This window comes from Rhizobium sp. 2MFCol3.1 (assembly GCF_000377565.1).
In the GTDB taxonomy this organism is placed as follows: Bacteria; Pseudomonadota; Alphaproteobacteria; order Rhizobiales; family Rhizobiaceae; genus Rhizobium.
The window spans coordinates 358,813-415,231 of sequence record NZ_KB898356.1 but is presented as its reverse complement, the minus strand read 5'-3'; the positions used below and the strand labels follow the sequence as shown (position 1 = coordinate 415,231).

Below are 56,419 nucleotides of genomic sequence, written 5' to 3'. Positions count from 1 at the left end.
CCAGACGGAAATTGCCCGGCCTGAGGCCGCCAAGGGTGAGGTGCTGGTGCGCATCCAGGCCAGCGGCGTCAATCCGCTCGACACCAAGATCCGCGCCGGCAACGCCGCCCATGCCCGCCATCCCCTGCCCGCCATCCTCGGCATCGACATGGCTGGTATCGTCGAGGCGGTCGGGCCCGATGTGACCGGCTTCCGGCGCGGCGACGCGGTCTACGGCATGACCGGCGGTGTCGGCGGCATTCAGGGGTCGCTCGCCGAGTTCGCGGCTGTCGATGCCGGCCTCATCGCGCTCAAACCGAGCAATCTGTCGATGCGGGAAGCCGCAGCCCTGCCGCTGGCGGCGATCACAGCATGGGAAGGGCTTGTGGACCGAGCAAAGGTCGCGAACGGCCAGCGTGTCCTCGTCATCGGCGGCGCCGGCGGGGTCGGGCATATCGCAGTGCAGATCGCGGGGGCCGTTGGCGCCGATGTCTATGCCATCGATGGTGCGGCGAAGGCGGACTATCTCCGCAGCCTCGGCGCCACGCCGATTGACCGCGCCGTCGGCACCATTGAGGATCACGTCGCGACCTATACCGCTGGGCGTGGCTTCGATGTCGTCTACGATACGGTCGGCGGCGCCGGGCTCGACATGGCGTTCAAGGCGGTGAGCCGGTTCGGCCATGTCGTCAGCGCGCTCGGCTGGGGCACGCATGCGCTGGCGCCGCTCTCCTTCAAGGCGGCGAGCTATTCCGGCGTGTTCACCCTGCTGCCGCTACTGACAGGCGAAGGCCGCGCGCATCACGGCGAGATCCTGCGCGAGGTGACGCGGCTCGCCGAAGCGGGCAAGCTTTTGCCCCGCATGGACAGCCGGCGGTTTTCGCTTGCCGATGTCGCCGAGGCGCACAGGTTGATCGAAAGCCGCGAGGCTGAGGGCAAGCTGGTGGTCGAGATCGATTGAGGCTCGGTTACGGCGCTCAACATTCTCATGGACGTTGAGCGCCGCCGGTGTTTGAGTGCCTGCGCCCATCGAACAATGATCCGGATCCCGCAATGACCGCTTCGCCTGCCTTTCTTGGTCTCAATTCTCATATGCCTGCCGGCGCCACGCCTCGCATGGTGATCTTCGGTGCTGCTCACGGCAGCACCTATCGCGACAAGGACAGCAGCGGCTACGCCACCGCGGCCAATGCCATCCGCGCCGCGAGCCAGGAAGACGCACCACTTGTCGAGCATTGGGATTTTGATCTCGGTGGACCGCTTTTTGACGGCAAACCGGCATGCTGCTTCGATGCCGGTGATTTGCCGACCAAGATGCATGACAACACGGGGAATCGGGCGCTGATCGAGGCAAAGACACGGGAAATACTGGCGATGTCAGCCGTACCGATCCTGCTCGGCGGCGACGATTCCGTCCCTATTCCCTTCCTCGCCGGATTCGCGGATCACGGGCCGATCTGGATTGTCCAGATCGATGCGCACATCGACTGGCGCGATGAGCTCCATGGCGAGCGTCACGGCTATTCCAACCCGATGCGCCGGGCGAGCGAGATGGGACATATCGCGGGAATGATACAGGTGGGCATGCGCGGCGTCGGAAGCGCTCGCCGCACGGAAATCGAAGCGGCTGAGGCCTATGGCAGCCAGTTCGTCACCGCTCGGGAGGTTCATTCTCTCGGAGTCGACGCCGCCCTCCGGCATGTTCCCGAAGGCGCCCGGGTCGTGATCACACTGGACTGCGATGGCCTCGACCCCAGCATCATGCCCGGCGTGGCTGCCCGGTCGCCCGGCGGCCTTACATACACACAGGTCATCGATCTGATTGCCGGCGTCGGCAGACGAGGCCGGATCGTGGGCTTCGACCTCGTCGAACTCTATCCGCCTGCCGATATCGACGGTATTTCCGCGCTGACGGCAGCGCGTCTGGTCACCAACGCAATCGGGACGATCGCGCGCCAGGTCTGACGAGTTTTCGCGCCTACCGCGCCAGATCGAGATAGGCGCTCGCCACCATCGCGTCGATGTCCGCAGGGACCGGTACGATGCAGGCTTCCGGACCGACGCCCCGTTTGGCGACGCGCTCGAGGCAGCGGACCTGCAGGGTGAAGCCGAGGTCCATGGATTCCACGGAATTACCTAGCGGGCGCGGGCCGGCGAGGTTGGCCATATGGCCGCCGCCCAGGATGTGGATGGCGCGACCGTCCTTCAGATGCAGGGTCTCGATGCCGTCGGCCGGATAGCGGTCGGTCGCGACGACGTCCTCATGGGCGCGGAAGGCGGTGACGTCAATCTCGTTGGGGAAATGGCCGCCGTTCATCAGGATCGCGCCGTTCTTGATCAGCGGCAGGTCCTTCAAGGTGATGATATCGGGATGGCCGGTGACGGTGACGAGCACGTCGGCGGAGCGGATGGCGTCATCGCGCAGCGGGGTCACGAAACCATCCAGATGCGCTTCGAGCGTGGTCACCGGGTCGATATCGACGACGCTTACCTGCGAGAAGGCATTGCGGAAGCAGGCGGCGGTGCCCTTGCCGCAGGCGCCATAGCCGAAGACCGTGACGCGCTTGCCGTTGGTGGAGCGGTTGGTGAAGCGCATGTAGCTCTCGAACAGGCTCTGGCCGACGGCATGCTTGTTTTCGGCGAATTGCTTGATCGGGCTGTCGTTGATGACGAGGATCGGCATGTTCAGCTTGTCGCGCAGCGGCAGCAGGCGGGTGCGGCCGGAGGTGGTCTCTTCGGTGCCACCAAGGAGATTGGCATAAGGGCTTTCCGCAGCGATGGCGAAGAGATCGCCGCCATTGTCGAGCAGCAGATCGGGCTTTTCGGCGACCACGGCAACAAGGCTCTGATGATGCGCGGCGGGGTCGGTGGTCTGGGTGGCGAAGACGGTGATGCCCTGGCTGCGCAGATATTCCACGGTCGCCGGCTGGGTGCTGTTCAGGTTGCCGGTGCAGACCAGACGCGCGCCGCCGGCGTTGAGCGTCATCAGAAGCGCCACCGTTTTCGGTTCGAGATGGATGCCGGTGCCGATCGTCAGGCCCTCGAAGGGGCGAGTGTCGCGGAACTTTGCCGCCGTTGCCTGCAGCAGCCGGCAGCTCCCCCCGATCCAATCGATGCGCATTGCTTCCGATACCATGAACCATCCTCCTGTTTTCGACGCATTGATAAGCCGAATGGCGGGTGGCGACCAAGGATATTTTTGCGTGAACGGCAACGAAAACCTGTCGACTCATTGCGGCGGATCACCTGTCCCAGCGGGCTTTGAGTGGCTAAATTACCCCTTCAGGATGTTAGCCGGGCAATCTTTTCTGTGGAGAACCGACGCAGAATCGCCAATGTTTGGGCCTATCGGCATGCGTCATCACGTCATCATTGATTATGACGAAAGCCAATATCATATTCTTTGGTACTCGACGTGACGGAAATAGAGCATTCGATGGCGGTTTTTTGAAACCGAAACCAAAACGAAAGGCTCTATTGATAGCATCAAGCCTGAACCGAAAGAAAAACACACACATGGATCGCGCAAGCTTTCCATGAGACACTAATATACACACGCAACCGTAAAGGTGACCCGACCGTTGAGCCTACTTGCCCGCCTCGCCTCCGATCTGCAGCTGATGTTCTGGCGCCCTCCGCGCCAGCAATATGCTGCGCTCTGCTACCGGAGGAAAGGCAAGACCGGCGCGATCGAGGTGCTGCTTCTGACCAGCCGCGATACCGGCCGCTGGGTGATCCCCAAGGGCTGGCCGATGGACGGCAAGACCTCCTACGAGGTCGCCGCCCGCGAGGCTTACGAGGAAGCCGGCGTGCGCGGGACAGTCGAGAGCCAGACGATCGGCTGCTACCACTATCCCAAGGTGCTGAAGAACGGGCTGAAGGTGACCTGCAAGGTTCAGGTCTACGTGCTCGAGGTCTCGACGATCGCCAAGAGCTTCAAGGAAAAGGGCGAGCGGCGTTACGAGTGGGTCTCCTGCGAAGAGGCCGCCAAGCGCGTCAATGAGCCGGAACTGCGCGATCTTTTCCTGCTCTTCAAGCGCCGCATGGCCGAGCCGCTCGAACCACTGAAGCTGCAGCAGATTCCGGCTGAATGATTCCTGCCATCTTGCGCTGCTAGAATTAGCGGCGCAAAAGCGGGCCTCAATCACAAGGAACAGCATGGCCGACCGCCCCACCGTCCTCACCAAACGAACGCTCGACAAGGATCTCGACAAGCTCACGCAAGTCGAGGACGCGTCGAAGTACGTCTCGCGCAAGCTGGTGGCGCCGGGGATCGGCTTCGTCTTTCTTGGCCTCGCCATGCTGTTTGCGGCGATCTACGTCTTCGGCCGTCCCGACGCCGGGCTGGTGATCGCGGCCGCGGCCCTTGCGGCCTACATGGCCATGAACATCGGCGCGAACGACGTGACCAACAACGTTGGCGCCGCCGTCGGTGCGCGCGCCATGACCATGGGCCAGGCGCTTATCATCGCGGCGATCTTCGAGATCCTCGGCGCGACGATATCGGGCGGCGCGGTGGTGAAGACGATCTCGTCGAGCATCGTCGACGCCTCTCAGATCCCGCCCGCGACGCTCTCCTGGATCATGATGGCGGCGCTGATGGCGGCGGCACTCTGGATCAACCTCGCGACATGGCTCAACGCGCCCGTTTCGACCACGCACTCGATCGTCGGCGCGGTGATCGGCGCCGGCGTGGGAGCGCTCGGGCCGGGACCGGTCAACTGGCGGGTCCTGGCCGAGATCACCTCCAGCTGGATGACCTCGCCGCTGATCGCCGGCGTGATCGCCGCCGGCATGCTCTATCTCGTCAAGACGCTGATCATCTACCGCGAGGACAAGATCACCTCGGCCAAGCGCTGGGTGCCGGTGCTGATTGCTATCATGGTGGGCGGCTTCACCGCTTACATGATCCTGCAGCTTGAACGCATGAACGCGTTTTCGGCATCGACGATCATCCTGCTCGGCATCGCGGCGGGCGTGGTCGGCTGGCTGGTGGCGCGGCCGCTGGTCAATATGCGGGCGCAGGGGCTGGAGAACCGCAACAGCTCGCTGCGGGTGCTGTTCCAGATGCCGCTGATCGGCGCGGCGGCGTTGCTGTCGTTCGCGCACGGCGCCAACGACGTGTCCAACGCCGTAGGCCCGCTCTCGGCGATCGTGCGCGTTTCCTTCGGACAGCCTCTCATCCGCGGCTCAGAACCGCCGCTCTGGGTGATGCTGATCGGGGCGCTCGGCATTTCTGTCGGTCTGCTGCTCTTCGGGCCGCGCCTGATCCGCCTCGTCGGCGAGCAGATCACCAAGCTCAACCCGATGCGCGCCTATTGCGTGGCGATGGCGACGGCGTTCACCGTGATCGTCGCCTCCTGGTTCGGACTGCCGGTCAGTACCACGCATATCGCTGTTGGCGCGGTGTTCGGCGTCGGGTTCTTCCGCGAATGGTACACCCGCAACTCCAAGCGCCGGATCGAATACATGCGCCGCAAGGCCGAGGTCTGGATGCTGGAGGAGCCTGACGACCCCAACACCCACGAGGTGCGCCGGCGCCGGCTGGTGCGGCGGTCCCACTTCATGACGATCATCGCCGCCTGGGTCATCACCGTGCCGGCATCCGCCGTGCTTGCGGCCGTGCTCTATTGGGCTATGGTCGCGCTCTTCGTTTAGCCAGGACATTTCGATGCGCGCCAATTTCAGAATGCAACGGCTGTTTGTCGCCGCTCCCCTCTCCAAAGGCGTGGCCGCCGAGGCGACGCCGGACCAGTATAATTATCTGGCCAATGTGCTGAGGATGGGCGACGGCGCCGAAATCCTCGTCTTCAACGGCCGTGACGGCGAATGGAAGGCGAAGCTTTCGCTGCCGACCCGCAAGCGCATCATGATCGTGCCGGAGGAGCAGACGCGGCCGCAGCCGGAGCCTTCCGACCTGCATTATCTCTTCGCGCCGCTGAAGGTCGGGCGGCTGGATTATCTCGTGCAGAAGGCGGTGGAGATGGGCGCCGGCGTGCTGCAGCCTGTCATGACGCAGCATGTGCAGGGCAAGATCAACAATCTCGACAAGCTCCGCGCCAACGTCATCGAGGCGGCCGAGCAATGCGGCATTCTCGGTATCCCAGAGGTCGCCGAGCCGGTGCGGCTCTTCGACATGCTCGACGAATGGCCGAGCGACCGGCGTATCATCTATTGCGACGAGGGCGATGCCGGGCAGAACCCGCTGCCGATCCTTTCCGCGATAAAGGAGCGCAAGCTGGCGCTGCTCGTCGGGCCCGAGGGCGGCTTTTCCGAGGACGAGCGCGCGCGCCTGCGCAGCCTCGATTTCGTGACCGCGATCCCGCTCGGGCCGAGAATATTGCGCGCCGATACCGCAGCCGTTGCCGCCATGGCAGTGATACAGGCGGCACTCGGCGACTGGAACCAATAGCCGCGTGGGCAACAGGCCACAGTTGCTGGTATTTTTTTGATGGCTGGTTGAAACAATTTCACTTGCAACATACGTGCCAGCGGTCCTAATCACCCTTCCTACTGTCCGGATACTTTCCGGGCGTTTCCCGAATACAGGTTACTTGAATGGCTCGCGATACTACCGACCAGACCCCGCTCTCTTCGGTTCAGGAGCTGACCGATTATCTTGCGGCGGGAAACAAGCCGGAAGAGAAGTTCCGCATCGGCACCGAACATGAGAAGTTCGCCTTCTTCCGCGCCGATAACAGCCCGGTTCCCTATTTCGGTGAGAACAGCATTTCGGGCCTTCTGAAGGGTCTCGAAGCGAAGAGCGGCTGGGAGCCGATCCTCGACGGCGAAAACATCATCGGCCTTGCCGAGCCATCGGGCATGGGCGCGATCTCGATCGAGCCCGGCGGGCAGTTCGAACTCTCGGGCGCGCCGCTCGAAAACATCCACCAGACCTGCAAGGAATCCAACGCGCATCTGGCCGTGCTGCGCGAGATCGCCGAGCCGATGGGCATCCGGTTCCTGGGGATTGGCGGCAGCCCGAAGTGGACGCTCGCCGAAACGCCGGTCATGCCGAAGTCGCGCTACGGGATCATGAGCCGCTACATGCCGAAGGTCGGCACGCAGGGTCTCGACATGATGTACCGGACCTGCACGATCCAGGTGAACCTCGACTTTTCGTCGGAAGCCGATATGCGCAAGAAGATGCGCGTCTCGATGAAGCTGCAGTCGCTGGCAACGGCGCTGTTTGCCTCCTCCCCCTTTACCGAAGGCAAGCTCAACGGCCTGCAGTCCTGGCGCGGCGATATCTGGCGCGACACGGACAACAACCGCTCGGGCCTGCTCGACTTCACCTTCCGCGACGATTTCGGCTTCAACGACTATGTGGAATGGGCGCTCGACGTGCCGATGTATTTCATCGTCCGCGACGGCCGCTACAAGGACTGTACCCACATCACCTTCCGCCAGTTCATGAACGGCGCGCTGAAGGGCGAGATTGCCGCCTGGGAGCCGACGATGGGCGACTGGACCAACCATCTCTCGACGCTCTTCCCCGACGTGCGCCTGAAGCGCTTCCTCGAAATGCGCGGCGCCGATGGCGGCCCGTGGCGCCGCATCTGCGCGCTGCCGGCCTTCTGGGTCGGCCTCCTCTACGACGCAACTGCACTCGAGGCTGCCGACCAGCTGACCAAGGACTGGGGCTTCGACGAGGTGAACGCATTGCGCAACGCGGTGCCGGCCGAGGGGCTGAAGGCCGCATTCCGTGGCCACACGCTTTACGATACGGCGCGCGACGTGCTTGCCATTTCCAAGGCGGGCCTCAAGGCGCGCGGCAAGCTCAACAGCGAAGGCCAGGACGAGACGATCTTCCTGTCGCCGCTGGACGAGGTGATGGCCAAGAAGGCGACGCTGGCGGAAGACCTGCTCGCGCTCTACAACGGCCGCTGGAACGGTTCGGTCGAGCCTGTGTTCACCGAGTATCAATACTAAAGGCAGCCACTAAGCCCTTCTGCAAAAAGCGGTTTGCGCATTCCTTTTTCCGGCTATAGTGACGCGATCATGCGTCGCGAACCGGGAAAGGGCTTTTCCATGCTGCCACTCTTCGACATGATGATGCAGGCGCAGAACGGCGCGGCGATGGACGCGATCTCCAAGCAGTTCAACCTGGCGCAGGAACAGGCGACGCAGGCAATGGCCGCCTTGATGCCGGCGTTTTCGGCCGGGCTGAAGCGGAGCAGCAGCAACCCCTACGATTTCATGGGCCTGATGCAGGCGGTGTCCTCCGGCAACTATGCCAAGTATTTCGAGGACATGAGCAAGGCGTTCACGCCGCAGGGGATCTCCGACGGCAATGACATCCTGGCGCAGCTCTTCGGCTCCAAGGAAGTGTCGCGGGCAGTCGCGGCGCAGGCCGCGCAGATGACCGGGATCGGCCAGGAAATCTACAAGCAGATGCTGCCGATCATGGCCGGCACGCTGATGGGCGGGCTGTTCAAGCAATCGATGGGGCAGATGAACGCGCCGGTGAACCCCTTCGTCAACACGGCGATGGGCGAGAGCATTCAGCAATGGCTGCAAGCCACCGGTTTCGCGCCGAAGCAGACGCCGACGCCGCAGCCGAGCATTTTCGACAATCCATTCACGCAGGCGATGCAGCTGATGTTCAGCGTGCCGAAGCCGGAGCCTGAAAAGGCGGCACCAGCCAATCCCTTCCTCGACAATCCCTTCACCAAGGCATTCCAGGAAATGATGGGCAGCTTCGCCCAGCCCGCAACGCAGAAGCCCGCGGAAGCGCCGAAGGCCAGCGAAAAGGCGGAGAAGGCGCCCGAGGCCTCAAGCTACATGGATATGCTGAACACCATGTTCGACAGCGGGCTCGAAGTGCAAAAGGGCTACCAGAAAAACATGGAAGCGATCTTCGAGAGCTACATGCCGAAGACGCCGCCCTCCTCCCCCAAGCCATAAGACGCGCATAAAAAAACCCGGAGACGACTGGGAGGTCGGCACCGGGCAAGAGGCAGGGTTATTGGCTATCACCCTGCGGGGAAAACTGGTTTCGGCTCAATCCTGATTAAGCCGGTGAAGCGAATTGCGGCCGCGATTGCGCGCGGACCGCGTCAGTTGATCCGACGGATCCTCGAAGAAGGTCGAGGCCAGGAAGGCCGCGTCGAGATCGGCCCGGGAAAGGCCGATATCCCTCAGCTGGTTGTCGTCGAGCTCGTGCAGCGCGTTGATCTCCATACGATTGCGGAACACGCGCAGTACGGATGCCAGCGTTGCGAAACCGGCGACGAGACGCTGCGAAAAGGTCCTGGTCGCGGGGTTGCAGTCGAGTTCTAATATCCGGTCTGTCGTGCGCATGGGATGATCCTTTCATGGGCGCGCAACAACCCGCCCTTTCCGCGCGATCAGGCACGGAGAGGCAAGTTGGTTTTCGAGCGGACAGGCCGATTTGCCTGGCCATCACTTTGATTGATTTGCAGCCACAAGATGCCAAAGGGCTATTGATCAGTCCAACGAATGTTTCTAATGATTATCATCAGAGATGTTTATAGGTGAGAACCATGGCCGCGCCTCTTGATATTGACCAGCTGCAGACCTTCATCGCCATCATCGATTCCGGCAGCTTCACCAAGGCCGCCGACCGGGTCTACAAGACGCAATCCGCCGTTTCGATGCAGATGCGCCGCCTCGAGGAGCGCATCGGCAAGCAGCTGTTCATCAAGGACGGCCGCGGCAACCGGCTGACCGTCGAGGGCGAGAAGCTGCTCAACTATGCCCGCCGCATCATCCGCCTCAACAACGAGGCAATCGCCGCCTTCGACGACAACCGGCTCGAGGGCACGCTCAGGATCGGCACGCCCGACGACTATGCCGAACGCTACATGCCCGAAATCATCGGCCGCTTCGCCAAGACGCATCCGAATGTCGAGCTCTACATCGTCTGCGAGCCGTCGGTCGATCTGGCCGAGCGCATGCACAGGGGCGAACTCGACATTGCGCTGGTGACGCATAATCCGCGCGTGCGCATGTCGGACGTGGTCAGGACCGAACCGCTCTGCTGGGTCGGCTCGGCCAACCATCCGATCCGCGACGATGCGCCAGTGCCGCTCGCCGTCGGTCGCCGCGACTGCCCGTGGAGACAGACCGCCATAGCCGCACTCGACGCGGGCGGGCGCGAACATCAGATCCTGTTCACCAGCTGGTCGTGCACCGTCATCGCGGCGGCGGTTCTCTCCGGGCTTGCCGTCTCGACAATGCCGGAATCGGCGCTGCGCACAGGCATGAAGGTGCTCACCCAGGCGGATGGCTTCCCGGCGCTCCCCCCGGTGCAGATCGGCATCATGAAGCGGCCAGGCGTTTCGATCTCGCTGATGAACGCGATTACCGCGCACATCACCGCCTGCCTCGACAACATCACGCCTGCCGTGGTGGAGGACAATCTCGACGCCGAGGTGAAAGGCACTTACGTGCGCGCCCAGCCGCGCCTGAAGGTCGCGAACACGGTGACGAGCTGGTAATCGGCACGAGCTGGCAATTGGGATCAGCCGGTGGCCAGTTCCGCCGGTATGGACGTGAAGAAGGACCTGCGCACGAGTGACTTGCACTCCTGCAGGATGCGGGCGGCGAAGCAGGGGTCGCTCGTTACGGCAAGCCTGACCGACGAGCCGATCAGGTGGCTGAAGAGATAGGTGCGCGCCTCGCTATCGACATTGCTGAGTTCGGGCGCGATGCGCTGGGCGGTTTCGCGAAATATCCGGGCAATTCGGCTGTTGTGCTCCACGTTGAGCTGCGAGAGGTCCTGATCGGTCTCTGTGCCGAGCCAGATGCCGAGGCTCGCGGCATCATTGCGGTAGTCCTCATAATGCCAGTCGATGGTCGCCTCGAGCACATCGAGCGCTTCCGGCACGGATTGCACGGACGCGAAGGCATCCGCCACCCTTGCGCGGATTGCCAGCGAATGGCGATCGAACAGCGCTTTGACGATCGCCGCCTTCTCGGGAAAATACTGGTAGACCGAGCCGATCGGCACATTGGCGGCGACCGCGAGTTCGGTCATGCGCATGGCGCCGACACCCTTGGCCGCAATCAGCTCCGAGGCGGCGGACAAGATCAGGTCCAGCCTCTGAATACTGCGTTCCTGTTTCGGCTTCCTGCGGAGGCCAATGCGATCGAAGCTCCCGACGTTCATGTCGTTCCCCATCCCTCTTATTCGCAGACCGGACATTGCCCAAAACCGGCCCTTTTGGCCGATATGACATGCAGGTCTTCATGAGGCGTAAACAGGATAGGTTGTATTTTATCGACCGGCAAAAGCTCAACCAAATCGAGGTGATACGCCCTGATTTGGTCGGTTTTTCGAGGGTAAATTTACGCAGTTTTTGCGGAAAGAATGCGTCGCATGGCGTGTAAGGCGCTGCCGTCACTCCCCGGGATCAGCAAGGCCGATTCGCGGGGAGCGAGGTGGCCGGCTCAGCCGTTCGGGAACATGATCCAGACCGCAAGCCAGACCCACATGACGCCTAGCACGAGATAGCCGGCGGCAAAGAGCGGGCTGCGGTAGCGCAGGTTGTTGCTGGTGACGTGGACGAAGGCGTGGACATAGCGCAAGGCAACGAAGATCCAGGCGAGCACGAGCGCGATCAGGTTATCCGCTTCGGTCATGTAGAGAAGGATGCAGCAGGCGTAGAACAGCATCGGCAGTTCGTACTGATTGGCAAGGCTGTTCTTGACGATCAGGCTTTCGGTCGGCTCGCCACGGTTTTCGCGATAGTCGGACGCATGAACCTTGCCCGACTTCAGCATCTTCTGGCGGCGGTAGCCGAGGAGCATGTAGAGCATGTAGACCAGCGCCGCATGGGCGATGATGGGCCAGAACATCTCATAGCCTGTCATTCCGGTCATACGCTCGTCTCCTTTGCCAGTTTTCTTTTGGTGCCAGAGCTTTAGAGCAAACGAACCGGGGTTTCCAGTGTCGGTTGGGCCAGTGACGTCAGCGATCCGTCGGCGGCACGATGCGGTAAACAAGGAAGCGCAGGATGACGATGACGCAGACGGTCAGGCTGGCGAATTTGAGGCTCGACGCCCAGGGCAATAAGGCCGTCGCGAAGCTCCACTCGGCACCGCCGGCGAAGAGGTTGTCGGTCAGGATGTTCTCGGCATAATCGGAGAAGCCGTAGATGAAGGGCAGCGCATAGATCGCGGCGATCATCAAGGGATGCATCGGGCGATTGAAGTAGCGGCCGGCGGGGCGCAGCTTGGCGAGAACGGTAAACAGGAACGCCGTCAGCACGAACGGCAGGATGAGATCGGGCCCGCGATGCATGGAGACAAGCAAGTCGCGCGCTTCCGGCTTTCGCTCGAGCAAGCCGCGCATGGCATCGATATCGCTCGCATCATAGCGACCCAGCCGCGCTTCGAGCATCGCGGCGTGGGTCATATCCTGAAACGGCAGGACGTAGCCCAGGAGCATCCAGATGAAGACGCCCAGGGAGATGGCCGCGAGCAGCGCGACGACCAAGGTCGGAATACGGCTGCTCGCGTCGTTCATCAGGCGCCGGAACCCGGGTAGTTCGGGCTTTCGCGGGTGATGGTCACATCGTGCGGATGGCTTTCGCGGAGGCCCGCGCCAGAGATGCGCACGAAGGTGGCGCGCTCCTGGAAGTCCTTGAGGTCCTTGCCGCCGACATAGCCCATGGCAGCCTTCAGGCCGCCAGCGAGCTGATGCAGAACGCCGGAGACCGGGCCCTTGTAGGGAACCTGACCTTCGATACCCTCGGGAACGAGCTTGAGGGTGTCGCGCACTTCCGCCTGGAAGTAACGGTCGGCCGAGCCGCGGGCCATGGCGCCAACGGAGCCCATGCCGCGATAGGCTTTGAAGGAGCGGCCCTGATAGAGGTAGACTTCGCCCGGGCTTTCATCGGTGCCAGCAAGCAGCGAGCCGATCATGACGGCGGATGCGCCGGATGCGATCGCCTTGGCGACGTCGCCGGAGAACTTGATGCCGCCATCGGCGATGACGGGGACATCCTGGGCGCGGGCTGCTTCGACTGCCGACATGATGGCGGCGAGCTGCGGAACGCCGACGCCGGCGACGATGCGGGTGGTGCAGATCGAGCCCGGGCCGATACCGACCTTGACGGCATCCGCACCTGCATCGATCAGCGCCTTGGTGCCATCCGAAGTGGCGACGTTGCCGGCCATGACACGCACGGAGTTCGAGAGCTTCTTGACGCGCGCAACGGCGTTCAGAACGCCCTGCGAGTGGCCGTGAGCGGTATCAACGACGAGCAGGTCGACGCCGGCTTCGATCAGGCGCTCGGCGCGCTCGAAGCCATCGTCACCAACGCCGACTGCGGCTGCGGCGCGGAGGCGACCCTGCGCATCCTTGGAGGCGTTGGGGTTGAGCTGCGACTTCTCGATGTCCTTGACGGTGATGAGACCGACGCAACGGCCTTCGCCATCGATCACCAGCAGCTTTTCGATGCGGTGGGCGTGCAGCAGACGTTTGGCTTCTTGCTGGTCGACGGTTTCCTTGACGGTGACGAGGCCCTCGCGGGTCATCAGTTCATAGATCTTCTGGGCCGGATCGGAGGCGAAGCGGACGTCGCGGTTGGTGAGGATGCCGACGAGGCGGCCGGACTTCTCAACGACCGGGATGCCGGAGATGCTGTGGATCTTCATCAGCGCCAGCGCATCGGCGAGCGTCGCATCGGGGCCGATGGTGACAGGGTTGACGACCATGCCGCTTTCGAACTTCTTGACCTGGCGGACCTGCTCGGCCTGCTCGATCGGGGTCAGGTTCTTGTGAATGACGCCGAGGCCGCCGGCCTGCGCCATGGCGATCGCCAGCCGGCTCTCGGTGACGGTGTCCATGGCGGACGAGATGATGGGTATGTTGAGTTCGAAATCGGTGGCGATGCGCGTCGCGACGCTGGTCTGGCCCGGAAGGACGTCGGAATGACCAGGCTGCAGCAGCACGTCATCGAAGGTGAGTGCGTCTAAACCGGTCGGCGTTTCAATGATGCGAGCCATGGCCAATTCCTTATAAAAGAAAAATGCACCCTCACCCGGAACGTCTTATCCGCACCGGCGATGTGTAAGGTTGCTTTGGAAGTTGGCGAGGGCTGGTACCACGTCTATGGCGTTAAGGGAATAGTAAAAAATGTGGCCGGCCGTGGGTGGCGTGAGCGAGGGGAAAGAGCGGTCGCCATGCGCTCCCTTGCGCCGAAAGCACGTCGGCTAAGGTTTCGCGCCGCCCTCCCCGCATCCTCATCCCTGTGCTCGTCACAGGGATCCAGCGCGCTCAAGTCCTTGAACGCAATTGACTCTTTTCGCCACGCAGACGCGCGTCGGCTGGATTCCTGTGACGAGCACAGGAATGAGGGCGGAGAGAGACTGGTGCGCTTTCCTGGCGAGAAACGCACGCCGAAAACACGACAAGCCCGGCGCGGTGGCCGGGCTTGGTATGGCTGCCATGCAGCAGGATCAGAGGTCGAACTGGTAGGTCTTGGGAACGAAGCGGTAGCCGCTTTCGTAAACCTCCGCGAAGCCGACGGCCGGGAACGGCATGTGGTAGCCGAGGAAGGGCACCTTGTCGGCAGCGATCATGTCGAACACCTTCTTGCGGGTGGCGGCTGCCTGGGCTTTGTCCATGTCGAAGCGGACTTCCCAGGTGGGGTTTTGCAGCGACAGGATATAGTGGTTGGCGGTATCGCCGGTGGCGATCAGCCGCTTTCCATCCGACTCGATGTTGAAGATCATGTGGCCCGGCGTGTGGCCGGGGGCCAGCATGGCGGTGATGCCTGAAGCGATGGTGTCACCCTCGCCGATGAAGGTCATCTTTTCGGCCAGCGGCGCGACATTGGCGAGCACCGCCTTGTGGCCGCCTTCGGCCGGCGTTCCCTCGCGGGCCTTGTCGGTCCAGAAGTCGTACTCGGTCTTGCCGGCGACGTAGCGGGCCTTGGCGAAGGCCGGCTTGCCGCCTTCCATCAGGCCGCCGATGTGATCGCCATGCAGATGGGTGAGCGCCACGATGGTGATGTCGTCGGTCGAGTAGCCGGCAGCCTTGAGGCCGGCTGCGAGCTGGCCGTTGCCCTTGGCGCGGCCGCCTTCGCCGAAGCCTGTGTCAACCAGGATCACGTCGGAGCCGGTATCGACCACGAAGGGCGCTAAGGTGTTGACGAACTTGTCGGTCGGCAGGAAGTTCTTGGCGAGCAGCGCCTGAACGGTCTCCGGCGGCTGGTTGGTGCCGAAGGTTTCATTCGGCTTTTCGCCAACCACGCCACCGTCCTTGACGACGGTGAACTTGAAGGAGCCGAGCTTGAACTGATTGAACTGGGGCTGCGTCGTCGCATCCATCTTGGTGTTATCTCCGGTTGCGGCCAGTGCGGCCGTCTCTTTCAAAATCATCGGCGCGGCCAGCAGGCTAACGCCTGCCGCAACAAATGCGCGCCTGTTCATCCCCATCGAAATCGCCATGTTCCATCCTTTGTCATAACGCACGGCGCATTGCCGCGCCGCCCCCGTCGTCATCGCGTATCAGCGTTTATCGCAATCCGCTGAAACGAACATATGTCAATTCCGCGCGTTAAAATGGCTGAACCATCCGTCTCACGCAGACGTGATGCATTCGCATTTCCTAAGATGATTGCGCACTTGGCAGATGCCGGTGCGAGGACTAAAGAGCGATGGCTTTCCCAGGCGCCTTCGCAAGACCCCCAAGGCATTCGCGCATGAACCGCATCGTTCCCCTGATCCTTGCCGTCGCGCTCTTCATGGAGCAGATGGATTCCACCGTCATCTCGACCGCGCTGCCGGCGATCGCCAACGACCTGCATGTCGGGCCGATCACGCTGAAGCTGGCGCTGACATCCTACATGGTGTCGCTGGCCGTGTTCATCCCGATCAGCGGCTGGATGGCGGACCGGTTCGGCGCCAAGCGGATCTTTCGCCTCGCCATCTGCGTCTTCGTTATCGGCTCGATCTTCTGCGCGATCTCGTCCGGCCTGATCGAATTCGTCGTCGCCCGCTTCCTGCAGGGCGTGGGCGGGGCGATGATGACGCCGGTCGGGCGCCTGGTGCTGTTGCGCACCACCAAGCGCAGCGATCTCGTCCCGGCGATGGCGCTGCTGACCATCCCGGCACTCGTCGGGCCGCTGGCGGGACCGCCGCTCGGCGGCTTCATCACCACCTATTTCACCTGGCACTGGATCTTCCTGATCAACGTGCCCGTCGGCATCATCGGTGTCTGGTTGGCGACGATCTTCCTGCCCGAGGTCGAGGCGACGGCGCCGCCGAAGCTCGACATCACCGGCTTCGTGCTGACCTCGTTTGCCGCCGCCGGCGTGGTCTTCGGCCTCTCCGTCGTCAGCCTGCCGGCGCTGCCGCCGATCATCGGCATCGTGGCGACCGCGATCGGCATCGTCTGCGGCGCGCTTTATGTGCGCCACGCGAGACGACATCCGGCGCCGATCCTCAATCTGCAGCTCTTCAAAAACCCGACCTTCCGCGCATCGACGACGGGCGGTACGCTGTTTCGCATCTGCATCGGCGCCATGCCTTTCCTGACGCCGCTGATGCTGCAGCTCGGTTTCGGGCTGACGCCGTTCCAATCCGGCCTCATCACCTTTGCCGGCGCGATCGGCGCGATTACCACGAAATTCATGGCCAAGCGGGTCTTCGCGGCCGTGGGCTTCCGCACGACGCTGCTGACCGCGGCGGGCGTGACGACGCTGGTAACTGTGACCACCGGCTTCTTTACGCCGGCGACGCCGCATCTCCTCATCATCCTGGTGCTTCTGATCGGCGGCTTCTCGCGCTCATTCTTCTTCACCGGCGTCAACGCGCTTGCCTATGCCGATATCGACGATGCGCAGGCGAGCCAGGCGACATCGATGAGCTCCGTGATGCAGCAGATCAGCCTGGCGCTCGGCGTGGCCGTGGCCGCGGCGATCCTGGAGACCTCGATCTTCATTCGCGGCGAAGCGCTGCAGGTGGTGGACTTCCACATTGCCTTCTACGTGATCGCGCTGATGACCGTGGTTGCAACCATCCCCTTCATCCGCATGGACAAGCATGCCGGCGCGCTGGTGTCCGGCCATCGCGTCAAGCCGCTCGCGGCAACGGTGCTGGAGGCGGAACAGCAGGCTGTGAAGTAAGCGTCCGCGGGCCTTACTCTGCGGCCGGCTCGGGCGCCTCGCAGACGGCGCTCAGCTTGTTGCCATCGGGATCGCGCACATAGGCGGCATAGAAATTGGCATGGAAGGGGCGCAGGCCCGGCTCGCCCTCGCTGACGCCGCCGGCTGATATCGCCGCGCGATAGAAGGCATCGACATCCGCCCGGGTTTCGGCCTCAAGCGCAATCATCGTACCGTTGCCATTCGAGGCGCGGCGGCGGTTGAAGGGGGTGACGATCCACAGCCGACAGCGGATATCGCCATCGGCGGCGTAGCCGATCTCTTCCTCCGAATAGCGCTGGCGGCGATAGCCGAGAACGGGAAGCACGACATCATAGAAATGCCGGGCCTGGTCGATGTCGTTGGTTCCGAGCGTGACGTAAAGCAGCATTGATATCCGCGGTCATTCCGGTCTTGGGAGTGTCATATTCCACCCGGAATGGACCTAAGATCAAGCCTCCGTTTCGCCGGCCTCTGGTTTGCGTCCCTTGAAGCCCTTGGCGAGCAGGAACATCTCGACGGATTCGGCGCGCGAGGAGGCCGGCTTGACGTGGACGACCTGCTTGAAATTCTGCTTCAGCAGATTGAGCAGGTCCTTTTCCGTGCCGCCCTGGAAGGTCTTGGCCAGGAAGTGACCGCCCTCGCCCAGAACCTCGATGGCGAAATGTGCCGCGACTTCGCACAGATGCATGGTGCGCAGATGGTCCGTTCTGTGGTGGCCCGTGGTCGGCGCCGCCATGTCGGAGATGACGAGATCGGGCGTGCCGCCGACGGCTTCCATCAGCTGGTCGGGCGCCGTCGGATCGAGGAAGTCGAGCTGCAGGATCTTGACGCCGGGGAGCTGCGCCATCTCCAGGAAGTCGATGGCCGCGACGCGCACGTCCTCATCCGTCGATCCGGTGACCTTGGCGGCGATCTGCGACCAGCTGCCCGGCGCGGCACCGAGATCGATGATGCGGCGCGCGCCCTTCAGGATGCCGTGCTTCTCGTCGATCTCCAAAAGCTTGAAGGCGGCGCGGGCGCGGTAGCCTTCGAGCTGGGCGCGCTGCACATAGGGATCGTTGATATGGCGCTGCAGCCACTGGCGCGAGGACGCCTTCATCTTCTTGTTCTTGACGCGCTGGCCGAGCTTGCGGCCGGTGCGGTTGCCCGCAATGGTTGGCTTGGTCATAGCTGATCCCCTATTTGCCGCGTTGGCCGCGGCGGTGGCGATGGCGCCGCCAGACGCCGTCATCCGCCATCATGTCTGTGAGAAGGCCTTCCCTCAAGCCACGATCGGCAACGCGCATGCGCGGGCTCGGCCAACGGCGGCGAATGGCCTCGAGAATGGCGCAACCCGCCAGCACCAGATCGGCGCGATCGGGCCCGATGCAGGGATTGGCGGCGCGGCTGGCGAAATCCCAGGAGAGGAGCTTCGCCTGCATTGCCGAGACCTCGTCATCGGACAGCCAGATGCCATCGACCTTGCGCCGGTCGTAGCGCGGCAGATCGAGATGGACGCCGGCAAGCGTGGTGACCGTGCCGGAGGTGCCGATCAGGTGAAAATCGCCGAGATCGCCATCGATCACAGGGCAATCGAAGCCGGAGAGCATGCCCTCGACCTCAAGCACCATGCCCTCGAAGACATCGGGCGTGACATCGCGGCCGCCATGGCGCTCGGACAAGGTCACGACGCCGACGGGCAGCGAGGTCCAGTGGGTGATGTGATTGGCAAGCCGGCTGAAGCGGCTGTCGCCGATGCGGATGACGGCGATTTCCGACGAACCACCGCCGATATCGAAGAGCACGACGGAGCGCGTCTCACGGCCGACCAGCGAGGAGCAGCCGGAGACGGCGAGCCTGGCTTCTGTTTCGCGATCGATGATCTCAAGTTCGAGCCCGGTCTCCGCGACAACGCGCTGAAGGAACTCCTCGCCATTGCTTGCCTGGCGGCAGGCCTCGGTTGCGATCAGCCGCATGCGGCGGATCTCGCGGTTCTTCAGCTTGCCGGCGCAGACGCGCAACGCATCGACAGCGCGGTCCATGGCGTCATCCGACAGGCGCCCGCTCGCAGCCAGCCCCTCGCCCAGGCGCACGATGCGCGAGAAGGCATCAACGACGCGGAACTGGCCCGGACGGGTCGGCTGCGCGATCAGGAGGCGGCAATTGTTGGTGCCGAGATCGAGCGCGGCGTAAAGCTCGTCCGGCCAGGGATGGGCGGAAGCCGGCCGTTCGCCGCGCTCCTGATGATGACGCTGGACGCGATTGTCGTTTTCGCCGCGCGCTTCCTGCGCGGGACCACGGCCGACATTCGGCTGATTCGCAGGCGCCTGCGCGGGCTGATGGCCTGATGGCTTTGTCTGCGCCAGCGGCCGACCCTGCAAGCCGCGCTTGCCACGATGCTTGCGCCGGCCGCGCTTTCCCGAAGCCGCGTCGCCCTCATGCGCACCCGCGCGATTGGCGGATGCGACCTGATCACCCTGTTGCTGCTGTCTTGGAGCACCCTCGCCCGACGCACCGGAGCCGCGACGACGGCGCTTGCGCTTGCGGGCCGATGTCTCGGCCGCAATGTCCGTCGGACGTGCATCCATTGGGCGCGCTGCCTCGCCGGCAATGCCGGAGGGGGCATGCGAAGCGGCCTGAGCTGCATTGCGGGATTGCCCGCCACGCTTGCCCTTGCGGCGCCTGGATTTCTTGCCATCCTTGCGCGCTGCCGCCGACGCCCCGTTAGATTGCGACTTAAAGCCGCCTTCGGGGTCTTCCACGTTGTTTTTCCACCGCGCCGCGCAAGTCCTGAAGGATGAACTCCTTGAGGTATGCTGCTGGCGCTCGTTCGATTTTGCGTTGGCGCGAAGATACCAGCGCTCGGCCAAAACGACAAATTCTTTTTCCCAACCCTCAAGAATCCGCCTTTTCCAACACTCCACAGCGCCGTTCAATTTTTTTTCAAACAGCTATTTGCATTCCGCGATGATTTGGTTATAAGCGCCGCACAGCAGCCAAGCACGCTTCGGCAGCGACTGCTGGGGAATAGTTCAATGGTAGAACGACGGACTCTGACTCCGTTAATCTTGGTTCGAGTCCAGGTTCCCCAGCCAAATTTTCTCGACATACATTCATAAGTGCTAGATTTTTCCGTGACCGCACGCCTTCACCAAGGCGATAGCCGAACCGCTACCGCATCCGGCGGTTTATCGTCACGGTGAATCATTTGCATCGCTCTGATGCCGATGGTAAAAGAGTGTGAGCAAGAAAGGGCGAAACCATGAGCGCCGTAAAAGTCACCAAGACCAACGAGACTCGGAAGACGTTTGACGTGCGCCCTTCGCAGGCTCCGGTTGACTACGACAAGCTCATTTCGACGGCTATGACACGCTTCCCGAAGGTTCACGCTATCCTTGCGAAGTGAACCTATTTGGCTCCCCGCCGAAATCATCGTAAGAATTAATCTCGCAAATACGATAGACACGGGTGAAAACCACGCCTTGCTGTTTCCCGACAGGTTGGAGGGTGCGCTGATGCGTCCTCGAAATCTATGGGCTTACGAAGAACCTGACGCCCTGATGCTTGCCGTCTCGTACATGCAGGGCATTGCGATGGCTCATGCATTCGAGCAAGGAAACAAGCGCACCGGATTCGATGCCGGATTTCTGTTCTTGAACGCAAACGGATGGGATATCCATACAGACGCCGATCATGAACTCATGGCGGTCGTGTTCCTTGAGCTTGTCGAGCGGGACCGAACAACCCGCGAATTCGAGACCTATCTCGCCGACTACATTATTCCAGCACCCGGCATGGAATAGCACGTCGGACTGAAGTCTCCCCTCACCCCCGCCGCAGCGTAAAATACCGCTGCGCCGTCTCCGCCCTATTCCGCAGCGCCGGCGGGAACGCATACTTGCCGCAGACCTCGAACGCGAAGCCCGCCTTCACAAGCGTGTCGGTCATCACCTCGGTCAGCTCCGCCGTCGTGCGGTAGATGGCGTTGTAGACTTCGTCGAGCTCTTCGGAGAAGTGCTCCTTCAGCGTCAGGCGGACGTCGAGTTCGGACAGCGATTCGCGGACGTAGATGGTGGCGTTCGGGGCCGCGAGCTTGGCGATCATCTTGAAGGTGTCGTGGACGGCTTCGTCGTTGAGATAGATGAAGAGGCCGGTGATCAGGAAGAAATCGAAGGGCGGCTGCAGCTTGAAGTCTTCGACGGCGATCCGGGGAACTTCGACGACCTGGAACTGGACGTTTTCATCGTCGCCGATCTCGGCCTTGGCGCGGGCGATCAGTTCTTCGGAGAAGTCGAAGCCGAGATACTGGTTGCCGTTGTTGTTGTAGAAGCTGGCGAGGCGGCCGGCGCCGCAGCCGAGTTCGAGGATCTTCGACGGACGTTCGAGGCGCGGCAGGAGATGCGTCTTCTCGTGGATGTCGCGATCAACCGCGATCGTCGAGCCCTCGGATTGCAGCATCACGGCGTTGACGGCATTGCCTTCCTTTTTGGCGCGACCATTGAAGAAATCGCGGACCTTCAAGGCGTCGATGCTTTCCTGGTCCTTGTATATGCGGCTCATGCTCGGTTCCGTTTCGTGACTGTTTTCTTGAAGCGTGTCGGTGTCGCAAAGCCGCTGCGCACTTTTGCGCGACATGCTTCAGCCGGCCAGCGCCTGCAGATTGAAGTAGTGGAGATTGTCCCGCGCGAGCGCCAGGTCCTGCTCGCTGTCGATCTCGTAGGCGATCACTTCGTGGGTGCGGATCGGCAGGAACTGCCTGAGGTGTTCGTAGACGGCCGTGTTGCCGATGTCGGCAAAGTAATCGACCGGCAGCCAGGCGATGTTGGCCCATTCATATTCGGTCGGGTCGTCGCGGCGGAAGCTTACGGCAAGGCCATCCTCGCGCGTCAAGAAAACGGCGTCGCGGGTCTTGGTCTTGGTGATGCCGAGCTGCGCCACGCCGGGCTCGCAGGAGGCGAGGAAGGCGGCGAAGCTTTCCGGCTCGACCAGCATGTCCCCATCCATGAACAGGCAATCGCCCTTGATGTAGCGGCCGCCGAGCTCGTAGCTGTGCAGCGTCGTCGTGCTGCGGAAGCCGGGGTTACGCACGACGAGCACATCCGGGCGGATGGCGCGGATCGCCGCGATGACGGCCTTTTCCTCGAAGCCGACGATGACGCGGACATCCTCGACATCCTTCAGCAGCGACAGCAGATGCTTGATGATCTTGACGCCTTCGATCTCGACCAGGCATTTCGGCTTGCCATGGCCCAGACGCGAGCCGAGGCCGGCCGCCGCGATTACAGCGTGTTTAACAGACGGCATAGCGACTTCCCATCGAGAGCGACATAGTTGGACACGGAGACCAGCGCGTCGGGCGCGCCATGCAGGCCGGTGAAGGCGATGCCGATATCGGCGACGTCGAAGAGCGGCACGTCGTTGAAGCCATCTCCGATCGCGACGAGGCGGTCGAACTCGTCCTTCAGCTCAAGGCCGGCGACGTTCTTGCGCATGACCGTGTCGAGGCCGGTGATCCAGCCATCCTTGTCGGTCGTGGCTGTCGAGGTGTAGAAGCGGCAGCCGAGGCGCTCGACCAGCGGCGCGATCCAGAGATCGAGATTGCCCGTGACGACGAAGCAGCGATCGCGGTTTGCCCGGATGAACTGCTCGATATCGGGATCGAACTCGACTTCCGCGACGATCGACTGGATGCGATCGAGGCCGGCGCTGCGCAGGATGGCGAAACGCAGGCGGAAAGAATCCTCGAAGGGGATCATGCCCGACATGGTGAGCTCGGTCAGGAGCCGCATTTCGGCTTCGAGGCCAAGCTCCGAGGCGATCATCGGCAGCAGTTCGGCGCGGGTGATCGTGCCATCGAGATCGAAAGCGAAGCCGGTGCCACGCTTGTGGCCGGCAAGCGCGCCCGTGTCGTTGGCGGCGGGCAGTGTCAATGCATGCTGTTGCGCGCGGTACATGCTCAGGACCTCGACGTCTGTATATCGGCTGCGATGGAATCAAGAATGATGCTGGAGGCCGGCTCTGCGTGTGGGAGCAGCACCTTCAGGAGCTCCTCGCGCTCCTTCACCAGCTGCCAGGCCTTGCCGTCCTTGTAGTCGAGCGCCACCTGGCGCAGCTGATTGAAGGTCTCGACGCGGTGGGCGGCGCGTTCGGCAAGCCGGCCCAGCGCGTTGAAGGCGGCATGGACGCCGGAATCGATGAAGATCAGCGGCTTTTCGAAGAGATGATATTCGGTGAGGAAGGAGACGCCGTCGGTGATCATCAGATCGGAGGCGTCGAACAGCTCGCCATAGGTGCCTTCTCGAATGGTGCAGTTCGGCAGTGCCGACCAGGCATCGAGATAGCGCTGATAGGAATTGTCGCGGAAGAGGCCGCTCTGCTCGGCGCCGAAGGCAAGTGCGGGATGCGGCTTCAGCACGAACTGAATGTCCTTGGCCGAGCGGGCCCAATCCAGCATCTGCTTGTAGATCTTATGGAAAACGCCGAAGCCTTCGCCATGGACGGCCAGCGAGTGATGCGGCGCCCAGATGACGCGGAAGGTGCGGCCGTTCGGCTCGGCGATCGGCCATTCGCCTTTGCCCTTGGCTTCCAGCAGCTTGTTGTGCTTGGGGTAGCCCGAAAGCACGAACTTGTCCGGGTCGGAATGGTTAAACGAGCGGTAGTAGGACTGCGTCATCTCCGTCTCGCAGAAGATCTTCCAGGCGAGGCGGTGATACTGCTGGTCGTAATTGTCGGCGTAGGCTTCGTCGGCCTCGCTCTTGGCATCCGGATTGGCAAGCACGCCCATACCATAGGGCACGACGCAGATGCGCGCGAAGGTGATCTCCATGGTTCTCAGACCATGCGGCACTGGAGAGTCCCACTGCTGCTGGCGGAAAACAACGTCGGGCATCAGGTTGCGCAGGATGTCGAGCGCATCGAAGGAGTGCATATCGAGCCGGATGTGCGGCACGCCAAGTGCGTTCAGCCCCGCATGCACCTCGTCCTCGCCGCTGAATTCGGCGCGCCCGAGCTGGCTGTTATCGATCGAGACGACCATCGGGTGATAGCGATCATCCTCAGTCATCGCCCAATAGACATCGGCCAGCGCATCCCACATCGGGATCGACTGAACGATGAAGACGCAGCGGATTTTCGGCGTCGCCGGGCCAAGCCGGCGCAGCGTCAGCTGGCTCACCTGCTTCAGGACATGCAGGTTCACGCCCATGCCGCCCAGCCTGGAATCGAACTTGCTGAGCACTTCCTTGGTGAGCGGCACCTTGTCGTGGTTGTTCAACTCGATCGCCGTCTTGACGATCTCGCTCATCTGCTGCGGCAAGGCCGTGAGCTGCGAATGGAATGTCTGCAGCAGCTTGGCGATTTCGAACTGGACCGATCCCTGCGTATCGATGCGCTGCGTCAACTCTTCGACTTGCGCCTTCAACGATGCCAATTCGGCAAGGGTCTCGGCCGAAGAATTGCTTGGCTCGGTCGTGGGCATTCAGATCGCCTTCGTACATTCAAGAACGGCATTCAGCCGAACGCAGGTCTGCTTCTTTATCCGCAAACCCTAGGGCCGGAAGCTTTCGCCAAACTGGCCAGCGGGCACAGCTCGATGCCCACCGGGATCGCCGCGGATGTTCTGGCGTTGAATGCGAACCTTGATGCTTCTATGAGTGAGCAAACGCAGGCGTTCGAGCCGGACCCGTTGCCGTGATGTTGCCAGGAAAGCAGCCAGCCGAAGTGGACGACCATTTGCTGAACGATAGGGATGCGCCCGCGATATCAGGCGAATGGCCTGCAAGCGAGCGGGTGCTGGTGTCGGTCGATCACCATCCGGCCTCGGCGTCGCTGCTGCGCCATAGTGCCGAGATGGCCGCGCGGCTGAGGGCGCCGTGGGCGGCCGTCTATGTCGAGACCAACCGCTCGATCAATCTCAGCGAAGCCGAACGCGATATGCTCGCCGCCAACCTGCGGCTGGCCGAACAGCTCGGTGGAGAGGCGATCACCATTGCCGGGCGCGAAACGGCGCAGGAACTGATCCGCTACGCTGCGTCCAAGGCCGTTACCCATATCGTGATCGGCGCGCAGAAGCAGCCGACATGGCTGGCGTGGTTCTCGCCGTCGGTCGCCGATCGCCTTGTTCGCAAGGCCGGCGATATCAGCGTCCATGTCATTTCGGGCAACGAGCACAAGGATGCTGTGCCCCGCAGCGTCAAGGCGGCCGTAGAGCGGCCGGCCTTCGATCTCAGGGCATATCTGCTGGCTGTCTTCTATGTGGTGATTGCGCTTTTGGCCGGCATCGTGCTCGATCAGGTGCTCGATGTGCGCAATCTGGCGCTGGTGTTCCTGATGGCGGTGCTGACCTCGGCGGTGCTGCATGGGCTCAGGCCGGCGCTGTTTTCCTGCCTGCTCGGCGCGCTTGCCTTCAACTTCTTCTTCCTGCCGCCTCGCTACACGATGACGATCAGCGACCCGGAAAGCGTGCTGGCGTTCTTCTTCTTTCTCGGCGTCGCGATCATCGCCAGCAACCTGACGGCCACGGTGCAGCGACAGGCGGCGGCGGCGCGACAGCGGGCGCGCACCACCGAGGATCTCTATCTCTTTTCAAGAAAGCTCGCCGCCGCCGGCACGCTTGACGACGTGCTCTCGGCGACAGCCTTTCAGCTTTCCTCGATGTTGAGGGTGCGGGCCGTGCTGCTCTTGCCCGAGAGCGGGACGGTCGCGGTGAAGGCCGGCTATCCGCCTGACGACAAGCTCGACGAGGCCGATATCGCGGCGGCGCACTGGGCTTTTGAGAACAACCACGCAGCCGGACGCGGCGCCGATACGCTGCCGGGCGCCAGGCGGCTTTATGTGCCTTTGCGCACCGGGCGCGCCGCCATAGGCGTGATCGGGCTCGACAGCGATGATCGCGACGGGCCGCTTCTGACACCGGGAGAGCAGCGATTGCTCGACGCGCTGGCGGACCAGGCAGCCCTTGCGATCGAGCGTATCCAGCTCGTCGCCGATGTCGACCAGGCGAAGCTGGCGGCGGAGGCCGACCGATTGCGCTCGGCGCTGCTGACCTCGATCTCGCACGATCTGAAGACGCCGCTTGCCGCCGTGCTTGGCGCCTCCACCACGCTGCGCGACTATTTCGCCTCGATGAGCGAGGAGGACCGCAAGGATCTGCTGTCGACCGTGGTGGACGAATCCGAGCGGCTGAACCGCTTCATCGCCAATCTGCTCGACATGACCCGGATCGAATCCGGGGCGATGGAGCCGAATTCGGCGCTGCACGATGTCGGCGACATCGTCGGCAGTGCACTGCGCCGCGCGGCCAAGATCCTGTCGCATCACGGCGTGCATGTGACCATTCCGGCGGACCTGCCGACCGTGCGGGTCGATCCCGTTCTCTTCGAGCAGGTGCTGTTCAATCTCATCGACAATGCCGCAAAATACGCGCCCGAGGGCTCGACCGTCGAGATCAAGGGATGGACCGGCACCGGCGATGTGATGGTGCAGGTCGCCGACAGCGGGCCGGGCATTCCTGATAATGATCTCGACCGCGTGTTCGACACTTTCTACCGGGTGCGTAAGGGCGACCAGGTGCGGGCCGGCACCGGGCTTGGCCTCTCCATCTGCCGCGGCTTCGTCGAGGCGATGGGCGGCACCATCACTGCCGCAAACCGCCCCGACCGATCAGGCGCGGCCTTCACCATCAGGCTCCCCCGCCCCCAAGAGATCACGAATGACATCACGAAGCTGGAAGATATGAAATGACCGGTTCGCCCGTGAAGATCCTTGTCGTCGACGACGAGCCCCCTATCCGCAAGCTTTTGCGCGTCGGCCTGACGGCGCAGGGATACGACGTGCATGAGGCGCCGGATGCGGCGACCGCTCGCGCGCTTGCAAGCGAGGTCGGCCCCGATCTCATCGTGCTCGACCTCGGCCTTCCCGACACGCCGGGCCACGCGCTGCTCGGCGAATGGCGCGAACAGGGACTGACGACACCGGTCGTGATCCTTTCCAGCCGCACCGATGAAGGCGGGATCGTCAAGGCGCTGGAGACGGGGGCGGACGACTATGTGACCAAGCCATTCGGCATGAACGAGCTCGGCGCCCGCATCCGCGTGGCGCTGCGCCACCGGCTGCAGCAGCAGGGCGAAAAGGCGGTGTTTCGCACCGGCGGACTGTCGATCGACCTCGTCAAGCGGATCGTCAAGGTCGACGAGCGCGAGATCAGGCTGTCGCCGAAGGAGTACGATATCTTACGTGTGCTGGCGCAATATTCCGGCAAGGTGCTGACGCATCAGTTCATGCTGAAGCAGATCTGGGGACCGGCGGCGGATGTGCAGTATCTGCGCGTCTATGTGCGCCAGCTGAGACAGAAGATAGAGGCCGCGCCCGACCAGCCGCAATACATCACCACCGAAACCGGCGTCGGCTACCGGCTGCGCGAGGCCGACCTGCCTGCAACCGAAAGTGCTTCACCGGAGAGCCGATGAGGGATAGAGCAGTGATCGGTTGATACAGAAGAATGGACCGCATCATGACCGATACCGTTACCGACCGCTTCCTGCGCTATGTCGTCATCGACACGCAATCCGACCCGCAATCGCCAAGCCAGCCCTCCACCGAGAAGCAGAAGAATCTCGGGCGCGTGCTGGTCGAGGAACTGCTGGCGATCGGCCTTTCGGACGCGCATCTGGACGAGCACGGCTATATCTATGCGACCATTCCCGGGAATACAGACAAGCAGGTGCCCGTCATCTGCTTCTGCTCGCATATGGATACGGCGCCCGATTTCAGCGGCACCAACGTCAAGCCGCAGATCCTCCGCAACTACGAGGGCGGCGATATTCGCCTGACGGGAGATACGCAGCAGGTGATCCGCGTGAGCGAGCATCCCGAGCTGAAGAACCAGATCGGCAACGACATCATCACAACCGACGGGACGACGCTGCTCGGCGCCGACGACAAGGCGGGAATCGCCGAAATCATGACGGCCGCGCAACTCCTCGTCTCCAATCCCGATATCAAGCACGGCACGATCAAAATCCTGTTCACGCCGGACGAGGAGATTGGCCGAGGCGTCGACAAGGTGGACCTGAAGAAGCTCGGCGCCGATTTCGCCTACACGATGGATGGTTCGACGGCGGGGCATATCGAGGACGAGACGTTTTCGGCCGATGGCGTCGAGATCACCATCCAGGGCGTTGCGATCCATCCTGGCTTCGCCAAAGGCAAGATGGAAAACGCCATAAAGATAGCCGGCGCGATCATCGACCGGCTGCCGAAGGATATCGGCCCCGAGACGACCTCGGGCCGGCAGGGCTTCATCCATCCGACCGGCGTGACCGGCTCGATGGAGAAGGCCGAAATCGGGCTGATCATCCGCGATTTCGACAATGCGGGGCTGACGGCCAAGGAAGAGATGCTGGAAGCGATCGTAAAGGACGTGATGTCGGGCTATCCGGGCTCGACCTACACGTTCGAGGTCAAGCAGCAGTATCGCAACATGAAGGAGGTGGTCGACCGGCACCCTGATATCGTCGAGAACGCCATCGAGGGCATCCGGCGCGCCGGGATGCAGCCGAAGCGCGGCAGCATTCGCGGCGGCACCGACGGCTCGCGCCTCTCCTTCATGGGCCTGCCCTGCCCCAACATCTTCGCCGGCGGCCACGCGTTTCATTCGCCGCTCGAATGGGTGAGCCGTCAGGATATGGAGCGGGCGGCCAAGACGATCGTCGAGATTGCCAGGGTTTGGGAGGAGCGGGCGTAAGCGCCCGCGCACCAATCTCACGCAAACGAAAAATGCCGGACGTCACCGCCCGGCATTTTTTATCCCCGCAGACCCGGCGCTTCCTGGCCGGTGCGTTCGACATATTCGGTGTAGCCGCCGCCATACTGATGGATGCCATCGGGCGTCAGTTCCAGCACGCGGTTCGACAACGCCGCCAGGAAGTGGCGATCGTGGCTGACGAAGAGCATGGTGCCTTCGTATTGCGACAACGCCTTGATCAGCATTTCCTTGGTGTCGAGATCCAGGTGGTTGGTCGGCTCGTCGAGGACGAGCAGGTTTGGCGGGTCGAACAGCATCTTGGCCATGACCAGACGTGCCTTTTCGCCACCGGAGAGAACCCGGCACTTCTTCTCGACGTCATCGCCCGAAAAGCCGAAGCAGCCGGCGAGCGCGCGAAGCGGCGCTTGGCCCGCAAGCGGGAAACTATCTTCCAGCCATTCGAGAACCGTGCGTTCACCATCGAGCAGGTCCATGGCGTGCTGGGCGAAATAGCCGAGCTTGACGCTGGCGCCGAGCGCCACGGTGCCCTGGTCGGGCTCGGTCGAGCCCGTCACCAGCTTCAGCAGCGTCGACTTGCCGGCGCCGTTAATGCCCATGATGCACCAGCGCTCCTTGCGGCGAACCATGAAGTCGAGGCCTTCATAGATCGTGCGGCTGCCGTACTTCTTGTGGACGTTCTTCAGGTTGATCACGTCTTCGCCGGAGCGCGGCGCGGGAAGGAACTCGAAGGCGACCGACTGGCGGCGCTTGGGCGGCTCGACGCGGTCTATCTTTTCCAGCTTCTTGACGCGGCTCTGCACCTGCGAGGCGTGTGAGGCGCGCGCCTTGAAGCGTTCGATGAACTTGATTTCCTTGGCAAGCATCGCCTGCTGGCGCTCGAACTGCGCCTGCTGCTGCTTCTCGTTCTGGGCGCGCTGCTGCTCGTAGAAAGCATAGTCGCCGGAATAGGAGGTGAGCTGGCCACCATCGATCTCAATGATCTTGCCGACGATGCGGTTCATGAACTCGCGGTCGTGCGATGTCATCAAAAGCGCGCCGTCATAGTTCTTCAGGAACTCTTCCAGCCAGATCAGGCTTTCGAGATCCAGATGGTTGCTCGGCTCGTCGAGCAGCATGACGTCGGGGCGCATCAACAGGATGCGGGCGAGCGCCACGCGCATCTTCCAGCCGCCGGAGAGGCCGCCGACATCGCCGTCCATCATTTCCTGGGTGAAGCTTAGGCCGTCGAGCACTTCGCGGGCACGGCCCTCGAGCGCATAGCCGTCCAGCTCCTCGTAGCGCGCCTGCACCTCGCCGTAACGTTCGATGATGCGATCCATCTCGTCGAGCTTGTCGGGATCGACCATCTCGGCTTCGAGTTCGCGCAGTTCGGCGGCAACGACGCTGACGGGGCCGGCGCCTTCCATGACCTCGGCCACGGCGCTGCGGCCCGACATTTCGCCGACATCCTGGTTGAAGTAGCCGATGGTGACGCCCTTTTCACCGGCGACATTGCCCTCATCGGGCTGCTCCTCGCCTGTGATCATGCGGAAGAGCGTCGTCTTGCCGGCGCCATTCGGGCCGACGAGGCCGATCTTCTCGCCCTTGTTGAGCGCCGCCGAGGCCTCGATGAAGAGGATGCGGTGGCTGTTCTGCTTGCTGATATTTTCGATGCGGATCATGGGAAGCGTGGTCCAAAACAGGTTTTCGGCGCCCTTATGCCACGCAACACCGGAGATGTCGCCCGTTTTCCGCAGTGCACCAAATGTTCGACCAAGACCGTTTCCCTGTGGTGACAGCCGCGCGGGACTTCCAAACATCAGGGAGCACTGATACGTTCCATATTTGTTCCCGAGTCGCGCTTTTGCCGCGACGCGTATGCTAGAGGCTGAAGAATAGATGCAGGCGGCGGCCTATCTCGAGAAACTGAACGAACGGCAGCGTCTTGCCGTGGAGCATGGGGTCGGTAACGGACCGGATACGACGGGCGGTCCGCTGCTGATCATCGCCGGCGCCGGGTCGGGCAAGACCAACACGCTGGCGCACCGGGTGGCGCATCTGATCGTCAACGGCGCCGATCCGCGCCGCATCCTCTTGATGACATTCTCGCGCAGGGCAGCGTCCGAGATGGCGCGGCGGGTGGAGCGCATCTGCCGGCAGGTGCTCGGCGCCAATTCGGCCGTGATGACCGATGCACTGACCTGGGCCGGCACTTTTCACGGGATCGGCGCGCGGCTGCTCCGGATCTATGCCGAGCAGATCGGCCTCAATGTCGATTTCACCATTCACGACCGGGAAGACAGCGCCGACCTGATGAACCTCACCCGGCACGAGCTCGGCTTCTCCAAGACCGAAAGCCGGTTTCCGACCAAGGGGACGTGCCTGGCGATCTACTCGCGCACAGTCAATTCCGAGACGCCGCTCGCCGAGGTGCTGAAGACCTGGTATCCGTGGGTAGCGGCCTGGGAAGAGCAGCTGCGTGAGCTGTTTGCCTGCTATGTCGAGGCCAAGCAGGCGCAGAACGTGCTCGATTACGACGACCTTCTGCTCTACTGGGCGCAGATGGTGAGCGACCCGGAACTGGCCGCCGATATCGGCGGGCGTTTCGACCATGTGATGGTGGACGAGTACCAAGATACCAACCGGCTGCAATCCTCCGTGCTGATGGCGCTGAAGCCCGGCGGGCGGGGCCTAACCGTCGTCGGCGACGACGCGCAGTCCATTTACTCCTTCCGGGCCGCGACGATCCGCAACATTCTCGACTTCCCGAAGACGTTCGAGCCGCCGGCCGATATCATCACGCTCGACCGCAACTATCGTTCGACGACGACGATCCTTGCCGCCGCGAACGGCGTTATCGAGCTGGCGCGCGAGCGCTTCACCAAGAACCTCTGGACCGACCGGCAATCCGAAGAGCGGCCGAAGCTGCTGACCGTGAAAGACGAGAACGAGCAAGCGAACTACATCGTCGAGCAAGTGCTCGCCAACCGCGAGGTTGGGATGACGCTGAAGCAGCAGGCGGTGTTGTTTCGCACCTCCTCGCACAGCGGTCCGCTCGAAGTGGAGCTGACACGACGCAACATTCCCTTCGTCAAGTTCGGCGGGCTGAAGTTCCTGGATTCGGCGCATGTGAAGGACATGCTGGCGATCCTGCGCTTCGCGCAGAACCCGCGCGACCGGGTCTCCGGCTTCCGCCTGTTGAAGATGTTGCCGGGGATCGGGCCGCAGACGGCCGGCAAGATCCTCGACACGATCGCCGCCGACCCCGAGCCGCTGATGGCGCTCGCCGAAATCCCGCCGCCGGCCAAGACCGGCGAAAGCTGGCCGGCGCTGGTGCAGCTGCTGGAAGGATTGCGCAAGGCAAACGGGCCATGGCCGGCCGAGATCGCGCAGGCGCGCGAATGGTACGAGCCCCATCTCGACCGCATCCACGAAGACGCCGACACCCGCAAGGCCGACCTGTTGCAACTCGAGCAGATCGCGTCGGGCTATGCCAACCGCGAGCGCTTCCTCACCGAACTGACGCTCGACCCGCCCGACGCCACCAGCGACCAGGCCGGCGTGCCGTTGCTCGACGAGGATTATCTCATCCTCTCCACCATCCATTCGGCCAAGGGGCAGGAATGGCGGGCGGTGTTCATGCTCAACGTCGTCGACGGCTGCATCCCCTCCGACCTCGCCGTCGGCACGACGCAGGAAATCGAGGAGGAGCGCCGGCTGCTCTATGTCGGCATGACGCGGGCCAAGGACAGCCTGACGCTGATCACCCCGCAACGCTTCTTCACCAGCGGCCAGCACGGCCAGGGCGACCGGCATGTCTATGCATCGCGCACGCGGTTCATCCCGGTGACGCTGCTGCAGTATTTCGAGACGGCGGCATGGCCGGTTGTGGTCGCGACGCCTTCGGAGCGGAGTACGCAGCAGATAAGGGTGGATGTGGCGGCGCGGATGCGGACGATGTGGCGGTAGGGTAGATTTGGGGACCGACGGCACTGAGTTTTGCCGGGTAGCTTTTTCCTCAGATTGAGATTTGGCGTTTTGCCGTGGGTTACCCCCCTCTGCCCTGCCGGGCATCTCCCCCACAGGTGGGGAGATTGGCTGGGCTTACCCGCTCGCTCTTCCCTCAACGTTTGGCGAAAACTTCGCCACGAGTCGATCTCCCCCCTTGTGGGGGAGATGCCCGGCAGGGCAGAGGGGGGTGCCACGCGGCACAACACCCAACACAGTCCCTTTCACGCCGCCAACTGCATCCTCACATCCCCCGCCAACGCCTTCATCCGCTCCAGCGGCGCATGGCCGATCAGCATGAACGCATGCGTCTTATCCGACCAGTAGACGACGTTCATCCCCTTGCGGCTTTCGACGTCAGGCTCCCGGGCGCCGTCGTCGGAGCGGACGATGCAGAGTGCCAGGGGCCCCGTCTCGGGGTCGAGATAGGCGAGCTGGGCCAGCGGCTGATCGTCATATTGCAGGAGCAGCGCCCGCTTGAAATCGACGCCCTGAAGAGCGATCGCTTCCGGAGAGAGGCGCAGGCCGAGCCTTGCTTCGACGGCCGACAGCTGACCTGCCTGCGACGCAAGCGACGGCACCGGGCCGGCCAGCGTTTCGGGCGTGTAGAGCGCGATGTAATCGGCGACGGTGGCGCGCCATTCGCTGCTTTCATCGGTGGCGGCAAGCTGCCGGCTGAGCCCGATGAAGGCGCGGTCGGCGATGACGCCGGCCACCAGGCAGGCGGCGAGTGCGCCGAGGAAACGGCGGCGGCTGGGGGCCGGCGTTGCCGCTGGTGTGGCGGAGAGGCGCGAGAGGATGGCTTCGAGCTCGGCCTTCGGCGCCTGAGCGAGAAGCGGATCAAAGGCCTGCGCGAAGGGCAGGCTGGCGCGGGACAGGAATTCGAGGCGGGCGGCCAGCTCGGCGTCCGTTTCCAGGAGTGCTTCGAGACGGGCGGCTTCAGCGGGTGGCAGTTCGCCGTCGAGGTAGGCGGTCAGCTCCTCGTCGGAGGGGATCGTGGTTTTGTCGGTCATCGTCCGCCCTCCTCTTTCAGATTGCCGGCTAGCGTCGCGCGGGCGGCGGCCAAGCGGCTCATGACGGTGCCGATCGGAATATCGAGCACGGCGGCCACCTCCTTGTAGGACAGGCCCTCGACATAGGCCAGGAAGACCGCGGCACGTTGCGCATCGGGCAGCGCGCCAACAAGACGAAGCACCTGAGCGGCCATGACATGCGTCTCCGTTTCGCGCGCACCATCGACGACGAGCGCCTGCTCGGCATCGACGAAGCCCTGCCCTTCGCGGACCCGCCGCGAGCGGATTTCATTGAGCCAGATCGAATGAAGAATGGCAAACAGCCAGCGGTCGAGCCTTGTGCCCACCTGAAATTGCGTGGCCCTCTCAAGCGCGCGCACGCAGGTCTGCTGCACCAGATCGTCGGCCACGTCGCGGCGATGCGAGAGCACGAGACCATAGCGCCAGAGCCGCGACAGGTTTTCCGTCAGACCGCTCCTGATATCGGATTCGCTTGCGATGGCCGCCTCCGCCACGGGGTTTGCCGAAGACCGCGCCGGACGAACCGGCGCGGTCTTGTTGGCGTGACTATAGGCAGGAAATGTCGTGTAGGCGACGACCATCGGCATGTTCCTCGTCACATTATCGGGTGTTCCCGATCCTCAGATCTTCGACGGATCGGTGATCGCTTCGTTGAGATCGCGATATTCCTCGCAAGACGTGCCGCACAGCGTCTTGATGGTGCCGAGCTGCTCCTTGGCGAGGTCGATGCGGCCCTTGATGACATAGGCCTCGCCGAGATATTCGCGGACCTTGGCGTATTGCGGATCGAGCTGGACCGACTTCAGATAATAGGAAATGCCTTCATCCGTGCGTCCGAGCTTACGCGTTGCGTAGCCGCGATAGTTCAGCGCCTCGGCGGTGTTCTGGTCCTTCAGCGTGTCGAGCATGGCCAGCGCCTCATCGTAACGACCGGCCTTGGCCAGCGAATAGGCGTATTCGGTGCGGTTGTCGTCGGTGATGTTGGCGCCCGACTGCTTGACGCATTTCTGCGTCTTCTTGTCATAGAGCTCACCCTTCTTGCAGGTCGGCGTGGTGGCGCCGCCGCTATCGTCGCCGCCGGCGGCGAAAGCAGGCGCGGTGAACGCGAAGGCGGCGATCGCGCCGCTGATGAGGACGGATGCAATCCGGGAGGTTGCTGAGGTCATGATGTATCTCCTTCGGGACAAGACGGGTTGGTCTGGAAGACAGGGTTGCGGCGAATGAACACCGCAGCCGGCGGGTTTATTCGGCGGATGTCCCGATTTTTCCGATCACCGTTTCGTGAGAGCCAGCGGCGAATAAAGCCCGGGCTGGCGTGTTTGCTCCGCGTGCGCCGGGGGACGAACAGGAGCATTTTTGTGAACGAGACCGTCAAACTACTCAGCCTCGCCACCGCGGCGCCACTGCATGTGATCACGCAGGAGGAAGCCGCGGAGACGTCGGCACGGCTGTTTTCCAGCCGGCTGAAGGACTTCGCGCATCTTGTGTCGGTCTTCACCAATGCCGGCATCCGCACGCGACACGCCGCGCGGCCGCTCTCATGGTTCACCGAGCCGCATGGCTGGGAAGACCGCATGCGGGCCTATCAGGAGGAGGCGCGCAGTCTGTTTCGGCGGACAGTCACCGCGGCGCTCGATCAGGCCGGACTTACAGGGGCCGATGTCGATTGCATCGTAACGGTCTCTTCGACAGGCATCGCGACGCCGAGCCTCGATGCGCAGTTGGCATCGGAGATCGGGTTTCGGACGGATGTCGAGCGCCTGCCTGTCTTCGGCCTCGGCTGCGCGGCAGGCGTTTCCGGCTTTGCGATTGCGGCGCAGTTCGCCAAGGCGAGGCCCGGAGCGACCGTGCTCTTCGTTTCGATCGAGCTTTGCACGCTGGCGTTCCGGCTCGACGAGTTGACGCGGGCGAATATCATCGCAACCGCGCTGTTCGGCGACGGTGCCGCCGCCTGTATCTTGCGCGCGGGGCCGGAGGGGCTTGCCGCCGTCGAATCCACCGGAGAGCATTTGTTTCCCGATACGCTCGGGATCATGGGCTGGAAGATCGACGATACCGGCTTTGGGATCGTGCTGGCGCAATCCCTGCCGCCCTTTGCGGAGAAGGAGTTGGGGCCGGCGATCGACGGCATTCTTCGTCGCAACGGGCTGAACCGGGATGATATCGACCGCTTCATCTGCCATCCTGGCGGCGCACGCGTTCTGGCGGCGCTGGAGACGGCCTTGTCGATCCCATCCTCGGCGCTCGAGCATGAGCGGGCGGTGCTTGAGGAATACGGCAACATGTCCTCGCCGACGGTGCTGTTCGTTCTTGAGCGGGTGCTGCGCCAGGGATTGCCCGAGCGGGCGGCGATGATTGCGATGGGACCGGGCTTTTCGGCCAGCTGCGTAACGTTGACGAGGGCCTGACGATGTGGCCCTCGATCCTCATCCTTGGTTTCGTGACGGTTCAGCGGCTGGCGGAGCTTATCATCGCCCGCCGCAACACCCGCACGCTGATAGCGCGCGGCGCCCGCGAGATCGGCGCCGACCATTATCCCGTCATGGTGGCGTTGCATGCGAGCTGGCTTGCCGGGCTCTGGCTGCTGGCGCCGGGCCACCCCGTGCGGCCGGTGTGGCTCGTGCTCTTCGTCGTGCTGCAGCTTGGTCGCCTCTGGGTTCTGGCCACGCTCAAGGGGCGTTGGACGACGCGGATCATCGTGCTGCCGGGGGCGCCGCTGGTGCGCGAAGGGCCATATCGGCTTTTCTCGCATCCGAATTATGCGGTTGTGATCGGCGAGATCGCGGTGCTGCCGCTTGTCTTCGGCATGCCGCTTTATGCCGCCATCTTCTCCGTCTTGAACGGGCTGATGCTGTGGCTTCGCATCCGCGTGGAGAACCGTGCGCTGAAGGCGGCAATGTTTTTGAAATGAATGCGATTTTTCATTTGCACGCGGCTTGGCGGAGGGGCATTTTCCATGCCTAGACTATCGTGGGTTTCGTGGGAAAATGACGAAGAACGTAATCGTGCTTGGAGCCGGCATCGTCGGCGTATCGACGGCCATTCATCTGCAGCGGCGCGGACGCCAGGTGACATTGATCGATCGCAAGCCGCCGGGCAACGGCACATCCTTCGGCAATGCCGGATTGATCCAGCGCGAGGGCGTGGTGCCTTATGGCTTTCCGCAGCAGCTCGGCCTTCTCGTCCGCTACGCCTTCAACAACCGCATCGATGCGCATTATCATCTGAAGGCGCTGCCGGGCCAGCTGTCGTTCCTGGCGCGCTACTGGTGGCATTCCAACACCAAGCGCCACCAGATGATCTCGAAGGCCTATGCGCCGCTGATCGCGCATTCGATCTCCGAGCACAACGACCTCATCGAGGCGGCAGGCGCCGAGCATCTGATCCGCAAGAACGGCTGGATCGAGGTGTTCCGCACCGGTGAAAAACGCGACGCGGAATTCGCGGAGGCGGAGCGGCTGCAGCGGGAATTCGGCGTCGGCTTCGACAAGCTGGATACCGGCGATCTGGCGCGGCTGGAGCCGGATCTCAATCTCGGCTTCGTCGGCGCGCTGAAGTGGCGCGATCCTTGGTCGGTCATCAATCCGCAGGCGCTGACGGCAAGCTATCTGCGCTATTTCGAAAGCATCGGCGGCCGCTTCATCACCGGGGATGCGAACTCCTTCGGCAAGTTCGGCGCCGGCTGGAAGATCGCGACCGACGAGGGTCCTGTCGAAGCCGACGAGGCGGTGATGGCGCTGGGGCCATGGGCGGCGGTCGCGACGAAGCGCCTCGGCTATGCCTTCCCGCTCGGGGTGAAGCGCGGCTATCACATGCACTACTCGGCGAAGGGCAATGCGGTGCTCAACAACACCGTGGCCGACACAGAGCTCGGCTATCTGATGGCGCCGATGGAGAACGGCATCCGGCTGACGACGGGTGCCGAGTTCGCGGCGATCGACGCGCCGAAGACACCGGTGCAGCTCGACCGCGCCGAAAAAGTGGCGCGCGGCGTGTTTCCGCTCGGCGAGCGGCTCGATCCGGAACCCTGGATGGGCGCCCGCCCCTGCACGCCCGACATGATGCCCATCATCGGCAAGGCGCCGCGCCACGAGGGCCTATGGTTCGCCTTCGGCCACGCACATCACGGGCTGACACTCGGACCGGTGACCGGACGGGCGCTGGCGGAGCAGATGACCGGCGAAAAGCCCTTCGTCGACATCTCCGCCTATTCGCCGCAGCGGTTTAATCCGTAAACGATCCGGCTAGCAAACACCCAATTCCTTAAGATCGCGAAGCGCCGCCTTCGCGATCTCGTCGACCGTCGTGTCGATATCGACGGTGACGACGCCCGGTTCGCCGGTCGGGACCTCAAGCGTCGCAAGCTGGTTCTCGAGCAGGGAGAGCGGCATGAAGTGGCCCTTGCGGGCGCCCATGCGCACGGTCAAAAGCTCCTTGGAGCCATGCAGATAGACGAAGAACAGGTTGCCGGCGACGGCAGTGCGCAGGCGGTCGCGGTAGCTTTTCTTCAACGCCGAGCAGGAAACGATGATGCTCTCGTTGCGGTCGAGAGCGGCCCTCATGGTTTTGCCGATGATATCGAGCCAGGGAAAGCGATCCTCGTCGGTGAGCGGAATGCCCTTCGACATCTTCTCGACGTTGGACGCCGGATGCAGCGCATCGCCTTCGGCGAATTCGACGGCGAGCGCTTGCGCTATGGCCTCGCCCACGGACGACTTGCCGCTGCCGCTGACCCCCATGACGATGATGGCATGGGGGCGCGTGTTTTTTGCTGACATTCCAGAAATTCTCCTCACCTCGGCATGATCCGCCGTGTCAGGAGACCCAAGATTACGACGCGATGGCCGCATTCTTGCGGGCGAGACGTGCCCTGATGGTGTCGACATCGGCGCGCGGCGTCGCCGCGAACAATGTCTTGGTATAGCTGTGCTGCGGGTCGTTGAAAACCTGATCCCGCGATCCGTATTCGACAGCTTCGCCATAATACATGACCATGACGTCATCGGCCATGTAACGGACGACCGAGAGGTCGTGGCTGATGAAGACGTAGGTCAGGTTCAGCTCGTCCTGCAGATCGGCGAGCAGGTTCAGCACCTGTGCCTGGACCGAAAGGTCGAGTGCGGAGACCGGCTCGTCCAGCACCAGAAGCCGCGGCTTCAGCATCAGCGCGCGGGCAATGGCGATACGCTGGCGCTGGCCGCCGGAGAACATGTGCGGATAGCGGTTGAAGTGGACGTCCTGCAGGCCGACCTTCTTCAACATCGACATCGCCAGTTCGCGGCGTTCGGCAGCGGGCGTGTTGGTGTTGATGATCAGCGGCTCCATCAGGATATCGCCGATCTTCTTGCGCGGGTTCAGCGAACCATAGGGGTTCTGGAACACGATCTGCACCTTGCGGCGCATTTCGGGCGTCAGGTCGCCGGCTGCGATATCTACCTTCTTGCCGTCGATGAAGAGTTCGCCGTCGCTTGCCGGATCGATCATGGTGATGATGCGGGCGAGCGTGGACTTGCCGCAGCCGCTTTCACCGACGATGGCGAGCGTCTTGCCCTGTTCCACCTTGAAGTTCACGCCCTTGACGGCGTGCACGGTCTTTTCCTTCTTGAACAGGCCGCCCGGCAGAAAGTAGTTGCGGACGATGTTCTTGCCTTCGAGGACTGGCGTCATTGGGCCGCTCCCTCACTCGTCTGTTTGAAGATCTCGCCGATGGTCGGCAGGCGGTCGCCGGTGGCGTTGTCGGGCAGAGCCGCGAGCAGCGCACGGGTGTAATCGCTCTTCGGTGCTTCGAACAGCGACAGCACGTCGGCCTCTTCCATCTTGCGGCCCTTGTACTGCACGATCACGCGATCGGCGGTCTCGGCGACCACGCCCATGTTGTGGGTGATCATGATGAGGCCCATGCCGTGTTCCGTCTGCAGGCGCATCAGGAGATCGAGGATCTGCTTCTGGATCGTGACGTCGAGAGCAGTGGTCGGCTCGTCGGCGATCAGGAGCTTCGGATTGCAGGCGATCGCAATCGCGATCATCACGCGCTGGCACTGGCCACCCGACATCTGGTGCGGGAAGTGGCCGAGGCGCTCGGCCGGGTTCGGAATGCCGACCGCTTCGAAGAGCTCGATGGCGCGCTTGCGGCGCTCCGCCTTGTTGAGGCCGAGGTGAATGCGCAGCACTTCCTCGATCTGGAAGCCGACCGTGAAGCACGGGTTGAGGCTGGCGATCGGCTCCTGGAAGATCATCGACATGTCCTTGCCGATGATCTTGCGGCGCTCGCTTCCGGACATGCCGAGCAGGTTGCGGCCGTCGAAGACCAGCTTGTCGGCGGTGACCTTTGCGGTCCAGGGCAGAAGGCCCATGGCTGCCAGCATGGAGACGGACTTGCCGGAGCCGGATTCGCCGACGATGGCCAGAACTTCGCCGGCCGAGACCTTCATCGACACGCCATCGACGGCGCGGAAGGTGCCGGTCGAGGTCTGGAACTCGACGACGAGATTTTCGATTTCGAGAAGTGCCATATCAGGACCTCTTCAGTTTGGGATCTAGCGCATCGCGCAGACCGTCGCCCATCAGGTTGATGGCGAGAACGGTGATGAGGATGCACAGGCCCGGGAAAGTGACGAGCGACGGCGAGCTCTGGAAGAACTCGCGGGCGTCGGCGAGCATCGTGCCCCACTCGGATGTCGGCGGCTGGGCGCCCATGCCGAGGAAGCCGAGGGCCGCCGCGTCGAGGATCGCCGCCGAGAAGGCGAGCGTTGCCTGGACGATCAGCGGTGCCAGGCAGTTTGGCAGGATCGTCTTGAACATCAGGCGAAGCGTGCCGGCGCCGGCGACGCGGGAGGCCACGACATATTCCTTCTCGCGCTCGCTGATGACGGCGGCGCGGGTCAGGCGGACGAAGTGCGGCTGGTTGACGATCGAGATCGCGATCATGGCGTTCAGCAGGCCGGGGCCGAGGACGGCCACCAGCACGAGTGCCAGCAGCAGCGACGGGAAGGCCAGGATGATATCCATGACGCGCATGATGATCGTATCGGTGCGGCCGCGGAAGTAACCGGCGATAAGGCCGAGCAGGACGCCGGCGACAGCCGACAGCGAGGCGACGACGAGGCCGATGAACAGCGAGAAGCGCGTGCCGAAGATCAGGCGCGAAAGCATGTCGCGGCCGACGGCATCGGTGCCGAGCAGATAGGCGCTGTTACCGCCTTCCGACCATGCCGGCGGCAAGCGCTGGAAGCCCGACGGCACGTTCGGATCATGCGGGGCGACGACGGATGCGAAGATCGCCAGCAGGAGAACGAAGACGAAAACGACGAGGCCGATGACCGCGCCCTTGTTGCGGGAGAAGTAGTACCAGAACTCCGAGAGACCGGAGGGCTGGGCAGACGTGGTGTTTGTCGTGCTCATGGGCCGCTCCTAGTGTCTGATGCGTGGGTTGATGAGACCGTACATGAGATCGACGATCAGATTGACGAGCATGATGATGGCCGCGATCAGGAGCAGGCCGCCCTGGACCACGGTGTAATCGCGCTTGAACACCGCATCGACCATCCACTTGCCGATACCCGGCCAGGAGAAGATGGTTTCCGTCAGAATGGCACCGCCAAGCAGAACGCCGACCTGCAGGCCGATCGAGGTGACAACCGGGATCATGGCGTTGCGCAACGCATGCACGCCGACGACACGCAGGGGCGCGAGGCCCTTGGAGCGGGCGGTGCGGACGTAATCCTCGCCGAGAACCTCGAGCATGGCCGAGCGGGTCTGGCGGGCGATGACGGCCAGCGGAATGGTGCCGAGAACGATGGTCGGCAGGATCAGCGACTGGAAGGCCGACTTGAAGGCGCCGGCCTGACCGGACAGCAGGCTGTCGATCAGCATGAAGCCGGTGACCGGCTTGAAGAAGTACATCAGCGAGATACGGCCGGAGACGGGTGTCCAGTGCAGCGTATTCGAGAACAGAACGATGAGGAGCAGGCCCCACCAGAAGATCGGCATCGAATAGCCGACAAGGGCGACGCCCATGACCCCCTGGTCGAACCACGTCCCCCTCTTCACGGCGGCGAAGATGCCGGCGGGAATGCCGAGGATGATGGCGAACAGGATGGCACAGAGCGACAGCTCCAGCGTTGCCGGAAACAGCGACATGAATTCCTGCAGGACCGGGCGCTTGGTGACGATCGACGAGCCGAGATCGCCCTGCACGAGATTACCGAGGTAATCGATGTACTGGACGTAGACGGGCCGGTCGAGGCCGAGGTCGTGCATGATTTCGGCATGGCGTTCCGGCGCCATGACACGCTCGCCCGACATCAGCATGACCGGATCTCCGGGCAGCAGGCGGATAAACGCGAAGGCGATGATGGAAACACCGAGGAAGGTGGGGATCAGGACCGCTAGGCGCCCGATGAAGAAACGAAACATATCATATGTCCATATTAGTCCGGCGGTCAGGTATCAAACCTGACCGCCGGCCAAGCCCGATCTTGTCGGGCATCTTTGCATAGATTTGGTTATTCGGCGATATCAACGCCGTCGAAGCGGTGAACACCGACCGGATCCTGCACGTAGCCGGAAACCTTGGCGCTCATCGGAACGAATTCCGTCGAGTGGTCGATGGTTGCCCAGGGAGCTTCCTTCTTGAAGACAACCTGTGCTTCTTCGTAGAGCTTCGTGCGCTCAGCAACGTCGGAGGTCTTCTTGGCCTTCTTCACGAGGGCGTCGAATTCCTTGTTGCACCACTGCGCGCGGTTGTTGCCGCCGACGGCTTCGCAGCCGAGCAGCGTGTCGAGGAAGTTGTCCGGATCACCATTGTCACCCGTCCAGCCGAGGATGGCAGCGCCATCGCGCTTCACGTCCTTGGAGAGCTTCAGGTATTCGGCCCATTCGTGGGTGACGATGTCGACCTTGACGCCGACCTTTGCGAGGTCAGCCTGCATCAGCTCGGCGGCGCGACGTGCGTTCAGCATGTACGGACGCGAAACCGGCATCGCCCAGATCTTCATCGACAGATCCTTGACGCCAGCGGCTTCAAGCATCTTCTTGGCTTCGTCGGGGCTGTAGGCGTCGTCCTTGACGGCGTCGTTGTAGGACCACATCGTCGGCGGGATCGGGTTCTTGGCAACCTGGCCAGCGCCCTGGAACACAGCATCGACGATCGCCTGCTTGTTGATCGCCATGTTCAGCGCCTTGCGCACTTCAGGCTTGTCGAACGGCGCCTGCTGCGTGTTGTAGGCGAGGTAGGAAACGTTCAAGCCTGGCTGCTCCAGAACCTTGAGGCTGCTATCAGCCTTCAGATCCTTGACGTCAGCGGCGTTCGGGTAAGGCATGATGTGGCATTCGCCGGCCTTGAGCTTCTGAGCGCGAACCGAAGCGTCAGGGGTGATCGCGAAAACGAGATCGTCGATCTTTTCCTTGCCCTTGAAGTAGCTTTCGTTGGCCTTGTAGCGGATGACGGCATCCGGCTGGTAGGCGACGAAGGTGAACGGACCGGTGCCGAGCGGCATCTGGTTCATCTGCTCCATCTTGCCATCGGCCTGCAGCTTGTCGGCATATTCCTTGGAAACGACCGATGCGAAGTCCATCGCGAGGTCGGCGAGGAACGGTGCTTCGGGATGGTTCAGCGTGAACTTGACGGTGAGGTCATCGACCTTTTCGACCGACTTGATCAGCTCGGGGAAGCCCATGCCGGCAGCGTATTCGTAGGAAACGCCGGCGACGTACTTGGCCCAGGGGCTGTCAGCCTTCAGCTGGCGGTCGAACGAGAAGACGACGTCGTCGGCGTTCAGGTCGCGGGTCGGCGTGAAGAACTCGGTGGTCTGGAACTTGACGCCCGGATGCAGCTTGAAGGTATAGGTCAGGCCATCATCGGAAACGGTCCAGCTGTCGGCAAGGCCCGGCTCGACTTCGGTCTTGCCATGCTTGAACTCGACCAGGCGGCTGTAGACGGTACGCGAGGAAGCGTCGAAGGTGGTGCCTGCCGTGTAGATTGCGGGATCGAAGCCTTCCGGCGATCCTTCCGAGCAATATACAAGCGTCTTGGACCAAGCGGTCGACGCCATGGCCGAAGCCAAAACGGTCGCTGCCAGAAGGACAGAGATCTTTTTCATGATTTCGTTTCCCAGGTTTGTTCTTTTATACGTTCGTCTGATCGCAGAGCACTCCTCCCGATCGAGCGCCGATGGAACGATATTTATTTGCTGAAATCAACGACCACGGTGGAAAATTTTTCCAGTTGGACAACTTTAGTAATTTTCCGCCGAAAATAGGCCGTAATTAGAAAGATTCGCGCTGGATAACCCTTGTTTCCGTCGCATTTGGTATAATTTCGCGTCGGTGTCATCATATCACGACACGCCCCGCGAGCGTTTCCAGGCTTGTTTCCAAAACGAAACAACCGCAGGCACCCTGGGTGACTGCGGTTGCGATATATTCAGCTTTACTACTTCAGGCAGCCGGCGCGACGGCTGTCGACTTCGGATGATGATGATGCGTATCGATGCCGAGCAGGAAATTGATCTGCGGACGGGCCTTGACCAGATCGTCGATCGAATACTGCGTCAGCACGTCGAAGAAGGCGTTCAGCGCCTTGCGCAGCGCCGAGTTCAGGCCGCAGCTATCGACCAGCGGGCAATCGACTTCGCCGTCATCCTCGAAGCATTCGGCCATTGCGAAGCTGTCTTCGGTGACGCGGACGACGTCGAACAGGCTGATCTTCTCGGCAGGCTTGCCGAGGCGGACACCGCCGTTGCGGCCACGCACGGTCTCAACAAGACCGGCCTTGTTCAGCGGCTGCAGGATCTTAAACAGAAAGAGCTCCGAAACGCCGTATGCCTTGGCGATTTCAGGAATCCGGCTGAGACTGCCTTCGTTGGCAGCGCAGTACATCAACATGCGAACCGCATAGTTGGTCTGCTTGGTCAAACGCATGCCGATCTCCAGATTCGTTCTCGTTAGGCACTGTATATAGTGCCTTTGATAGTTTTGAACAATTCCAAAATAGAAAAAGATGAAAAAATGAATCACGTTATAAAAGCGAGCCGCGCGCGGCCCTGAACGAAAACGGGCCCCTTTCAGGGCCCGGTTCCAAAGCTCAATTCTTACAGAGACTTACTTCATCGTCGGCATGACGAACTCGGCGCCGTCCTTGATGCCTGATGGCCAGCGAGCGGTGATCGTCTTGGTCTTCGTCCAGAACTTGATCGAGTCCGTGCCGTGCTGGTTGAGGTCGCCGAAGCTCGAAGCCTTCCAGCCGCCGAAGGAATGGTAGGCAAGCGGAACAGGGATCGGAACGTTGACACCGATCATACCGATGTTGATGCGGGAGGCGAAGTCGCGGGCGGCGTCGCCGTCGCGGGTGTAGATCGCGACGCCGTTGCCGTACTCGTGCTTCATCGGCAGTTCCAGGGCTTCCTCGTAGTTCTTGGCGCGAACGACGGAGAGAACCGGTCCAAAGATTTCGGTTTTGTAGATGTCCATGTCCGGCGTGACGTGATCGAACAGCGTGCCGCCGACGAAATAGCCATCCTCATAGCCCTGCAGCTTGAAGCCGCGACCATCGACGACCAGCTTGGCGCCTTCTTCGACACCCTTGTCGATCAAGCCGGAGACGCGGGCCTGAGCTTCCTTGGTGACGAGCGGACCGAGGTCGGCCTTGTCATCCGTGTAAGGGCCGATGCGCAGCGCCTCGATCTTCGGCGTCAACTTTTCGACCAGGCGGTTTGCAGTTTCCTCGCCGACAGGAACGGCGACAGAGATCGCCATGCAGCGCTCGCCGGCGGAACCGTAGCCAGCGCCCATCAGAGCGTTGACGGCCTGGTCCATGTCGGCGTCGGGCATGATGATCATGTGGTTCTTGGCGCCGCCGAAGCACTGCGCGCGCTTGCCGTTCATGGCAGCGGTGCCATAGACGTAGCGAGCGATCGGGGTGGAGCCGACGAAGGAAACGGCGCCGATATCCGGGTCCGTCAGGATCGCGTCGACGGCGGTCTTGTCACCGTTGACGACGTTGAGGATACCTGCCGGCAGGCCGGCTTCGATCATCAGTTCAGCCAAGCGCATCGGCACGGACGGATCGCGCTCGGAGGGCTTCAGGATGAAGGCGTTGCCGCAGGCGATCGCCGGCGCGAACATCCACATCGGGATCATGGCCGGGAAGTTGAACGGGGTGATGCCGGCGCCGACGCCGACGGCCTGGCGCATCGAGTACATGTCGATCGCGGGGCCTGCGCCCTCGGTGAACTCGCCCTTCTGCAGGTGCGGAATGCCGCAGACGAATTCGCAGACTTCGAGACCGCGGACGATATCTCCCTTGGAATCCTCGACCGTCTTGCCGTGCTCCTTGGAGAGCATGACGGCGAGCTCGTCCATGTGCTTGTTCAAGAGCTCGACGAACTTGAAGAAGACGCGGGCGCGGCGCTGCGGGTTGGTGGCTGCCCACTTCGGCTGAGCGGCCTTGGCGTTTTCGACGGCGGCGCGCATCTCCTCGACGCTCGCGAGCGCTACGGTCGCCTGAACTTCGCCCGTTGCCGGGTTGTACACATTGCTCGAACGGCCGCTCGAGCCAACGACGTGCCTGCCGCCGATGAAATGACCAATCTCATGCATGGGTGTGCCTCCTCTGGGTTTCACAGTCTTTGTTGAATGACCCAGCATCGCACTTCAATTTGCACAAATCAATGAACAGGTTTAAGCAACCGTTGTGCAAAAATTAAAGCCGGGGGCCGATTTGGACTGGGATGATGTGCGTATGTTCCTGGCCGTGGCCCGTACCGGACAGATCCTCTCGGCCTCCAAACGGCTGGGCGTCAACCACGCCACGCTAAGCCGGCGGGTGACGACGCTGGAGGAGCGGCTGAAGACGCGGCTGCTCGTTCGGCGCACCAATGGCTGCGACCTGACGGCGGAAGGCGAGATGTTTCTGCATGCCGCCGAGCGCATGGAGACCGAGATGCTCAGAGCGCAGGCGAGCCTCGGCCATCTGGACAGCAGCATCGCAGGAACGGTGCGGATCGGCGCGCCGGATGGGTTCGGCGTGGCGTTTCTCGCACCACGGCTGGGCCGGCTGATCAAGCGGTATCCGGAGCTCCGGATACAGCTGGTGCCGGTGCCCCGCTCATTCTCGCTGTCGCAGCGCGAGGCCGATATAGCGATCACGCTGGAGCGGCCGGAACAGGGGCGGCTCGTCTCCTCGAAACTGACGGACTACACGCTCGGGCTCTACGCCTCGAAGGATTACCTCGAAGCGAACGGCACGCCTGACGATATCGAGGCGCTGAAGGACCATCCCCGGATCGGCTATGTCGAGGACCTGATCTTCACGGCGTCGCTGAATTTCTCATCGGCGGTGATGCGCAGCTGGGACGCCGGCTTCGAGATTTCGACGGCAACCGGCCAGACGGAAGCGGTTCGCTCCGGCGCCGGCATCGGCATCCTGCACGATTACATTGCCCGGCAATATCCCGAGCTGATCCGGATCCTGCCCGATGTTTCCATCGAACGCGCCTACTGGACGACCTATCATGAGAGCGCACGCGATCTCGTTCGCGTGCGCACCGTTGTCGATTTTCTTCAGGAACTGGTGTCGGCGGAGAGGCAGATGTTCCTGTAGTTACGTCTGCACGCCTTATGCATGCTTGGGTGGCTCGTCGTTTTCATCCGGGTTGGGATTGGGCAGCTCGTCGGGCAAGCTGTCGGGCTCCGGCTCATGGATCGGAGGCTGCGGCGCCCAATCGGGTCCCGGCATCGGCGGCGTGCCGGGCAAGGGTTCGTTTGGCACGGACATGATCCGCTCCTTTCATATATTACGTGTCTTTGACGGTGCGCCGGCTCAGTGCCGGGCGGTTTCGCCTGCGCGCCTCGGCATGGCATCGATGATCGCGAAAAGCTCGGCTGCCGTTATCGGCTCGCCGATCGTGAACTTCACCGTTCCATCCTTGCCGACAAGGAAGGCCATGAATTCTCCCGGCGGCGGGGCGGCCAGATCACGGGCAAGCGCTTCCGCGTTGACATCCTTTGCGGCGCCGAAAAGCGGGCGCACGGTTCCGCCTGCGACCTTCAGCACGACCACGTCGCGTTCCTGAAGCCCCGGCCGGTCGGCCATCAGCTGGTTTTCCTGCCGGGCTGTTCGGGCGTTATCCTTGTCGGGAAAGATCACCACGACGCGGCTTTCCCAGAGAAACGGCGCAAGGCTTGCGACAGCAGGCCCATCGCGGTCGTTCTCGTGGCTTTTCGTTGTGTCTTCCGTCTTGAGCATAGACGCGCTCCTTTGAGAGAAGGAGAACGTGCACTGATGGCCGGAGTTCCATGATCGGCCGGAAGGATCGGGATAGGCTGGTGATCATCCGCGCCAGAGCGGTGGCCCGGCCTCGAGCGGCAAGCGCTTGACATTGCCAAAAAACCTGCTAGGGTGAAAGGTGAAGAAATGTGTGAACTTGCCCTCAAAAAACTGACCCCGCTGGGTCGAATTACCGGCTTGTGCGTCCTCGCATTCGCCGCAGCGTCCATGGTTGCCATGGCGTCGGACGTGAAGCTGGACCTGTCCATGCGGATCGCGCGCCACGGAGACCACGCCGAGGTTGCACTTGCGGCCTAGGTGCCTGTCGTCGCGGCTCTGCCGTGCGCAGTGGATGGGTGCCAGTCTCGGCGCAATTGCCAGAAGCTGCCGAGCAGCAGGATGAAGAGCGGCAGGCTGCCACAGGACAGGTAAAATCCGGCCAATGGAACCGTCGCGAGGCCGCCCTCTTCCGCTGCCACCGGAAGATGGGCCCAACCGATCATGTAGACGGCGCGGGACACGGCAACGGCCGCCATGATCAGCCCAGCGAGATCGATGAAGCGCATATGCTCGCGCATGCAGGGTGTGAAGACGCCGAAGAAGCCGACCGCATAGGTCACGAGCAGAAGATAAGTGGCCGCGCCGAGCAGACGCAGATCGTGCAGCAGGATATCGTCGGCGATGTCGGCGAGACTGGTGTCGAGGATGGGAAGCACAACGGCCAGAGCCGCGCACACGAGCAGGAGGCCGCGTTCCAGGAGTTCGCCGCCATCGACCAATCGATCGCCGATGCGAAATGCACGTCGTTCCATGATGCCATCCCCACGATACCGTCCAGCCATCGCTCAACACGATGTAGCGCCCGGCGGAACATTCGCCCTCAGGTTGCTAATCTATCCTATATGGGGGGAGGTAAAACTACCTCTGGCACCGGCCCGTCCGCCGGGTTCGGGCAACACGGTTAATAAACCGCTAAGCGAAGGCGCAAGCGGCAGGACCGGCGAAGAACCGCCGATCCCGCAAGAACAAATGGATTATTCCAGGCCGAGCGAAGACAGCGGCAGCTGCAAGGCAGCGGCGATGCGCTTGATCTTGGCCGAATCCGTATCTTCGCCGCGTTCGATTTCCTCGATTTCAGCGACGAGCAGACCACACGTCACGGCGAGATCGTCAACGCTATAGCCAATGGTCTCGCGTGCCGTTCTCAGAACTGCGGCTGCGTTGACCGGAGGGATTGGCTGGGCGTTGGATTTATCCAGATTGCTGAGCGAAATGGACATATAAGTCTCCTTCTAAAATCACTCTGAATTAACCCCCGGCGGGAAAATGGCATTCTCGTTCACATTTTGCAACGCAATATGACGCAGGGGGCGCGGGGCATGGCGATGATATTGATTAGCAACACCTTTTATACAAGGGTGACTCACGAAAAATACCTGTCCGGCGCGGCGACAGGCCGTTGATAGGCCACATCGGACACAGCTTGGGCAGGCGGACGACTCGTCAGAACGCTCGATTTTGTCTGCGCGGAGCATGTTGCAGAGCGGCATTTGCAGGCGTAAAATCATGACATCGGCGCCTGCGGTGAGGTCGCCTCGATGCGACCATTGTTTGATCCGGCAAGCGCCCCTTTGGAGCGCGTATGGCCATGTTCACAAGGGACCGCAGAGACGCTGATCGGGAAATCGAGAGCTATAGCCCGCTGTGCCGATCGCATGGCGGCGCGGAGGTTCTGGTGCTTCTGCCCGACCCGATGACCGCCCGGCTCTGCCTCGACCTTGCCGAGGACGCGGCGCATGCCATCCATGGCTCCATGGCCGCCGCACACATCGGATCCGAGCCGATGACGCTGGTTTTCTCGCCCGAGGAGATCGATTTGATACAATTGCGCGATCACGCCGAAGGCTCATCGCGGCAGCGTTTCGAGCAGGTAGGCCGGGCGTTCGCCACCTGGCGCCGGCGCCACTCGCAGCGACGCACGGTTTTTCTCGACGATTGCCGTGGCGATGTCTCGCGCTGCGTCGCCACCGAATGCGCGGCGAGCGAACTCGTGGTGACATCGAGATACGGCAACGCCGACGCGCGCGACGCCTTTCGCAGCGTCGTGTTCAGCCAGCATAAACTGGTCTTGATGCCGCCCGCCCGCGACTACTACCAAGGCAATCTGTTCGACCATGTGGTGATCGGCTGGCGACAACAGGGACACGCCGAAGACACCCTCATCGCGGCCAAACGCTGGCTTGCGGCCGCGAAACGGATCACGCTCGTCTGCATCGACGACACCGACGGCAGGGCCAAGACGAGCGCCGAAGCGATGCTTGCCCGCCTTGCACTTCAAGGCCAGGTGGTGGCGATATCGTCGAATGGCCATTCCATCGGCGAGGCTATTGTTGAATTCGCCAAGACAGAGAAAGCAACCTGCCTGCTGATCGGCGCCTTCAGGCACGGCTATCTTCTGGAACTGCTTTTAGGCCGGATCACCCGATACGTGCTTTCGCACGCGACCATGCCTGTCATGATGAAGCACTGAGGCGATGGCTTGAGGGAGACGAAAGCCGGATACTTATCTCATTATAGTGGAGGGAATGGTACGGTTGGGGGGTCTCGAACCTCCGACCTCAGGTGCCACAAACCTGCGCTCTAACCAACTGAGCTACAACCGCACAAACGTCGCTTGGCGCGACGGGGGTGACATACGGGGACTTGAAATTTAATTCAAGCCCTATCTGTCCTTAATATACAAAAAGGCTGGACGAAGGGTCCAGCCTTTTCGTTCGCCTGTCATGAAAATCAGGCAGCCTTGAAAGAGGCCATGACCTTTTCAGCGGCTTCCTTCGACGGCTTGGCAACCTTTTCGGCGACCAGCTTCGAGGTTTCCTGCATGGCCTTGGCCTGTTCGATCGTCAGTTCCGCCTGCTTGCGCAGGAAAGAGGTCTGCAGCTCGAAGAATTCGGCGACGGACTTGACCGAAAGAAGCGCGTCCATATGCGTCAGCGAATTCTCGGCATTGGTGCGCAGGGCGCCGATCGCCTGATGGCCGATTTCGGCAGCGCCGGCCTGGGCCGTCTGAACGGTGGATTCGAGCGTCTTGCTGGCTTCTTCGCCGGCGGCCTTCATCTTGGCATAGGCGTCGCGCGACTGCTGCGAGCCCTTTTCGGCGAAATCGCGAAACGAGTCAGCGAACTTCGCGGGGTCAAAAGAGGAGATAGAAAATACGTCTTCCATTTTCGCCATTGGTGCTTGCTCCTTATGTCTCGGCATCATGACAGCCTCGTTTGTTAGGTAAGCATCATATAGCGCATCTTATTGTGCAGTGCAACATTATTGTGCGGCGCAACCGACGTTAACCTTTTCGGCCGAAAGCCATTGGTCGTGCTAGACCGGTTTGCGCCCTGTCGTTATTAATAGACCGTTAATTTGCCAGGCCCGAAGACTAAAGGTCCGCTGATGCCCGCAGTCCAATATCCGTTCATCGACATCGCCGTGCATCCGCGTGTGCGGGAGCACTTTGCCCGTGGCGAAGCGCTGGTGCTTTTCTCGGCGGACCTTGCGCGCGCGCTCTGGGCGAACGGCGCGGGTGCCGAGCTTTTCGGGCATGCGGCGGTCTATGATCTGCTGGATCAGGGCGTCAATCGCGGCGATATCACCTATCGCCAGCTGGAAGTGACGGCCCGGCAGCTCTCAAGGACCGGCGACACCAGGAACTTCATGATCCGCATCGCGCAGGGTTTCCAGCGCGTGGCCGTGCAGGCCTCCGTTGAACTCATTGACGTCTCGGGCGAAGCGGCGGTGCTGGTCTCATTGCCGGTCGCGACGCGGGCGCTGTCGACGGAGCAGTCGGCCGCGCAGATGCTGAAGGGGCTCGACGATCCCGATACGCATATGGCCGTCATCGGCGGCGAAGGCGAGATCGTTGCCGCCTCCCCCGGCTTTTCATCCCTCGGCGTAACACAGCCGACGGCAAAGGCCCTGGTGACCATGGCCGGCGCGCATCCGCACGGGCTGATCAAGCGACCGGTTGCGACAGGCAAGGGTTACCTGCCTGCCGCCGTCGGGCGAATCAGCAGCGATCCGGCGCTTTACCTGCTTTTCGCGGTCGAGACCGTTCTCGGGCGTCTGGACCCGACGGATACTCCGGACTTATCCACAAGCCCCGTTAACCATACCGTTGTCGCCCCGGCCTCGACATTCGCCGACGCGATCGATGCCGTTGCCGAGATCGAGGATATCGAGGACGTACCGGACGAGAACATCGCAGACGATAGCGACATCGCAGAGGCCGCGGCGGTTGCCGCGGAGGCCTTCGAGGCGGAGACCGTGCCCGCTGGTGACGAAGCCTTCGAGGCCAGCGTGATCGAGCCTGATATGGGCCGCGACACCGACGAGGAAACGGCTGGATTCGGCGATGTCGAGACGCTGGCGGATTCCGATCCGGAGCCAGAGGCATTGCTTGCCGCAGATGATGATGTCGATGATGACGAAGCGCCTGCGATTGCCGAGGAGCCGGTAGCGGCCGATGAGGGCGAGGCCGACGAGGCATTCCATCCGGGCGAGACGGTTGCCGATGACGATATCGCAGCCTTCGAACCGGATGATGTGAGCGCTGAGCCGGTGGCTGCTGCCGAACTGGGCGATGGTGAGGTCGCGAGCGACGACGGCGTGGCCGATGAGGCGCCGGCACAGGCGCCCGAGACCCATGCCGTTGATCTGGATGATGAGGCCGAGGTCGCACCCGCTGCTGTAGAGGTCGCGGCCGAAGCTACGCAAGTAGCGGCCGAGAACGGTCGTTTCGTCTTCAAGCCGAACAGCCGGGCGACGCGTTTCGTCTGGAAGATCGACGCCGAAGGCCATTTCAGCGAGGTTTCCGGCGAATTCGCGGAAGCGGTTGGTCCGCATGCGGCAAACATTATCGGCATCGCCTTCAGCGATGTGTCGGCGCTGTTCAACCTCGATCCCGAGGGCAAGATTTCCGAGGCGCTGGCGCGCCGCGACACATGGTCGGGCAAGACCATTCACTGGCCGATCGAGGGCACGAGCCTCGCCGTGCCGGTCGACCTGGCGGCGCTGCCGACCTATACGCGCAGCCGCGAATTCGACGGCTTCCGTGGCTTCGGCGTCGTGCGCCTCTCGGATGCGGCGGAAGATCCGCTGGCGCTTGGCCTGACATTCGGTCCCGATGGCATTGCCTATGACGCCGCTGCGCTGGATCAGCAGAACGACGACATCGTAGCGGAAGAGACGCTTGCCGAGGACAACATCGACGAAGCGCCCGTTTCCGTGGAGATGCCGGACGCTGCCGATGCGGCCACGGACGATTTCCTGGCTGAGGAAGAGCATTCCGTCGAAGACGATACGCCTGCCCCCGCGCCAACACAGAGCATGGAAATACCGCGCGCCGAACCGCCTGTCCTGCGCATCGTCGAAACGCCGAACCGCCGGCTGACCGACAAGATCGTCCAGCTGCATGGCGTCGGCCCCGGTCTGACGAACGCCGAGCAGGCGAACTTCCGCGAGATCGCCAAGCGCCTCGAAGCATTTGGCGTGAATACGCCGGATGAGGATGGCAGCGCGCCGGCGGAGACGAAGCCAGCGGCTGACGAGGCGCAGAAGGCGACCGACGAGGCACCGCGAGCGGACCTGATCGATGACGACGCGTCGCAAGGCGATGAGGTTGTTGACGAGACGACGGATCAGCACGAGGGCAGCGCCGAGCTCTCGGGACCGGATGAAGCTGAGCAGCCGGTATCCAGCGACACCGCAGACAGCGATACCGTACTCAATGACGCCGAGATCCCCTCCTCTTCCGAGCATTCGACGGACGAGCCGCTCAACGACACGCCTGTTGCAGCCAATGACGACAGCGACGATGTGACCGAAGGTCTTGAGGAAACAGTCAGCCAGATGGATATTCTGGCGAGCTTCATTCCGCCCCGGGTGAAGATGACCGACGGTTTCTCGGCGGGCATGATCGATCAGCTGCCGGTTGCCGTGCTCATTCACGCCGGCGATCAGCTTATCCATGCGAACCCTGAATTCATGCGCCTGACGGGCTACCGCTCGCTGCAGGATCTGGCCGATGTCGGCGGCATCGATGCGCTTCTCCAGCGCGACGACATCGACGAAGCCAGCGCGCGCCATGACGGCATGATGCTCGTCACCATGGAAGACGACCTCGTGCCGGTGTCGGCGCGGCTGCAATCGATCCGCTGGGAAGACAGCACCGCATTGATGCTGGCGCTGATGCCTGTCGTCAGCGAGCGTCCGGCGCCGGTGCCGGAGGTCGCTCCGGCCATCGACGGACGCGCCGCCGACCGCATGGTCGAGAAGGTCGCCAAGCTGCAGGTGGAAGTCGAGGAACTGCGCTCGATCCTGGAAACCGCGACCGATGGCGTCGTGGTGATCGGCGCCGAGGGCGACATCCGCTCGATGAACCGTTCCGCCAGCGCGCTCTTCAACTACGACGAGGACGACACGCGCGGCAAACCCTTCGTGATGCTCTTCGCGCATGAGAGCCAGAAGGCCGTGCTCGACTATATCAACGGCATTTCCAGCCATGGCGTCGCGAGCGTTCTCAATGACGGGCGCGAAGTGATCGGCCGTGAGGCCTCGGGCGGTTTCGTGCCGTTGTTCATGACGCTCGGGCGGCTCACCTCCTCCAGCGGCTATTGCGCCGTGATCCGCGATATCACCCAGTGGAAGCGCACCGAGGACGAGTTGCGCGGCGCCAAGAGTGCCGCCGAGACGGCCAATGCCCACAAGACAGACTTCCTCGCACGCGTCAGCCACGAGATCCGCACGCCGCTCAACGCCATCATCGGCTTCTCCGACATGATGGCCGGCGAGCGCTTCGGGCCGATCGGTCATCCGCGCTACGTCGAATACGCCAACGACATCGGCCGCTCTGGCCGGCATGTGCTTGATATCGTCAACGACCTGCTCGACATCTCGAAGATCGAAGCCGGTGAGATGGATCTGGATTTCGACTCGATCAATCTCAACGAAGCGATCTCGGAAGCCGTGGCGCTGCTGCAGCCGCAAGCAAACAGCCAGCGGGTGATCATTCGCACGGCGCTTTCGCACGCGGTTCCAGATGTGGTCGCCGATCTGCGCTCGATCAAGCAGATCGCGCTCAACATCTTATCCAACGCCATCCGCTTCACGCCTTCGGGCGGGCAGATCGTCGTGTCGACATCTTATGAGACGAATGGCAGCGTCGTGCTTCGTATCCGCGACACGGGCGTGGGGATGACGCGCAGCGAGCTCGACCAGGCGATGAAGCCGTTCCGGCAGGTTTCGACGCAATCGCGCCATCGCGGCGAAGGCACGGGCCTCGGCCTGCCGCTCACCAAGGCGATGGTGGATGCCAACCGGGCGATCTTCGCGATCAGTTCGACGCCCAATGAGGGGACGCTCGTCGAGATCGCGTTTCCGTCGCAGCGGGTTCTGGCCAGCTAAGAAAAAAGGCAGCCAAGAGGCTGCCTGAGAGTTTGGGTGCTGTTCAACAAGGACTAGGCGATTAACATCATGTTGCGGGAGCAAAGGCTCCAAGCTGCCTCGTTCATATGCAGCCCCAAGTTACATTTACCTTTGACTAGAGTTTCTTAACGGAAGGTTGCCAGGGCCACGAAGCTCTGCCCGGTCATATATTGTAGTTTCGCTATCATTTTAACGATTCAAGCCCGCAGCTCTTCGAGATCTGAAAACAAATCAAGAGCTTGCGGATTGGCGAGCGCTTCCTTGTTCTTCACCGGCCGTCCATGCACGATCTCGCGAACGGCGAGTTCGACGATCTTGCCGGACTTGGTGCGCGGAATATCGGCGACCGCGATGATTTTAGCGGGGACGTGACGTGGTGAGGCGCCGCTGCGGACTCGCGCTTTGATTGATTTGACCAGCTCATCGGTCAGCGCAACGCCAGATGCCAGGCGCACGAAGAGAACGACCCTGACATCGTCCTCCCAATCCTGACCGATGCAGAGCGCTTCGGCGACCTCGGGCATCTGCTCGACCTGATTGTAGATTTCCGCCGTGCCGATGCGTACGCCACCCGGATTGAGCGTCGCATCCGAGCGGCCGTGAATGATGATGCCGTCATGCTCGGTCCATTCGGCGAAATCGCCGTGGCACCAGATATTGTCGAAACGCTCGAAATAGGCGGCGCGGTATTTGGCGCCATCGATGTCGTTCCAGAACATGACCGGCATGGAGGGGAAGGCCTTGGTGCAGACGAGCTCGCCCTTTTCGCCGCGCACAGGATGGCCATCGTCATCCCAGACATCCATGGCAA

General features: G+C 62.4%; 52 protein-coding genes, 2 tRNA genes and 1 pseudogene (2 of these 55 running past the window's edge). 22 read left to right on the top strand and 33 right to left on the bottom strand.

What is annotated here, in order from left to right:
* Both D460_RS0110710 and D460_RS0110705 read left to right on the top strand, forming a co-directional pair.
* Nucleotides 1-940 carry the 3' portion of a zinc-dependent alcohol dehydrogenase family protein gene (locus tag D460_RS0110710; protein ID WP_018898542.1) on the top strand. The gene continues 59 nt to the left of window position 1, outside the view, so 940 of the gene's 999 nt are visible here — the last part of the coding sequence; its start codon lies beyond the left edge, outside the window; the stop codon is at nt 938-940.
* A gap of 92 nt (nt 941-1,032) precedes the next feature.
* Nucleotides 1,033-1,944: an agmatinase gene (locus tag D460_RS0110705; protein WP_018898541.1), complete on the top strand. Its 912-nt coding sequence runs from the start codon at nt 1,033-1,035 to the stop codon at nt 1,942-1,944.
* 13 nt (nt 1,945-1,957) lie between these two features.
* Here D460_RS0110705 and D460_RS0110700 read toward each other — a convergent pair whose 3' ends face one another.
* On the bottom strand, nt 1,958-3,115 hold the full coding sequence (locus D460_RS0110700) for an adenosylhomocysteinase (protein WP_018898540.1): 1,158 nt from the start codon (nt 3,113-3,115) through the stop codon (nt 1,958-1,960).
* Nucleotides 3,116-3,560: 445 nt separating this feature from the next.
* On the opposite strand from D460_RS0110700, the gene D460_RS0110695 reads away from it, so the two are divergent.
* The 5 genes from D460_RS0110695 to D460_RS0110675 all read left to right on the top strand — a co-directional run bounded on the left by D460_RS0110695 (nt 3,561) and on the right by D460_RS0110675 (nt 8,886).
* A complete protein-coding gene (locus D460_RS0110695; RefSeq protein WP_018898539.1) occupies nt 3,561-4,073 on the top strand; it encodes an NUDIX hydrolase in 513 nt (170 codons plus the stop codon).
* A 64-nt stretch (nt 4,074-4,137) separates the two neighbouring features.
* Nucleotides 4,138-5,637: an inorganic phosphate transporter gene (locus tag D460_RS0110690; protein WP_018898538.1), complete on the top strand. Its 1,500-nt coding sequence runs from the start codon at nt 4,138-4,140 to the stop codon at nt 5,635-5,637.
* A gap of 13 nt (nt 5,638-5,650) precedes the next feature.
* Nucleotides 5,651-6,391 (top strand): 16S rRNA (uracil(1498)-N(3))-methyltransferase, encoded by a 741-nt coding sequence (locus D460_RS0110685; protein ID WP_018898537.1) that lies wholly within the window; start codon nt 5,651-5,653, stop codon nt 6,389-6,391.
* A gap of 146 nt (nt 6,392-6,537) precedes the next feature.
* Entirely contained in the window at nt 6,538-7,911 is a 1,374-nt protein-coding gene (locus D460_RS0110680) for a glutamate--cysteine ligase (protein ID WP_018898536.1), read from the top strand.
* Between the two features lie 99 nt (nt 7,912-8,010).
* Nucleotides 8,011-8,886 carry a DUF937 domain-containing protein gene (locus tag D460_RS0110675; protein WP_018898535.1) on the top strand — a complete coding sequence of 292 codons (876 nt, stop codon included), beginning with the start codon at nt 8,011-8,013 and terminating at the stop codon, nt 8,884-8,886.
* A gap of 96 nt (nt 8,887-8,982) precedes the next feature.
* On the opposite strand, the gene D460_RS0110670 is transcribed toward D460_RS0110675, so the two are convergent.
* Entirely contained in the window at nt 8,983-9,282 is a 300-nt protein-coding gene (locus D460_RS0110670; RefSeq protein WP_018898534.1) for a DUF1127 domain-containing protein, read from the bottom strand.
* A 203-nt stretch (nt 9,283-9,485) separates the two neighbouring features.
* Between D460_RS0110670 and D460_RS0110665 the strand changes: the two genes are divergently transcribed.
* Nucleotides 9,486-10,442 (top strand): LysR substrate-binding domain-containing protein, encoded by a 957-nt coding sequence (locus D460_RS0110665; RefSeq protein WP_018898533.1) that lies wholly within the window; start codon nt 9,486-9,488, stop codon nt 10,440-10,442.
* A gap of 23 nt (nt 10,443-10,465) precedes the next feature.
* Here the strand turns inward: D460_RS0110665 and D460_RS0110660 are convergent, their stop codons facing one another.
* The 5 genes from D460_RS0110660 to D460_RS0110635 form a co-directional block, all read right to left on the bottom strand.
* Nucleotides 10,466-11,113 carry a TetR/AcrR family transcriptional regulator gene (locus D460_RS0110660; RefSeq protein ID WP_026283010.1) on the bottom strand — a complete coding sequence of 216 codons (648 nt, stop codon included), beginning with the start codon at nt 11,111-11,113 and terminating at the stop codon, nt 10,466-10,468.
* Nucleotides 11,114-11,394: 281 nt separating this feature from the next.
* Nucleotides 11,395-11,817 carry an MAPEG family protein gene (locus D460_RS0110650; protein ID WP_026283009.1) on the bottom strand — a complete coding sequence of 141 codons (423 nt, stop codon included), beginning with the start codon at nt 11,815-11,817 and terminating at the stop codon, nt 11,395-11,397.
* Nucleotides 11,818-11,914: 97 nt separating this feature from the next.
* Entirely contained in the window at nt 11,915-12,472 is a 558-nt protein-coding gene (locus tag D460_RS0110645; RefSeq protein WP_018898530.1) for a hypothetical protein, read from the bottom strand.
* Nucleotides 12,472-13,956 (bottom strand): IMP dehydrogenase, encoded by a 1,485-nt coding sequence (gene guaB, locus D460_RS0110640; RefSeq protein WP_018898529.1) that lies wholly within the window; start codon nt 13,954-13,956, stop codon nt 12,472-12,474. Before guaB ends, D460_RS0110645 begins: the two co-directional genes overlap by 1 nt.
* 453 nt (nt 13,957-14,409) lie before the next feature.
* The gene (locus D460_RS0110635) at nt 14,410-15,402 is read right to left on the bottom strand and encodes an MBL fold metallo-hydrolase (RefSeq protein WP_018898528.1); all 993 of its coding nucleotides are present in this window, start codon (nt 15,400-15,402) and stop codon (nt 14,410-14,412) included.
* 254 nt (nt 15,403-15,656) lie between these two features.
* Between D460_RS0110635 and D460_RS0110630 the strand changes: the two genes are divergently transcribed.
* Complete coding sequence (locus tag D460_RS0110630) at nt 15,657-17,081, top strand: DHA2 family efflux MFS transporter permease subunit (protein WP_018898527.1); 1,425 nt, start codon at nt 15,657-15,659, stop codon at nt 17,079-17,081.
* Nucleotides 17,082-17,094: 13 nt separating this feature from the next.
* Here D460_RS0110630 and D460_RS0110625 read toward each other — a convergent pair whose 3' ends face one another.
* Genes D460_RS0110625 through D460_RS0110615 form a run of 3 tightly spaced genes read right to left on the bottom strand, consistent with a single transcriptional unit; the run spans nt 17,095 to nt 19,843 of the window.
* Entirely contained in the window at nt 17,095-17,490 is a 396-nt protein-coding gene (locus D460_RS0110625) for a VOC family protein (protein ID WP_018898526.1), read from the bottom strand.
* A gap of 60 nt (nt 17,491-17,550) precedes the next feature.
* On the bottom strand, nt 17,551-18,270 hold the full coding sequence (locus D460_RS0110620) for an RlmE family RNA methyltransferase (RefSeq protein WP_026283008.1): 720 nt from the start codon (nt 18,268-18,270) through the stop codon (nt 17,551-17,553).
* 10 nt (nt 18,271-18,280) lie between these two features.
* Nucleotides 18,281-19,843 carry a Ppx/GppA phosphatase family protein gene (locus tag D460_RS0110615; protein WP_018898524.1) on the bottom strand — a complete coding sequence of 521 codons (1,563 nt, stop codon included), beginning with the start codon at nt 19,841-19,843 and terminating at the stop codon, nt 18,281-18,283.
* 259 nt (nt 19,844-20,102) lie between these two features.
* Between D460_RS0110615 and D460_RS0110610 the strand changes: the two genes are divergently transcribed.
* The 3 genes from D460_RS0110610 (at nt 20,103) to D460_RS35010 (ending at nt 20,884) form a co-directional block, all read left to right on the top strand.
* Nucleotides 20,103-20,176 (top strand) — tRNA-Gln (locus D460_RS0110610).
* Nucleotides 20,177-20,343: 167 nt separating this feature from the next.
* Nucleotides 20,344-20,487, top strand: coding sequence for a hypothetical protein (locus D460_RS36375; RefSeq protein WP_018898523.1), 144 nt, complete (start codon nt 20,344-20,346; stop codon nt 20,485-20,487).
* Entirely contained in the window at nt 20,477-20,884 is a 408-nt protein-coding gene (locus D460_RS35010; protein WP_026283007.1) for a type II toxin-antitoxin system death-on-curing family toxin, read from the top strand. Before D460_RS36375 ends, D460_RS35010 begins: the two co-directional genes overlap by 11 nt.
* Before the next feature lie 22 nt (nt 20,885-20,906).
* Here D460_RS35010 and D460_RS32895 read toward each other — a convergent pair whose 3' ends face one another.
* The 4 genes from D460_RS32895 to D460_RS0110580 all read right to left on the bottom strand — a co-directional run bounded on the left by D460_RS32895 (nt 20,907) and on the right by D460_RS0110580 (nt 24,558).
* Complete coding sequence (locus tag D460_RS32895) at nt 20,907-21,641, bottom strand: class I SAM-dependent methyltransferase (protein ID WP_196809330.1); 735 nt, start codon at nt 21,639-21,641, stop codon at nt 20,907-20,909.
* A gap of 78 nt (nt 21,642-21,719) precedes the next feature.
* Nucleotides 21,720-22,385: an NTP transferase domain-containing protein gene (locus D460_RS0110590; RefSeq protein WP_081619898.1), complete on the bottom strand. Its 666-nt coding sequence runs from the start codon at nt 22,383-22,385 to the stop codon at nt 21,720-21,722.
* Complete coding sequence (locus tag D460_RS32890; RefSeq protein ID WP_018898519.1) at nt 22,361-23,035, bottom strand: HAD family phosphatase; 675 nt, start codon at nt 23,033-23,035, stop codon at nt 22,361-22,363. The genes D460_RS0110590 and D460_RS32890 overlap by 25 nt, the downstream gene beginning before the upstream one ends.
* 2 nt (nt 23,036-23,037) lie before the next feature.
* Complete coding sequence (locus D460_RS0110580) at nt 23,038-24,558, bottom strand: CDP-glycerol glycerophosphotransferase family protein (protein WP_018898518.1); 1,521 nt, start codon at nt 24,556-24,558, stop codon at nt 23,038-23,040.
* Nucleotides 24,559-24,769: 211 nt separating this feature from the next.
* On the opposite strand from D460_RS0110580, the pseudogene D460_RS32885 reads away from it, so the two are divergent.
* From D460_RS32885 to pepT, 3 genes and pseudogenes are all read left to right on the top strand, one after another.
* Nucleotides 24,770-26,822, top strand: a pseudogene (locus D460_RS32885) (sensor histidine kinase KdpD); the annotation flags it as partial.
* Nucleotides 26,819-27,547 (top strand): response regulator transcription factor, encoded by a 729-nt coding sequence (locus D460_RS0110565; protein WP_018898515.1) that lies wholly within the window; start codon nt 26,819-26,821, stop codon nt 27,545-27,547. The pseudogene D460_RS32885 and the gene D460_RS0110565, both read left to right, overlap by 4 nt.
* Before the next feature lie 44 nt (nt 27,548-27,591).
* Nucleotides 27,592-28,824, top strand: coding sequence for a peptidase T (gene pepT, locus D460_RS0110560; protein WP_026283006.1), 1,233 nt, complete (start codon nt 27,592-27,594; stop codon nt 28,822-28,824).
* A 59-nt stretch (nt 28,825-28,883) separates the two neighbouring features.
* Here the strand turns inward: pepT and D460_RS0110555 are convergent, their stop codons facing one another.
* On the bottom strand, nt 28,884-30,506 hold the full coding sequence (locus D460_RS0110555) for an ABC-F family ATP-binding cassette domain-containing protein (protein WP_018898513.1): 1,623 nt from the start codon (nt 30,504-30,506) through the stop codon (nt 28,884-28,886).
* 217 nt (nt 30,507-30,723) lie between these two features.
* Between D460_RS0110555 and D460_RS0110550 the strand changes: the two genes are divergently transcribed.
* Nucleotides 30,724-32,793, top strand: a complete 2,070-nt coding sequence (locus tag D460_RS0110550; RefSeq protein ID WP_018898512.1) for an ATP-dependent helicase — start codon at nt 30,724-30,726, stop codon at nt 32,791-32,793.
* 263 nt (nt 32,794-33,056) lie between these two features.
* Here the strand turns inward: D460_RS0110550 and D460_RS0110545 are convergent, their stop codons facing one another.
* The 3 genes from D460_RS0110545 to D460_RS0110535 are packed head-to-tail and all read right to left on the bottom strand — an operon-like array spanning nt 33,057 to nt 35,032.
* Nucleotides 33,057-33,845 (bottom strand): zf-HC2 domain-containing protein, encoded by a 789-nt coding sequence (locus D460_RS0110545; RefSeq protein ID WP_018898511.1) that lies wholly within the window; start codon nt 33,843-33,845, stop codon nt 33,057-33,059.
* Nucleotides 33,842-34,447 carry an RNA polymerase sigma factor gene (locus D460_RS0110540; RefSeq protein ID WP_018898510.1) on the bottom strand — a complete coding sequence of 202 codons (606 nt, stop codon included), beginning with the start codon at nt 34,445-34,447 and terminating at the stop codon, nt 33,842-33,844. The genes D460_RS0110545 and D460_RS0110540 overlap by 4 nt, the downstream gene beginning before the upstream one ends.
* Before the next feature lie 39 nt (nt 34,448-34,486).
* Complete coding sequence (locus tag D460_RS0110535) at nt 34,487-35,032, bottom strand: tetratricopeptide repeat protein (RefSeq protein WP_018898509.1); 546 nt, start codon at nt 35,030-35,032, stop codon at nt 34,487-34,489.
* A 192-nt stretch (nt 35,033-35,224) separates the two neighbouring features.
* Here D460_RS0110535 and D460_RS0110530 point away from each other — a divergent pair, with 192 nt between their 5' ends.
* From D460_RS0110530 to D460_RS0110520, 3 genes are all read left to right on the top strand, one after another.
* On the top strand, nt 35,225-36,274 hold the full coding sequence (locus D460_RS0110530; RefSeq protein WP_018898508.1) for a type III polyketide synthase: 1,050 nt from the start codon (nt 35,225-35,227) through the stop codon (nt 36,272-36,274).
* 2 nt (nt 36,275-36,276) lie between these two features.
* Nucleotides 36,277-36,777 carry an isoprenylcysteine carboxylmethyltransferase family protein gene (locus tag D460_RS0110525; RefSeq protein ID WP_018898507.1) on the top strand — a complete coding sequence of 167 codons (501 nt, stop codon included), beginning with the start codon at nt 36,277-36,279 and terminating at the stop codon, nt 36,775-36,777.
* Nucleotides 36,778-36,853: 76 nt separating this feature from the next.
* On the top strand, nt 36,854-38,101 hold the full coding sequence (locus D460_RS0110520; RefSeq protein ID WP_018898506.1) for an FAD-binding oxidoreductase: 1,248 nt from the start codon (nt 36,854-36,856) through the stop codon (nt 38,099-38,101).
* Between the two features lie 9 nt (nt 38,102-38,110).
* Here D460_RS0110520 and D460_RS0110515 read toward each other — a convergent pair whose 3' ends face one another.
* The 8 genes from D460_RS0110515 to D460_RS0110480 all read right to left on the bottom strand — a co-directional run bounded on the left by D460_RS0110515 (nt 38,111) and on the right by D460_RS0110480 (nt 46,463).
* Nucleotides 38,111-38,644 (bottom strand): gluconokinase, encoded by a 534-nt coding sequence (locus tag D460_RS0110515; RefSeq protein ID WP_018898505.1) that lies wholly within the window; start codon nt 38,642-38,644, stop codon nt 38,111-38,113.
* 52 nt (nt 38,645-38,696) lie between these two features.
* Complete coding sequence (locus D460_RS0110510; RefSeq protein ID WP_018898504.1) at nt 38,697-39,533, bottom strand: dipeptide ABC transporter ATP-binding protein; 837 nt, start codon at nt 39,531-39,533, stop codon at nt 38,697-38,699.
* Entirely contained in the window at nt 39,530-40,378 is an 849-nt protein-coding gene (locus tag D460_RS32880) for an ABC transporter ATP-binding protein (RefSeq protein ID WP_018898503.1), read from the bottom strand. The genes D460_RS0110510 and D460_RS32880 overlap by 4 nt, the downstream gene beginning before the upstream one ends.
* Nucleotide 40,379: 1 nt before the next feature.
* Nucleotides 40,380-41,267, bottom strand: coding sequence for an ABC transporter permease subunit (locus D460_RS0110500; RefSeq protein ID WP_018898502.1), 888 nt, complete (start codon nt 41,265-41,267; stop codon nt 40,380-40,382).
* Between the two features lie 9 nt (nt 41,268-41,276).
* Nucleotides 41,277-42,281, bottom strand: coding sequence for an ABC transporter permease subunit (locus D460_RS0110495; protein ID WP_018898501.1), 1,005 nt, complete (start codon nt 42,279-42,281; stop codon nt 41,277-41,279).
* Between the two features lie 89 nt (nt 42,282-42,370).
* Entirely contained in the window at nt 42,371-43,966 is a 1,596-nt protein-coding gene (locus D460_RS0110490; protein WP_018898500.1) for an ABC transporter substrate-binding protein, read from the bottom strand.
* A 337-nt stretch (nt 43,967-44,303) separates the two neighbouring features.
* The gene (rirA, locus tag D460_RS0110485) at nt 44,304-44,786 is read right to left on the bottom strand and encodes an iron-responsive transcriptional regulator RirA (RefSeq protein ID WP_018898499.1); all 483 of its coding nucleotides are present in this window, start codon (nt 44,784-44,786) and stop codon (nt 44,304-44,306) included.
* 180 nt (nt 44,787-44,966) lie between these two features.
* Nucleotides 44,967-46,463 carry a CoA-acylating methylmalonate-semialdehyde dehydrogenase gene (locus D460_RS0110480; protein ID WP_018898498.1) on the bottom strand — a complete coding sequence of 499 codons (1,497 nt, stop codon included), beginning with the start codon at nt 46,461-46,463 and terminating at the stop codon, nt 44,967-44,969.
* Nucleotides 46,464-46,584: 121 nt separating this feature from the next.
* Here D460_RS0110480 and D460_RS0110475 point away from each other — a divergent pair, with 121 nt between their 5' ends.
* Nucleotides 46,585-47,466 carry a LysR family transcriptional regulator gene (locus D460_RS0110475; protein WP_026283005.1) on the top strand — a complete coding sequence of 294 codons (882 nt, stop codon included), beginning with the start codon at nt 46,585-46,587 and terminating at the stop codon, nt 47,464-47,466.
* A 15-nt stretch (nt 47,467-47,481) separates the two neighbouring features.
* Here the strand turns inward: D460_RS0110475 and D460_RS36370 are convergent, their stop codons facing one another.
* The 4 genes from D460_RS36370 to D460_RS0110450 form a co-directional block, all read right to left on the bottom strand.
* Nucleotides 47,482-47,640 (bottom strand): hypothetical protein, encoded by a 159-nt coding sequence (locus D460_RS36370; protein ID WP_018898496.1) that lies wholly within the window; start codon nt 47,638-47,640, stop codon nt 47,482-47,484.
* A 45-nt stretch (nt 47,641-47,685) separates the two neighbouring features.
* Nucleotides 47,686-48,111, bottom strand: a complete 426-nt coding sequence (locus D460_RS0110465; RefSeq protein ID WP_018898495.1) for a DUF4174 domain-containing protein — start codon at nt 48,109-48,111, stop codon at nt 47,686-47,688.
* Nucleotides 48,112-48,446: 335 nt separating this feature from the next.
* Entirely contained in the window at nt 48,447-48,944 is a 498-nt protein-coding gene (locus tag D460_RS32875) for a hypothetical protein (RefSeq protein ID WP_018898493.1), read from the bottom strand.
* Nucleotides 48,945-49,166: 222 nt separating this feature from the next.
* Nucleotides 49,167-49,412 (bottom strand): helix-turn-helix transcriptional regulator, encoded by a 246-nt coding sequence (locus tag D460_RS0110450; protein WP_018898492.1) that lies wholly within the window; start codon nt 49,410-49,412, stop codon nt 49,167-49,169.
* A gap of 455 nt (nt 49,413-49,867) precedes the next feature.
* Here D460_RS0110450 and D460_RS0110445 point away from each other — a divergent pair, with 455 nt between their 5' ends.
* Entirely contained in the window at nt 49,868-50,662 is a 795-nt protein-coding gene (locus D460_RS0110445; protein ID WP_196809329.1) for a universal stress protein, read from the top strand.
* A gap of 56 nt (nt 50,663-50,718) precedes the next feature.
* Here D460_RS0110445 and D460_RS0110440 read toward each other — a convergent pair.
* Nucleotides 50,719-50,795: transfer RNA gene (locus D460_RS0110440), tRNA-His, on the bottom strand.
* Nucleotides 50,796-50,922: 127 nt separating this feature from the next.
* Nucleotides 50,923-51,366: a phasin gene (locus D460_RS0110435; RefSeq protein WP_018898489.1), complete on the bottom strand. Its 444-nt coding sequence runs from the start codon at nt 51,364-51,366 to the stop codon at nt 50,923-50,925.
* Between the two features lie 213 nt (nt 51,367-51,579).
* Here D460_RS0110435 and D460_RS0110430 point away from each other — a divergent pair, with 213 nt between their 5' ends.
* On the top strand, nt 51,580-55,587 hold the full coding sequence (locus D460_RS0110430; protein ID WP_018898488.1) for a PAS domain-containing sensor histidine kinase: 4,008 nt from the start codon (nt 51,580-51,582) through the stop codon (nt 55,585-55,587).
* A gap of 218 nt (nt 55,588-55,805) precedes the next feature.
* Here the strand turns inward: D460_RS0110430 and D460_RS0110425 are convergent, their stop codons facing one another.
* A protein-coding gene (locus tag D460_RS0110425; RefSeq protein ID WP_018898487.1) for an acetoacetate--CoA ligase crosses the window boundary here: on the bottom strand, nt 55,806-56,419 show its end. The gene runs 1,339 nt beyond the window's last position; 614 of the gene's 1,953 nt are visible here — the last part of the coding sequence; its start codon lies off the right edge, out of view — the gene reads right to left on this strand; its stop codon occupies nt 55,806-55,808.

What these genes read in the sequence shown, in the direction of transcription:
- D460_RS0110555 (WP_018898513.1), bottom strand. Translation starts at nt 30,506, where the DNA reads ATGATCCGCATCGAAAATATCAGCAAGCAGAACAGCCACCGCATCCTC.
- D460_RS0110540 (WP_018898510.1), bottom strand. Translation starts at nt 34,447, where the DNA reads ATGGTCGTCGCCTACACGACATTTCCTGCCTATAGTCACGCCAACAAG.
- D460_RS0110545 (WP_018898511.1), bottom strand. Translation starts at nt 33,845, where the DNA reads ATGACCGACAAAACCACGATCCCCTCCGACGAGGAGCTGACCGCCTAC.
- D460_RS0110645 (WP_018898530.1), bottom strand. Translation starts at nt 12,472, where the DNA reads ATGAACGACGCGAGCAGCCGTATTCCGACCTTGGTCGTCGCGCTGCTC.
- D460_RS0110550 (WP_018898512.1), top strand. Translation starts at nt 30,724, where the DNA reads ATGCAGGCGGCGGCCTATCTCGAGAAACTGAACGAACGGCAGCGTCTT.
- D460_RS0110500 (WP_018898502.1), bottom strand. Translation starts at nt 41,267, where the DNA reads ATGAGCACGACAAACACCACGTCTGCCCAGCCCTCCGGTCTCTCGGAG.
- D460_RS0110565 (WP_018898515.1), top strand. Translation starts at nt 26,819, where the DNA reads ATGACCGGTTCGCCCGTGAAGATCCTTGTCGTCGACGACGAGCCCCCT.
- D460_RS0110620 (WP_026283008.1), bottom strand. Translation starts at nt 18,270, where the DNA reads ATGACCAAGCCAACCATTGCGGGCAACCGCACCGGCCGCAAGCTCGGC.
- D460_RS0110535 (WP_018898509.1), bottom strand. Translation starts at nt 35,032, where the DNA reads ATGACCTCAGCAACCTCCCGGATTGCATCCGTCCTCATCAGCGGCGCG.
- D460_RS32895 (WP_196809330.1), bottom strand. Translation starts at nt 21,641, where the DNA reads ATGAGCCGCATATACAAGGACCAGGAAAGCATCGACGCCTTGAAGGTC.
- D460_RS0110635 (WP_018898528.1), bottom strand. Translation starts at nt 15,402, where the DNA reads ATGGCGATTTCGATGGGGATGAACAGGCGCGCATTTGTTGCGGCAGGC.
- D460_RS0110430 (WP_018898488.1), top strand. Translation starts at nt 51,580, where the DNA reads ATGCCCGCAGTCCAATATCCGTTCATCGACATCGCCGTGCATCCGCGT.
- D460_RS32890 (WP_018898519.1), bottom strand. Translation starts at nt 23,035, where the DNA reads ATGTACCGCGCGCAACAGCATGCATTGACACTGCCCGCCGCCAACGAC.
- D460_RS0110465 (WP_018898495.1), bottom strand. Translation starts at nt 48,111, where the DNA reads ATGCTCAAGACGGAAGACACAACGAAAAGCCACGAGAACGACCGCGAT.
- D460_RS0110510 (WP_018898504.1), bottom strand. Translation starts at nt 39,533, where the DNA reads ATGACGCCAGTCCTCGAAGGCAAGAACATCGTCCGCAACTACTTTCTG.
- D460_RS32880 (WP_018898503.1), bottom strand. Translation starts at nt 40,378, where the DNA reads ATGGCACTTCTCGAAATCGAAAATCTCGTCGTCGAGTTCCAGACCTCG.
- D460_RS0110670 (WP_018898534.1), bottom strand. Translation starts at nt 9,282, where the DNA reads ATGCGCACGACAGACCGGATATTAGAACTCGACTGCAACCCCGCGACC.
- pepT (WP_026283006.1), top strand. Translation starts at nt 27,592, where the DNA reads ATGACCGATACCGTTACCGACCGCTTCCTGCGCTATGTCGTCATCGAC.
- D460_RS36370 (WP_018898496.1), bottom strand. Translation starts at nt 47,640, where the DNA reads ATGTCCGTGCCAAACGAACCCTTGCCCGGCACGCCGCCGATGCCGGGA.
- D460_RS36375 (WP_018898523.1), top strand. Translation starts at nt 20,344, where the DNA reads ATGAGCGCCGTAAAAGTCACCAAGACCAACGAGACTCGGAAGACGTTT.
- D460_RS0110625 (WP_018898526.1), bottom strand. Translation starts at nt 17,490, where the DNA reads ATGCTGCTTTACGTCACGCTCGGAACCAACGACATCGACCAGGCCCGG.
- D460_RS0110685 (WP_018898537.1), top strand. Translation starts at nt 5,651, where the DNA reads ATGCGCGCCAATTTCAGAATGCAACGGCTGTTTGTCGCCGCTCCCCTC.
- D460_RS0110450 (WP_018898492.1), bottom strand. Translation starts at nt 49,412, where the DNA reads ATGTCCATTTCGCTCAGCAATCTGGATAAATCCAACGCCCAGCCAATC.
- D460_RS0110630 (WP_018898527.1), top strand. Translation starts at nt 15,657, where the DNA reads ATGAACCGCATCGTTCCCCTGATCCTTGCCGTCGCGCTCTTCATGGAG.
- D460_RS0110680 (WP_018898536.1), top strand. Translation starts at nt 6,538, where the DNA reads ATGGCTCGCGATACTACCGACCAGACCCCGCTCTCTTCGGTTCAGGAG.
- D460_RS0110435 (WP_018898489.1), bottom strand. Translation starts at nt 51,366, where the DNA reads ATGGCGAAAATGGAAGACGTATTTTCTATCTCCTCTTTTGACCCCGCG.
- D460_RS0110480 (WP_018898498.1), bottom strand. Translation starts at nt 46,463, where the DNA reads ATGCATGAGATTGGTCATTTCATCGGCGGCAGGCACGTCGTTGGCTCG.
- D460_RS32875 (WP_018898493.1), bottom strand. Translation starts at nt 48,944, where the DNA reads ATGGAACGACGTGCATTTCGCATCGGCGATCGATTGGTCGATGGCGGC.
- D460_RS0110705 (WP_018898541.1), top strand. Translation starts at nt 1,033, where the DNA reads ATGACCGCTTCGCCTGCCTTTCTTGGTCTCAATTCTCATATGCCTGCC.
- D460_RS0110660 (WP_026283010.1), bottom strand. Translation starts at nt 11,113, where the DNA reads ATGAACGTCGGGAGCTTCGATCGCATTGGCCTCCGCAGGAAGCCGAAA.
- rirA (WP_018898499.1), bottom strand. Translation starts at nt 44,786, where the DNA reads ATGCGTTTGACCAAGCAGACCAACTATGCGGTTCGCATGTTGATGTAC.
- D460_RS0110650 (WP_026283009.1), bottom strand. Translation starts at nt 11,817, where the DNA reads ATGACAGGCTATGAGATGTTCTGGCCCATCATCGCCCATGCGGCGCTG.
- D460_RS0110515 (WP_018898505.1), bottom strand. Translation starts at nt 38,644, where the DNA reads ATGTCAGCAAAAAACACGCGCCCCCATGCCATCATCGTCATGGGGGTC.
- D460_RS0110580 (WP_018898518.1), bottom strand. Translation starts at nt 24,558, where the DNA reads ATGCCCACGACCGAGCCAAGCAATTCTTCGGCCGAGACCCTTGCCGAA.
- D460_RS0110495 (WP_018898501.1), bottom strand. Translation starts at nt 42,281, where the DNA reads ATGTTTCGTTTCTTCATCGGGCGCCTAGCGGTCCTGATCCCCACCTTC.
- guaB (WP_018898529.1), bottom strand. Translation starts at nt 13,956, where the DNA reads ATGGCTCGCATCATTGAAACGCCGACCGGTTTAGACGCACTCACCTTC.
- D460_RS0110520 (WP_018898506.1), top strand. Translation starts at nt 36,854, where the DNA reads ATGACGAAGAACGTAATCGTGCTTGGAGCCGGCATCGTCGGCGTATCG.
- D460_RS0110690 (WP_018898538.1), top strand. Translation starts at nt 4,138, where the DNA reads ATGGCCGACCGCCCCACCGTCCTCACCAAACGAACGCTCGACAAGGAT.
- D460_RS0110700 (WP_018898540.1), bottom strand. Translation starts at nt 3,115, where the DNA reads ATGGTATCGGAAGCAATGCGCATCGATTGGATCGGGGGGAGCTGCCGG.
- D460_RS0110490 (WP_018898500.1), bottom strand. Translation starts at nt 43,966, where the DNA reads ATGAAAAAGATCTCTGTCCTTCTGGCAGCGACCGTTTTGGCTTCGGCC.
- D460_RS0110665 (WP_018898533.1), top strand. Translation starts at nt 9,486, where the DNA reads ATGGCCGCGCCTCTTGATATTGACCAGCTGCAGACCTTCATCGCCATC.
- D460_RS0110675 (WP_018898535.1), top strand. Translation starts at nt 8,011, where the DNA reads ATGCTGCCACTCTTCGACATGATGATGCAGGCGCAGAACGGCGCGGCG.
- D460_RS0110590 (WP_081619898.1), bottom strand. Translation starts at nt 22,385, where the DNA reads ATGCCGTCTGTTAAACACGCTGTAATCGCGGCGGCCGGCCTCGGCTCG.
- D460_RS0110525 (WP_018898507.1), top strand. Translation starts at nt 36,277, where the DNA reads ATGTGGCCCTCGATCCTCATCCTTGGTTTCGTGACGGTTCAGCGGCTG.